General features: G+C 64.2%; 59 protein-coding genes and 1 pseudogene (2 of these 60 only partly in view). 26 read left to right on the forward strand and 34 right to left on the reverse strand.

Annotated elements, in window-relative coordinates:
• From K359_RS0102475 to K359_RS0102495, 5 genes are all read right to left on the reverse strand, one after another.
• Positions 1-374, reverse strand: partial view of a crotonase/enoyl-CoA hydratase family protein gene (locus K359_RS0102475; protein ID WP_029077916.1) — the start only. 421 nt of this gene lie to the left of the window's left edge; 374 of the gene's 795 nt are visible here — the first part of the coding sequence; it begins with the start codon at positions 372-374; the stop codon falls past the left edge of the window.
• A gap of 850 nt (positions 375-1,224) precedes the next feature.
• A complete protein-coding gene (locus K359_RS0102480; protein ID WP_029077917.1) occupies positions 1,225-1,686 on the reverse strand; it encodes a DUF3237 domain-containing protein in 462 nt (153 codons plus the stop codon).
• 4 nt (positions 1,687-1,690) lie between these two features.
• A complete protein-coding gene (locus tag K359_RS0102485; protein WP_029077918.1) occupies positions 1,691-2,995 on the reverse strand; it encodes a TRAP transporter large permease in 1,305 nt (434 codons plus the stop codon).
• An 18-nt stretch (positions 2,996-3,013) separates the two neighbouring features.
• Positions 3,014-3,523, reverse strand: a complete 510-nt coding sequence (locus tag K359_RS0102490) for a TRAP transporter small permease (protein WP_029077919.1) — start codon at positions 3,521-3,523, stop codon at positions 3,014-3,016.
• A gap of 181 nt (positions 3,524-3,704) precedes the next feature.
• Positions 3,705-4,727, reverse strand: a complete 1,023-nt coding sequence (locus tag K359_RS0102495; protein WP_029077920.1) for a TRAP transporter substrate-binding protein — start codon at positions 4,725-4,727, stop codon at positions 3,705-3,707.
• Positions 4,728-5,006: 279 nt separating this feature from the next.
• On the opposite strand from K359_RS0102495, the gene pobA reads away from it, so the two are divergent.
• The 3 genes from pobA (at position 5,007) to K359_RS50915 (ending at position 7,593) form a co-directional block, all read left to right on the forward strand.
• Positions 5,007-6,176 (forward strand): 4-hydroxybenzoate 3-monooxygenase, encoded by a 1,170-nt coding sequence (pobA, locus tag K359_RS0102500; RefSeq protein WP_029077921.1) that lies wholly within the window; start codon positions 5,007-5,009, stop codon positions 6,174-6,176.
• Positions 6,177-6,457: 281 nt separating this feature from the next.
• Positions 6,458-6,925 carry a PaaI family thioesterase gene (locus tag K359_RS0102505; protein WP_051345954.1) on the forward strand — a complete coding sequence of 156 codons (468 nt, stop codon included), beginning with the start codon at positions 6,458-6,460 and terminating at the stop codon, positions 6,923-6,925.
• A gap of 185 nt (positions 6,926-7,110) precedes the next feature.
• A complete protein-coding gene (locus K359_RS50915; protein ID WP_245284490.1) occupies positions 7,111-7,593 on the forward strand; it encodes a hypothetical protein in 483 nt (160 codons plus the stop codon).
• Positions 7,594-7,598: 5 nt separating this feature from the next.
• Here K359_RS50915 and K359_RS0102515 read toward each other — a convergent pair whose 3' ends face one another.
• On the reverse strand, positions 7,599-8,492 hold the full coding sequence (locus tag K359_RS0102515) for a LysR family transcriptional regulator (protein WP_029077923.1): 894 nt from the start codon (positions 8,490-8,492) through the stop codon (positions 7,599-7,601).
• A gap of 118 nt (positions 8,493-8,610) precedes the next feature.
• Here K359_RS0102515 and K359_RS0102520 point away from each other — a divergent pair, with 118 nt between their 5' ends.
• Positions 8,611-9,246: a pyridoxamine 5'-phosphate oxidase family protein gene (locus K359_RS0102520; RefSeq protein ID WP_029077924.1), complete on the forward strand. Its 636-nt coding sequence runs from the start codon at positions 8,611-8,613 to the stop codon at positions 9,244-9,246.
• On the opposite strand, the gene K359_RS0102525 is transcribed toward K359_RS0102520, so the two are convergent.
• Positions 9,243-9,974: a glutathione S-transferase family protein gene (locus K359_RS0102525; RefSeq protein ID WP_029077925.1), complete on the reverse strand. Its 732-nt coding sequence runs from the start codon at positions 9,972-9,974 to the stop codon at positions 9,243-9,245. The two genes, K359_RS0102520 and K359_RS0102525, sit on opposite strands and share 4 nt — an antisense overlap.
• 64 nt (positions 9,975-10,038) lie before the next feature.
• Complete coding sequence (locus tag K359_RS0102530; protein ID WP_029077926.1) at positions 10,039-10,272, reverse strand: hypothetical protein; 234 nt, start codon at positions 10,270-10,272, stop codon at positions 10,039-10,041.
• A gap of 194 nt (positions 10,273-10,466) precedes the next feature.
• Between K359_RS0102530 and K359_RS0102535 the strand changes: the two genes are divergently transcribed.
• Both K359_RS0102535 and K359_RS0102540 read left to right on the forward strand, forming a co-directional pair.
• The gene (locus K359_RS0102535; protein ID WP_029077927.1) at positions 10,467-11,165 is read left to right on the forward strand and encodes a YafY family protein; all 699 of its coding nucleotides are present in this window, start codon (positions 10,467-10,469) and stop codon (positions 11,163-11,165) included.
• Entirely contained in the window at positions 11,165-11,500 is a 336-nt protein-coding gene (locus K359_RS0102540; protein WP_029077928.1) for a YkgJ family cysteine cluster protein, read from the forward strand. The genes K359_RS0102535 and K359_RS0102540 overlap by 1 nt, the downstream gene beginning before the upstream one ends.
• 9 nt (positions 11,501-11,509) lie before the next feature.
• Here K359_RS0102540 and K359_RS0102545 read toward each other — a convergent pair whose 3' ends face one another.
• Positions 11,510-11,911, reverse strand: coding sequence for a hypothetical protein (locus tag K359_RS0102545; RefSeq protein WP_029077929.1), 402 nt, complete (start codon positions 11,909-11,911; stop codon positions 11,510-11,512).
• 170 nt (positions 11,912-12,081) lie between these two features.
• Positions 12,082-12,435 carry a DUF3307 domain-containing protein gene (locus tag K359_RS0102550; RefSeq protein WP_083991990.1) on the reverse strand — a complete coding sequence of 118 codons (354 nt, stop codon included), beginning with the start codon at positions 12,433-12,435 and terminating at the stop codon, positions 12,082-12,084.
• Positions 12,436-12,870: 435 nt separating this feature from the next.
• On the opposite strand from K359_RS0102550, the gene K359_RS0102555 reads away from it, so the two are divergent.
• Entirely contained in the window at positions 12,871-14,271 is a 1,401-nt protein-coding gene (locus tag K359_RS0102555) for a TAXI family TRAP transporter solute-binding subunit (RefSeq protein WP_029077931.1), read from the forward strand.
• Between the two features lie 784 nt (positions 14,272-15,055).
• Positions 15,056-15,562: a PRC-barrel domain-containing protein gene (locus tag K359_RS0102560; RefSeq protein WP_245284491.1), complete on the forward strand. Its 507-nt coding sequence runs from the start codon at positions 15,056-15,058 to the stop codon at positions 15,560-15,562.
• Between the two features lie 175 nt (positions 15,563-15,737).
• Here the strand turns inward: K359_RS0102560 and K359_RS0102565 are convergent, their stop codons facing one another.
• A complete protein-coding gene (locus K359_RS0102565; RefSeq protein WP_029077933.1) occupies positions 15,738-15,941 on the reverse strand; it encodes a CsbD family protein in 204 nt (67 codons plus the stop codon).
• Positions 15,942-16,274: 333 nt separating this feature from the next.
• On the opposite strand from K359_RS0102565, the gene K359_RS0102570 reads away from it, so the two are divergent.
• Positions 16,275-16,763 carry a ferritin-like domain-containing protein gene (locus K359_RS0102570; RefSeq protein ID WP_029077934.1) on the forward strand — a complete coding sequence of 163 codons (489 nt, stop codon included), beginning with the start codon at positions 16,275-16,277 and terminating at the stop codon, positions 16,761-16,763.
• A gap of 198 nt (positions 16,764-16,961) precedes the next feature.
• Here the strand turns inward: K359_RS0102570 and K359_RS0102575 are convergent, their stop codons facing one another.
• The 3 genes from K359_RS0102575 to K359_RS0102585 all read right to left on the reverse strand — a co-directional run bounded on the left by K359_RS0102575 (position 16,962) and on the right by K359_RS0102585 (position 18,585).
• Positions 16,962-17,723 carry a Crp/Fnr family transcriptional regulator gene (locus K359_RS0102575; protein WP_029077935.1) on the reverse strand — a complete coding sequence of 254 codons (762 nt, stop codon included), beginning with the start codon at positions 17,721-17,723 and terminating at the stop codon, positions 16,962-16,964.
• Between the two features lie 201 nt (positions 17,724-17,924).
• Complete coding sequence (locus K359_RS0102580; protein WP_029077936.1) at positions 17,925-18,287, reverse strand: PRC-barrel domain-containing protein; 363 nt, start codon at positions 18,285-18,287, stop codon at positions 17,925-17,927.
• Between the two features lie 91 nt (positions 18,288-18,378).
• Positions 18,379-18,585, reverse strand: a complete 207-nt coding sequence (locus K359_RS0102585; RefSeq protein WP_029077937.1) for a hypothetical protein — start codon at positions 18,583-18,585, stop codon at positions 18,379-18,381.
• Between the two features lie 243 nt (positions 18,586-18,828).
• On the opposite strand from K359_RS0102585, the gene K359_RS0102590 reads away from it, so the two are divergent.
• The gene (locus K359_RS0102590) at positions 18,829-19,020 is read left to right on the forward strand and encodes a hypothetical protein (protein ID WP_029077938.1); all 192 of its coding nucleotides are present in this window, start codon (positions 18,829-18,831) and stop codon (positions 19,018-19,020) included.
• Positions 19,021-19,055: 35 nt separating this feature from the next.
• A complete protein-coding gene (locus tag K359_RS0102595; RefSeq protein ID WP_029077939.1) occupies positions 19,056-19,271 on the forward strand; it encodes a hypothetical protein in 216 nt (71 codons plus the stop codon).
• A 239-nt stretch (positions 19,272-19,510) separates the two neighbouring features.
• Here K359_RS0102595 and K359_RS0102600 read toward each other — a convergent pair whose 3' ends face one another.
• Both K359_RS0102600 and K359_RS0102605 read right to left on the reverse strand, forming a co-directional pair.
• Positions 19,511-20,383: a DUF6537 domain-containing protein gene (locus K359_RS0102600; RefSeq protein WP_029077940.1), complete on the reverse strand. Its 873-nt coding sequence runs from the start codon at positions 20,381-20,383 to the stop codon at positions 19,511-19,513.
• Positions 20,384-20,414: 31 nt separating this feature from the next.
• Positions 20,415-21,083 (reverse strand): Crp/Fnr family transcriptional regulator, encoded by a 669-nt coding sequence (locus K359_RS0102605; RefSeq protein WP_029077941.1) that lies wholly within the window; start codon positions 21,081-21,083, stop codon positions 20,415-20,417.
• A 323-nt stretch (positions 21,084-21,406) separates the two neighbouring features.
• On the opposite strand from K359_RS0102605, the gene K359_RS0102610 reads away from it, so the two are divergent.
• Both K359_RS0102610 and K359_RS50920 read left to right on the forward strand, forming a co-directional pair.
• Complete coding sequence (locus tag K359_RS0102610; protein WP_029077942.1) at positions 21,407-22,519, forward strand: cyclic nucleotide-gated ion channel; 1,113 nt, start codon at positions 21,407-21,409, stop codon at positions 22,517-22,519.
• A gap of 11 nt (positions 22,520-22,530) precedes the next feature.
• Positions 22,531-23,314: pseudogene (locus K359_RS50920) on the forward strand (enoyl-CoA hydratase/isomerase family protein).
• A gap of 160 nt (positions 23,315-23,474) precedes the next feature.
• On the opposite strand, the gene K359_RS0102620 reads toward K359_RS50920, so the two are convergent.
• Complete coding sequence (locus K359_RS0102620; RefSeq protein WP_245284492.1) at positions 23,475-23,948, reverse strand: DUF6157 family protein; 474 nt, start codon at positions 23,946-23,948, stop codon at positions 23,475-23,477.
• A 13-nt stretch (positions 23,949-23,961) separates the two neighbouring features.
• Positions 23,962-24,618 carry a glutathione S-transferase family protein gene (locus K359_RS0102625; RefSeq protein WP_035975854.1) on the reverse strand — a complete coding sequence of 219 codons (657 nt, stop codon included), beginning with the start codon at positions 24,616-24,618 and terminating at the stop codon, positions 23,962-23,964.
• 83 nt (positions 24,619-24,701) lie between these two features.
• Here K359_RS0102625 and K359_RS0102630 point away from each other — a divergent pair, with 83 nt between their 5' ends.
• Complete coding sequence (locus K359_RS0102630) at positions 24,702-25,697, forward strand: YafY family protein (RefSeq protein WP_029077945.1); 996 nt, start codon at positions 24,702-24,704, stop codon at positions 25,695-25,697.
• Here the strand turns inward: K359_RS0102630 and K359_RS0102635 are convergent.
• The 9 genes from K359_RS0102635 to K359_RS0102675 form a co-directional block, all read right to left on the reverse strand.
• Entirely contained in the window at positions 25,694-26,104 is a 411-nt protein-coding gene (locus K359_RS0102635) for a hypothetical protein (RefSeq protein ID WP_029077946.1), read from the reverse strand. The genes K359_RS0102630 and K359_RS0102635 overlap by 4 nt on opposite strands.
• A 91-nt stretch (positions 26,105-26,195) precedes the next feature.
• Positions 26,196-26,894 carry a nitroreductase gene (locus tag K359_RS0102640; RefSeq protein WP_029077947.1) on the reverse strand — a complete coding sequence of 233 codons (699 nt, stop codon included), beginning with the start codon at positions 26,892-26,894 and terminating at the stop codon, positions 26,196-26,198.
• Between the two features lie 115 nt (positions 26,895-27,009).
• Positions 27,010-28,254 carry an acyl-CoA dehydrogenase gene (locus K359_RS0102645; protein WP_029077948.1) on the reverse strand — a complete coding sequence of 415 codons (1,245 nt, stop codon included), beginning with the start codon at positions 28,252-28,254 and terminating at the stop codon, positions 27,010-27,012.
• 117 nt (positions 28,255-28,371) lie between these two features.
• Positions 28,372-29,619: an acyl-CoA dehydrogenase gene (locus K359_RS0102650; RefSeq protein WP_029077949.1), complete on the reverse strand. Its 1,248-nt coding sequence runs from the start codon at positions 29,617-29,619 to the stop codon at positions 28,372-28,374.
• A 121-nt stretch (positions 29,620-29,740) separates the two neighbouring features.
• Positions 29,741-30,868, reverse strand: coding sequence for an acyl-CoA dehydrogenase family protein (locus K359_RS0102655; protein WP_029077950.1), 1,128 nt, complete (start codon positions 30,866-30,868; stop codon positions 29,741-29,743).
• 108 nt (positions 30,869-30,976) lie between these two features.
• A complete protein-coding gene (locus tag K359_RS0102660) occupies positions 30,977-32,845 on the reverse strand; it encodes an AMP-binding protein (protein WP_029077951.1) in 1,869 nt (622 codons plus the stop codon).
• A gap of 41 nt (positions 32,846-32,886) precedes the next feature.
• Complete coding sequence (locus tag K359_RS0102665; protein ID WP_029077952.1) at positions 32,887-33,693, reverse strand: enoyl-CoA hydratase/isomerase family protein; 807 nt, start codon at positions 33,691-33,693, stop codon at positions 32,887-32,889.
• 237 nt (positions 33,694-33,930) lie between these two features.
• Complete coding sequence (locus K359_RS0102670; protein WP_029077953.1) at positions 33,931-34,689, reverse strand: SDR family NAD(P)-dependent oxidoreductase; 759 nt, start codon at positions 34,687-34,689, stop codon at positions 33,931-33,933.
• Between the two features lie 46 nt (positions 34,690-34,735).
• Entirely contained in the window at positions 34,736-35,401 is a 666-nt protein-coding gene (locus tag K359_RS0102675; protein ID WP_029077954.1) for a TetR family transcriptional regulator, read from the reverse strand.
• Between the two features lie 167 nt (positions 35,402-35,568).
• Here K359_RS0102675 and K359_RS0102680 point away from each other — a divergent pair, with 167 nt between their 5' ends.
• Both K359_RS0102680 and K359_RS0102685 read left to right on the forward strand, forming a co-directional pair.
• Entirely contained in the window at positions 35,569-36,741 is a 1,173-nt protein-coding gene (locus K359_RS0102680) for an acetyl-CoA C-acetyltransferase (RefSeq protein ID WP_029077955.1), read from the forward strand.
• 183 nt (positions 36,742-36,924) lie between these two features.
• Entirely contained in the window at positions 36,925-38,469 is a 1,545-nt protein-coding gene (locus K359_RS0102685; RefSeq protein ID WP_029077956.1) for an acyl-CoA synthetase, read from the forward strand.
• A gap of 73 nt (positions 38,470-38,542) precedes the next feature.
• On the opposite strand, the gene K359_RS0102690 is transcribed toward K359_RS0102685, so the two are convergent.
• A complete protein-coding gene (locus K359_RS0102690) occupies positions 38,543-39,049 on the reverse strand; it encodes a hypothetical protein (protein ID WP_029077957.1) in 507 nt (168 codons plus the stop codon).
• Between the two features lie 105 nt (positions 39,050-39,154).
• Here K359_RS0102690 and K359_RS0102695 point away from each other — a divergent pair, with 105 nt between their 5' ends.
• The 4 genes from K359_RS0102695 (at position 39,155) to K359_RS0102710 (ending at position 43,536) form a co-directional block, all read left to right on the forward strand.
• On the forward strand, positions 39,155-40,309 hold the full coding sequence (locus K359_RS0102695) for an alpha/beta fold hydrolase (RefSeq protein ID WP_029077958.1): 1,155 nt from the start codon (positions 39,155-39,157) through the stop codon (positions 40,307-40,309).
• A gap of 178 nt (positions 40,310-40,487) precedes the next feature.
• Positions 40,488-41,459 carry an iron exporter MbfA gene (gene mbfA, locus K359_RS0102700; protein WP_029077959.1) on the forward strand — a complete coding sequence of 324 codons (972 nt, stop codon included), beginning with the start codon at positions 40,488-40,490 and terminating at the stop codon, positions 41,457-41,459.
• A gap of 98 nt (positions 41,460-41,557) precedes the next feature.
• Complete coding sequence (locus tag K359_RS0102705) at positions 41,558-43,030, forward strand: amidase (protein WP_029077960.1); 1,473 nt, start codon at positions 41,558-41,560, stop codon at positions 43,028-43,030.
• 152 nt (positions 43,031-43,182) lie between these two features.
• Complete coding sequence (locus K359_RS0102710) at positions 43,183-43,536, forward strand: nuclear transport factor 2 family protein (protein WP_029077961.1); 354 nt, start codon at positions 43,183-43,185, stop codon at positions 43,534-43,536.
• A gap of 148 nt (positions 43,537-43,684) precedes the next feature.
• Here K359_RS0102710 and K359_RS0102715 read toward each other — a convergent pair whose 3' ends face one another.
• Complete coding sequence (locus K359_RS0102715; protein WP_029077962.1) at positions 43,685-44,773, reverse strand: Zn-dependent alcohol dehydrogenase; 1,089 nt, start codon at positions 44,771-44,773, stop codon at positions 43,685-43,687.
• Between the two features lie 53 nt (positions 44,774-44,826).
• Entirely contained in the window at positions 44,827-46,608 is a 1,782-nt protein-coding gene (locus K359_RS0102720) for an acyl-CoA dehydrogenase family protein (RefSeq protein ID WP_029077963.1), read from the reverse strand.
• 71 nt (positions 46,609-46,679) lie between these two features.
• Between K359_RS0102720 and K359_RS0102725 the strand changes: the two genes are divergently transcribed.
• The gene (locus K359_RS0102725) at positions 46,680-47,381 is read left to right on the forward strand and encodes an SDR family NAD(P)-dependent oxidoreductase (RefSeq protein WP_029077964.1); all 702 of its coding nucleotides are present in this window, start codon (positions 46,680-46,682) and stop codon (positions 47,379-47,381) included.
• 162 nt (positions 47,382-47,543) lie between these two features.
• Complete coding sequence (locus tag K359_RS0102730) at positions 47,544-48,374, forward strand: enoyl-CoA hydratase (RefSeq protein WP_029077965.1); 831 nt, start codon at positions 47,544-47,546, stop codon at positions 48,372-48,374.
• A 218-nt stretch (positions 48,375-48,592) separates the two neighbouring features.
• Here the strand turns inward: K359_RS0102730 and K359_RS0102735 are convergent, their stop codons facing one another.
• Positions 48,593-49,216 (reverse strand): GNAT family N-acetyltransferase, encoded by a 624-nt coding sequence (locus K359_RS0102735; protein ID WP_029077966.1) that lies wholly within the window; start codon positions 49,214-49,216, stop codon positions 48,593-48,595.
• 69 nt (positions 49,217-49,285) lie between these two features.
• Positions 49,286-49,504: a DUF1127 domain-containing protein gene (locus tag K359_RS0102740; protein ID WP_029077967.1), complete on the reverse strand. Its 219-nt coding sequence runs from the start codon at positions 49,502-49,504 to the stop codon at positions 49,286-49,288.
• Positions 49,505-49,623: 119 nt separating this feature from the next.
• Between K359_RS0102740 and K359_RS0102745 the strand changes: the two genes are divergently transcribed.
• From K359_RS0102745 to tcuB, 4 genes are all read left to right on the forward strand, one after another.
• Entirely contained in the window at positions 49,624-50,523 is a 900-nt protein-coding gene (locus K359_RS0102745; protein ID WP_029077968.1) for a transcriptional regulator GcvA, read from the forward strand.
• 203 nt (positions 50,524-50,726) lie between these two features.
• Positions 50,727-52,037: an MFS transporter gene (locus tag K359_RS0102750; RefSeq protein WP_029077969.1), complete on the forward strand. Its 1,311-nt coding sequence runs from the start codon at positions 50,727-50,729 to the stop codon at positions 52,035-52,037.
• A 131-nt stretch (positions 52,038-52,168) separates the two neighbouring features.
• Positions 52,169-53,569, forward strand: a complete 1,401-nt coding sequence (gene tcuA / locus K359_RS0102755; RefSeq protein ID WP_198031095.1) for an FAD-dependent tricarballylate dehydrogenase TcuA — start codon at positions 52,169-52,171, stop codon at positions 53,567-53,569.
• 16 nt (positions 53,570-53,585) lie between these two features.
• Entirely contained in the window at positions 53,586-54,689 is a 1,104-nt protein-coding gene (gene tcuB, locus K359_RS0102760) for a tricarballylate utilization 4Fe-4S protein TcuB (protein WP_029077971.1), read from the forward strand.
• A gap of 159 nt (positions 54,690-54,848) precedes the next feature.
• Here the strand turns inward: tcuB and K359_RS0102765 are convergent, their stop codons facing one another.
• A complete protein-coding gene (locus K359_RS0102765; protein ID WP_029077972.1) occupies positions 54,849-55,262 on the reverse strand; it encodes a Rieske (2Fe-2S) protein in 414 nt (137 codons plus the stop codon).
• Positions 55,263-55,274: 12 nt separating this feature from the next.
• On the reverse strand, positions 55,275-55,738 hold the end of the coding sequence (locus K359_RS0102770; RefSeq protein WP_029077973.1) for an amidohydrolase family protein. The gene runs 634 nt beyond the window's last position; 464 of the gene's 1,098 nt are visible here — the last part of the coding sequence; its start codon lies off the right edge, out of view — the gene reads right to left on this strand; its stop codon occupies positions 55,275-55,277.

Raw genomic sequence — 55,738 nt, forward strand, 5'->3', positions numbered from 1 at the left:
ATATGCGCCGCGCAGGCTAGCTCCAGCCCGCCGCCGATCACCGCCCCCTTCAGCGCCGCGATCACAGGCACGCGGCAATACTGGATGCGGTCGAACACGCGGTGCCACATCTGGGAATGCACCAGGCCCTCGGTGGCGTCGCGCTCGGTCAGTTCGGAGAGATCGAGGCCAGACGAAAAATGATCGCCGATCCCATGGATGACAACGGCGCCGACCGCATCGGGAATCGCGGAGAAGCAATCCCGCAGCGCCAGGATGATGCCGTCGTTCAGCGCATTGCGCTTGGCGGGCCGGTTGAGCCCGACCGTCAGCACCGCCCCTCGCGTCTCGATCTTGAGCAGCGAGGCATCACCCGCGTCGGCAGCGTTTCCCATGGCGTTATTGCTTCCTGTTCAGAATAGTTATGTTTTATAACTAATGGCGGGAGAGTCAATATGGGAGACGTTCGAGACGTCTGGGATTACGGGGATGGAGTCGGCACGCGCGACACACTCCACCCGTCGTCCCTGCGAAAGCAGGGACCCATACGCCGCAGCAGATGTAGTGGATGGGACTCGTCGTTCCGACGTTACGCAACAATAACCATTTGTGGTTATGGGTCCCGGCCTGCGCCGGGACGACACTGAATATGTGGCGTGGGTTGTGAGTCATACTTCCGCGTTCTCGCGACATGAATTGTCCGAGCTTTGCTCTTCGTCTCGCCCTCTCTTGAAGAGGGCGCAGGGAAAGCCGGGTGCCGATCGCACCCATGGGTCCCGTGCAACAAAAAAGCACGGGAGGTAGGACCACAGGTGTAACCGGAGCAATCCCGGCTTTCCCTGCGCGATGGTTTTACGGCTTACTTCGTGCTCTCCCCGGCGAGACTGGGCTTGTTTGTCACCGCCTTCGCAGAAACGCATTCGCGTTTCGCGAGGGGACAGCGGCCGCTAGGGCGTCAGGACCACACGACTTCACCGTCCGCTTCATGCGCTCTCGTCTCTCGCGCAGTCAGCGTCCACCGCATCCCACCGCGCGTTCGTGACGTGCGCAACGCCCCTCAATCGGGTGAGACGGCGGCATTAGATCGCTGAGTTGGGGTGCGCGTCAAGAGATAATTCTGAAAAAGAGAAATTCTATCGGCAAGGGCCCGATGAGTGAGGTGAGCACGCCGTTCCGGCTCCCTCCCGCCATTGCCTTCCTCACACGCGCGCCAAGCAAGAATCCCGATTCTCTCCGCGCGCCCGCCTACAGCACCTGATGCACGTCGATCACGACGCGGTCGGCGTGGCGGGCGGCGGAGGCGATGAAGATGTGCTCCATCAGCCAGCGGTACTTTTCGGCGCCGGTTTCGAATTTCGGCACGGTGCGGAAATAGATCAGCTTCGGGTCAACAGGCTCACCGCGCTTGAGCCTCTCGAGCAGCTCGACCGGCCCGAAGCGGATACCCTTGTTCTCGACATAGACGATGGCGCCGTCGTCGGTCTCGAAGGCATATTTCGCTTCCAGCTCGATCAGCTCGTTGGGCCGGATGATCTGGAAGTCGGCGCCGAAGCCGAGCACCTTACCGTTGACGGTCTCGCCCCTCACCTCACCGCCGATGATCGGAATGATGCGGCGGACACCGGTGCCGATGTCACCGGCGGACGTCACCTCGGCGATCCGGGCGGTGATGGTGAAGACGTATCTGGTCTGAAGCTCCGGTCCCATGGATTTAGCCTATCATGCGTTGCGGCAGGTAGGTCGCGAGCAGCGGGAACAGGATCAGGATCACCAGCCGGATCAGGTCGGTGATGACGAACGGCAGCACGCCGACAAAGATTGTCGACATGTTGACGTCCTTGATCACGCTCTTGATCACGAACACGTTCATGCCGACCGGCGGATGGATCAGGCCGAGCTCGACGGTCATGACGATGATGATGCCGAACCAGATCGGATCGAAGCCGAGCGCGGTCACCACCGGAAACACGATCGGCACGGTGAGGATCACCATCGCCATCGCGTCCATCAGGCAGCCCAGCACCAGATACATCAGGAGGATCAGCGCCAGCACGCCATAGGGGCCGATGCCGAGCCCGGTGAGGAAGGCGGTGACGTTCTGCGGCGTCTGGGTGATGGTAAGGAAGTAGCCGAAGCAGAGCGCGCCGATCAGCACGGTGAACACGGCTGCCGCGGTGCGGGTCGCCTGCAGCAGCGATTGCAGGATGCCGTCCCTGGTCAGCTTGCCGCGGAGGATGCCGATGATGAAGGCGCCGACCGCGCCGACCGCGCCTGCTTCGGTCGGGATGAAGAAGCCGCCATAGAGGCCGCCGATCACGAACAGGAACAGCAGCAGCGGCGACCAGACGTCGCGCAGCGCGACGAAGCGCTCATGCCACGACGCTTTCTTGCCCGCCGGCAGGAAACCCGGCCGCGTCACGCCGATGATGCCGATCGTGATCATGTGCATCAGGATCGCGAGCAGGCCGGGCACCACGCCCGCGATGAACAGCTTGCCGATGTCCTGCTGGGTGATGATGCCGTAGACCGCGAGCACGGTGGACGGCGGTAGCATCGCCCCCAGCGTGCCGCCGACCGCGATCACGCCGGTGGAGAACGACTGCGGATATCCGAAGCGGCGCATCTCGGGATAGGCCACCGCCGAGAAGGTTGCCGCGGTCGCGACCGACGAGCCGGAGATCGCGGCAAAGCCGCCGCAGGCCGCGATGGTCGCAATGCCAAGCCCGCCCTTCCAGTGGCCGACAAAGGTGTTGGCGGCGCGGAACAGCTCGCGGCTGATGCCGGAGACGGACACGAAGGCGCCCATCAAAAGGAACATCGGGATCACGCCGAAGGAATAATCCGTCACCGTGCGCATCGTGGTCTGGCCGATCAGCTTCAGCGCCGGCGCGAGGCCGGTGAGATAGCCGAAACCGGTGATGCCGACGAGGCCCATTGCCATGCCGACGGGCACGCGGAGCAGCATCAGCGCGAACAGGCTGACAAAGCCGATGACGGCGACAGTCTCCGGACTCAGGTCGAGACTCATGGCCGTCTACTCCGCGGTCTTGATCTTGGCATCGTGGATTTCTTCCGGATGGAAGATCAGCCGGTAGGTGCGGATCGCGATCAGCAGCACCGCCGAGACGTCGCCGATCCACGACACCAGGAAGAACGGCCAGATCGGCACGCCGAGGTCCATGGTGACGATGTGGCCGTTTTTAGTGTCGATCACCTTGTCGATCAGCGTGTAGGTCTGCACTGTCACCACGAACAGCAGCACCAGCGTCGCGAAGATGTCGATCCAGCGCTGGTAGCGCGGCGAGGCATTGGCCCAGACCAGATCCACGGTGATGTGGGTCCCGCGATAGCTCGTCGCGGCGATGCCCCAGAAAATCAGGATGCCGAGCAGGAACTGGCCGAAATTGTAGTAGTCGGGGATCGTCACCGAGAAGAACTTGCGCATGAACACCGCAGTGAAGGTGTTGAGCGCGACGACGCCGACGAAGAAGGCCGCCACCCATTCGATCGAATCGATGAAGCGGTCCATGAAGTTCTTGCGCACCGGTTCGGGTGGACCGGTGATCGCGCCGTCTTGGGTCACTTCGGAGTTGGCAGCCATATTGTCCGACTGTCGCTGTCAGGAGCCGTCATTCCGGGCGCTCGCAAGGCGAGCGAACCCGGAATCTGGAGGTTGAGATAAGAGATTCCGGGTTCGCGCTCACGCGCGCCCCGGAATGACGAGATCAGATCCCCGCCTCGTACTTCTTCAGCGTGGCCTGAAGATCGGCGTCGATCTTTTCCGCATCGCCGCCGGCCTTCTTCACCGCCTCGGCCCAACTGTCGCGCAGCGGCTTGACCGCCTTCTTCCACTCGGCGAGTTGATCCGACGTCAGCGGGTAGACCTCGTGGCCTTCCAGCGCCTTCATCTTGGTGCGGCCATTGGCTTCGAAATCGGTCCATGGGTCGGTGACCTTGGAAGCCCATTCCGGCGTGCAGTGATCGTCGATCACCTTCTTCTGGGCATCCGACATCGAGTTATATTTGGCGAGGTTGATGTTGTAGGTGAAAACAGTCGAATAGAGCGGCACGTCCATGTGGTACTTCACCACCTTGTCGATGCCGAACAGGAAGATCGAGCCCCAGGGGAAGGTGATCTCGTCGGCCACGCCGCGCTCGATCGCGTCGCGCGATTCCGGCGCGGAGGCCTGCACATTGGTGCCGCCGAACATCTTGACCATCTCGCCGATTGTGCTCTGTGCCGGACGCACCTTCACGCCAGAGAGGTCGCTCGGCAGCAAAATCCTCTTCTTGCCGTGCAGCGCGCCCGGATCGTGGATGAAGGCGAAGCACAGCTTGGTGTCCTTCATCTCGGTCGGCGCGTATCTGTGGTACCACTCGTTCAGCGCCAGCGTGCCCTTCTTGCCGTCGGAAAACACGAACGGGAGCTGGCCGGCAGCTGCGATCGGGAAGCGGCCGGGCTGATAGCCGGGATTGACATAGGTGACATCGGCGATGCCGTCGCGCGCCATGTCGTAATGGTCGAACGCCTTGCCGAGCTGCTCGGAGGGGAACACGGTGACCTTGATGGTGCCGCCCGATGCCTTGTCGATGTCGGCGGCCCAGGCCTGCGTCGCCGGCACCAGCGGATGCGCCGGTGGCACCCATAGCGACACTTTGAGATAGACGGTCTTGTCCTGTGCCACGGCGGGACCTGCGGCCGCCACGACGGCCGCTGCCATCAGCAGGGCCAACAATTTATTCCTCATCACGTCTCCTCCTCTCCAGGACGGGCTTGGTACCCGCCTCATTACTTAACATGTTATCTAATTCGAGCGCATATTCAAGCCGAAATCCGCATGGTGGACGCCTCGTCGCACCTCCGCCCCGGGGCGACCCCAGTGCATCTCGCATTGCGGCGAACGCTTTTCCTGGGCGAAACGCCCTTTGCCAGGACGGCTATATGATATAGTTGCCTTGGCAAGTTGATGGCGCACGCCCCGGCGCGGGCGCCCGAGCCAAGCCTATCGTATCGGGAGGAGCAGGTATTGCGGACAAAAGTAGCAATCATTGGCGCAGGTCCGGCCGGACTGTTGCTTGGGCAACTACTTCATTCTTTCGGCATAGACAACGTCATTCTTGAGCGGCAGACCCCGGACTACGTGCTGGGGCGGATTCGCGCCGGCCTGCTCGAGGAAGGCACGGTCTCCCTGCTCGACCAGGTCGGCGCCGGCGCCCGCCTGCATCAGGAGGGCCTGGTCCATCACGGCGTCGAGCTGGCGTTTGGCGGCGCGCGGCACCGCATCGACATGCATGCGGCGACTGGCAAGACCGTGACCATCTACGGCCAGACCGAGGTCACGCTCGATCTGATGAACGCCCGCAAGGCGGCCGGCCTGACCACGGTCTACTCCGCGGCCGACGTCAAACCGCATGATTTCGACACCGACCATCCGCGCGTCAGCTACGTCAAGGACGGCGTCGCCCACGAAATCGCCTGCGATTTTATCGCCGGCTGCGACGGCTTCCATGGGGTCAGCCGCGCCAGCGTTCCCGCCTCGGCGATCACCAGCTACGAGCGGGTGTATCCGTTCGGCTGGCTCGGGATTCTTTCCGAGACCCCGCCGGTCTCGCCGGAATTGATTTACAACAACCACGAGCGCGGCTTCGCGCTGTGCACGATGCGCTCGACCCACCGCAGCCGCTATTACGTGCAGTGCCCGCTCGACGATCATGTCGACCAATGGTCGGACGAGCGGTTCTGGGACGAATTGAAGCGGCGCCTCGACCAGAAGGCCGCCGACGAGATCGTCACCGGCCCCTCGATCGAAAAAAGCATCGCGCCGCTGCGCAGCTTCGTGGCCGAGCCGATGCGGTTCGGCCGGATGTTCCTGGCCGGCGACGCCTCGCACATCGTGCCGCCGACCGGCGCCAAGGGCCTGAACCTTGCGGCCAGCGACGTGCACTATCTGTCGCAGGCGTTGCGCGAATTCTACGACGAGAAATCCTCGGCGGGTCTCGACGGTTACTCGGCCAAGGCGCTGTCCCGGGTCTGGAAGGCGGTGCGCTTCTCCTGGTGGATGACCTCGATGCTGCACAAATTCCCCGACGAGGGCGACTTCGCCGCGCGCATCCAGATCGCCGAGCTCGACTACCTCGTCAGCTCGAAGGCGGCATCGGCCTCGCTGTCGGAGAATTATGTGGGGCTGCCGTTTTAGGTCGCTGTTTCCTTCGTCGAGCAACCTCGTCGTTACACCCTCAGCCGTCATACCCCGCGCATGCGGGGTATCCAGTACGCCGCGGCTTCTCGATTCATGCCGTGCGGTCTCTGGAATACTGGATCGCCCGGTCAAGCCGGGCGATGACAGCGGGAGATGTGGCGACAGGCCGGAGCCACATTCAAACACAGGCGCGAATCCCGTTTAAAACTTTGTAGGCGGTGAAACCGTCATCGACATCGCGTTCAATGGCGTCACGCAACGCCATATGCGAGCTTCAGATGACCAACGATACGCAAGTCGCCCCCGACATCCCCCAAGATAACTCCCAAGACATCCCTCAGGGCTTCGAGCCGCTGTTCCGCAAAAGCCCGCTCACCGAGCCCTGGGAACCGCTTTACCAAAAGAAGACCGAACGGGCCGTCATCATCGGCCTGCGGCTCGCCAGGCCGCACACCAACGGCCGCGGCCTGATCCATGGCGGGCTGATCGCAGCACTCGCCGACAACGCGATGGGCTATAGCTGCGGCCAGGCGACCGCCTGGACCACCTCGTTCGTGACGATATCGCTCGCGGTCGATTTCGTGGGCTCCGCCAATGTCGGCCAATGGCTCGCGATCGAGAGCGACGTGATCAAGACTGGCAGCACGATCTGCTTCGCGCAGAGCCTGATCAAGGCCGATGGCGTCACCATCGCGCGCGCCAGCGGCACGTTCCGCGTGGTGCCGAAGAAGGCGCCCGTGACTTGAGGTGCTCTCAAGCGGAGCGCACGGCTTGCCGCGGTAAACAGAAAGGCATACTCCGCAACATCTCTTAACGTCGCCGCCACATCTCCACGACCGGGCGCGGGTAGGGTCAATCGCATTGCGATTTGGAGATCGGCTCAATGTCTTGGAATTCTTGGTCTTGGAAATGGCCTTGGAAATTTTGGATCGTGCGAAGCAGCATCGCGGTGTGCTTCGCACTGATGACCTCGGGCTTGTCGTATGCGGCGACAAGTCTGGACAGCCTGGCAGGCGGTTGGTCCGGATCCGGTTCGATGAAGCCCTCGAACGGGGACTGGGAGAAGGTCCGCTGCAAGGTCGCCTACAACGTCACCAAGCCAGGCAAGGCGATCAGCCTGGATCTCCGATGCGCAAGCGATGCCTACAAGATGTCGTTGTCCGCAAACATCGAACAGAACGAAACGCAGCTTTCGGGCAACTGGTTCGAGAGCGAGTACCGGCAGGGCGGCAAAATCTCGGGGACCAACTCTGACGGACTGATCGAGGCGCGCATCGAGGGCGAGACGGTTGCCGCGCTGGTGACGATCCGAACCAAGGGCGACCACCAGTCGTTCGTGATGGAAGCGCCCGGCTCCTTGGCTGTCGCAGGTCACCATCGAACTGAACAAGGACGCCAAATGACGGCCGATTGAGCTGGTTAGCCGAAGTGCCAGTCGGTGATCTCGGTGACGAGATCGATGAAGGTCCGCACCTTGGCCGACAGCAGCCGCGTGGTCGGATAGACGACGTGGATCGGCACCGCCGGCTGCTCGAACTCGGCGAGCACGATCCTGAGCCGCCGCGCTTTCAGTGATTCGGCGGCCTGGTAGGCCATCACCCGCGTCAATCCGCCGTCCTGCTCGGCGTACTGGATGGCGGCATCCGAACTGTTGCTGGTGAAGCGCGGCGTAGGCGTGATGCGAATCTCCTGCCCTTCCTCCATGAAGCGCCAATCCGGCGTCGCGGTCATGGCACCGAACTGGATCGTGTCATGGGTGATGAGATCAGCCGGCCGCTTCGGCTCGCCGCGGAGCTTCAGATAGCCGGCCGACGCCACCACGATCCGGCGCATCTGGCCGACATGCCGCGCAACCAGCGTCGAATCCGGCAGGTGCCCGAGCCTGACCGCGAGGTCGACGCCGTCCTCGACGAGGTTGATCCTGCGGTCGGACAGCCGCAGGTCGACACCGACATCGGGATAGCGCTTCAGATAGACTGATACGACCGGGCTGACATGGAGCCGCCCGAAGCCGAACGGCGCCGAGATCACCAGCCGGCCCTCGGGGCGGGTGCGCTCGCTCTCCACCGCGTCCTCGGCCTCCTCGACATCGGCCAGGATCCGCCGCGCCCGCTCCAGATAGCGCGAGCCGGCGTCGGTCAGCGTCACCTGCCGCGTGGTCCGCTGCAGCAGCCGCGCCCCCAGCCGCTCCTCCAGCGCCGCAATCAGCCGCGTGATCGCCGATGGCGACAGGCCGAGCTTGCGGGCGGCGGGGGCAAAACCCTCGAGATCCGCCACCGCGACAAAGGCCTGCATGGCGTCGATCCGGTCCATGGCACTATTGCATAATCGGCAACAGTGAAGTGTCAATTCACAAGATTGCCTACGATCCGGAAATACCCATGTTACAGCGCGAGGACGACCGCTTTGGCGCCCGCATCGGGAGGCTCAGATGTCAGACGTTCGCAGCTATCCGAGCGATGTCGGGTTCACGCCTGCCGTGAAGGCGATCCAGACCCGCAAGGGCTCGCGCGACACCTATGCCGAGGTCGAGGAGCATGGCGGCTGGCGCACCGAGGTCGACGAGGACCTCGCGACCTTCCTCGCCAACACCAACAGCTTCTATCTCGCGACCGCCTCGGCCGACGGGCAGCCCTACATCCAGCATCGCGGCGGGCCGAAGGGCTTCATCAAGGTGCTCGACAAGCACACCATCGCGTTCGCCGATTACAGCGGCAACCGGCAATTCATCACCCAGGGCAATCTCTCGGAGAACCCGAAGGCCTATATCTTCGTGATGAACTATGCGTATCGGCAGCGCGTGAAGATCTGGGGCGAGGCGCAGGTGGTGGAAGACGATCCGGCGCTGCTGCGCTCGCTGATGCCGCAGGGCTATCGGGCGCGGCCGGAACAGGTGATCCTGTTCAAGGTCGCGGCATGGGACACCAACTGCCCGCAGCACATTCCGCAGAAATTCGACGCCGCCGACGTGGCGACGGCGCTCGCCTCGCGCGATCAGCGCATTGCCGAGCTCGAGGCGGAGCTGGCCGCATTGAAGGGCCAGCCCGTTCCCGCCGCAACGAGCTAGGCCGCCTGCTGCTGTAGCGGCGCCCAGGCGAATTCCGGATAATGTTGCTGCATCATCCGGCCGACATAGGCGGTCAGGTTGTCGAACTTCTCGGTACGCTCGCGCAGCGGCGAATCGAAGAACGGCGTCAGGATTCCTGCCAGCGCGCCGAACGCGGTGGCGTCGGTGCCGCACGGCGCATTGCCCATCAGATAGGGCTTGTCGCCGAGCTGGACCGACAGCGCAAATAGCGAGCGGAGCGCGAGATCGACGTCCTCGTCGGGTCCATGGCGGCCGAGTCCGCTCAGCAGATAGTTCTCGGCAACGCGGAACTGGGCGTCCTCGCGCAGCTTGTCGCGCATGTGATCGGGCGCACCGTCGAAGAAATGCGCCGGCCCCTTGGCGAAATTGGTGTCGTCGACCCAGCGCGCACCGATCAGCGCCCAGTAGACGTGATGCTCGATCATACGCTCGAACGCCCAGGCCTGCGCGCGTGCCTGCAGGCTCAGCGGCGCGTCGAAATCGAAACCGTATTTGCCCTCGATATGGGCGCGGATAAAGGTCGAATCGGCGATCGTCTCGCCGTCATCGGCGATGAAGGGCAGCTGGCCCTTGGGAGAGGCCGGCGGCATCGCCTTTTCCTTGACGTAAGCGAGCCCGGCCATCTTGAGCTGGACCTCGGTTTTGGTCACGAAAGGGCTGATTTCAGGCAAGCCGAAACCCGTGCCAAAGCCAAAAAGCGTAATCATATGAAGCTCCCGATCGCCTGTGGTCGTGAAGTGAAGCTAGCGGCCCCCTGCTGCCAGCATGGTGTCAGCAGTAGTGGCATTCGCTGTCGAGCGGGCCGACCGGTGCGAGGCGGCGAACCGCCTCGCGAACGCGCTTGACCAGCCGTGCCCGCCCATAGGACCAGGCAGCGCCGATCGACTGTGCGACCAGCGCAACCAGGGCCCAGCGCAGGTCGCCGGAGGTGGAGTAGACCGTGACCAGTTGTTCCAGCGCGAAGCTCTGCGCTTGCCGGAAACCGAGTTCATCAAGATTCGTCATGGACAAATTCCCTTCACTTGAGGTGTTGTCCTGATATAGCCCCCACCTGCTGCCAACATGCTGTCAGCAGCAGGCGGACGGGACGCAGAAAAGCCGACGCGCCGAGCGACGAACAGAGCTGCCGAGATGGTTGTAAGACACTCGTCAAGACAGCGGCCAAGAGACCTGAGAAGAGAGCGACGAAGAGAACTGCCATGAGACGCGCCGACCGGCTGTTTCAGATCATCCAGGTGCTCCGCCGCACCCGTAAGCCCTTGACCGCGGATGCGATCGCAGCCGAGCTCGAGACATCGAAGCGGACGATCTATCGCGACATCGCCAGCCTGATCGAGCAGCGGGTGCCGATCCGCGGCGAGGCCGGCATGGGCTACATCCTGGAGAAGGGATTCGACCTGCCGCCCTTGATGCTGACGCCCGACGAGATCGAGGCCTGCGTGCTCGGCGCGCAATGGGTGGTCGGTCACGCCGATCCGGCATTGGCGCGCGCGGCCGAGGACCTGATGGCCAAGATCGCCGAGACCGTGCCCGACCGCCTGCGGCCATTCGTGCTGGAGCCGGCGAGCCGCGCCCGCTCCGCCTGGAACCGGGAGCCCGACCGCATCGACATGGTCAGGACCCGTAGCCAGATCCACGAGGGCAAGAAGATCACGCTCAACTATCGCGACGAGCATGGCCGCGACTCAGAGCGCACGGTCTGGCCGATCGCGGTCGGCTATCATGAGGCGGTGCGGCTGCTCGCCGCCTGGTGCGAGCTGCGCAAGGACTTTCGCAGCTTCCGCACCGACCGCGTGGTCACCGCCGTCTATCACGACGAGAAATATCCGGAGCGGCGCGACCTGCTCAGGGCGCGCTGGCGGCGCAGCCTGGTGTGGGAAGCGCCGAGGGACACCTGATGGCCGACAGCGACATCGACGCGACGGAGGCAAGCCCCTGCCAGTCCTGCGGCGCCTGCTGCAGCTATTCGGAGAACTGGCCGCGCTTCACCGTCGAGGACGATGCGCAGCTCGCGCTGATCCCGCCGCAATTCGTCAACACGCGACAGTCAGGGATGCGCTGCGACGGCGATCGCTGCTCGGCGCTGTCGGGGCGGGTGGGAGAGGCAACGCGCTGCGAGGTCTATGCGGTGCGGCCGGAGGTGTGCCGCACCTGCTTGCCGGGCGACGCGGAATGCGCGATGGCGCGGCGCCGGCACGGGCTGCCGCTCATTCCGAGCGCGCAGCCGGTTTGATCACGCGCTTTAAGCTATCACCGTCGCGGTGAACTCCTCGTCGTCGAGTTCGTCATCGACAACAGGCGCGAAGGTCGACAGCGGCTTGGTCGACAGCGTGATCGGCTTGCGGCCACCATGCGAGACGGTCGCAACGCGGGCCGGCTCACGCGCCAGCGCGTAGAGCGTCGACCCAACGCGGCCACCGAAATTGATCAGCTCGCGCTCGGTGCAGCTCGACGCAATCGCGACTGCGAGTGCGTGCAGATGGCTGCGGCGATAGCAGAACAGCGCCAGCCTCGCCCTGGCGTCGGGCGCGACATTGGCGACCAGCAGCGAAAGCCCGTTGGGATTGGCGCGGTACATCTGGCCGAGCAGGTCGTCCGCAACTGGGCAGGCATCGTTATCGAATGCGTCGCGGCTTGAAAACATTTGCAAATCCCCCTTGATCCGGAAGATGCCGCGCAATCCTCTAACGAAAGGTTAACCACGGCCTCCGGTCGTTTCCGGGGCCCCTTGCCCGTTGCACGCGAATCACATCCGCGCTGAAGCGGGCGGATGGTCAGTGATTCGAAACGAGAAAAGAAAGGTCCGGGAGCCGCTCAGTTCGCGGCCATGTAGATCGACAGCGCGAAGCCGGTGAGGTGGTGCAGCGCCTGGTCGACCCCGATCAGGGTCCAGAACCAGGGATGGCCTGACTCCAGCGTCACGCCAAAATGCGAGGCGCAGATTCCTTTGCACCGATCGACGATGATGTGGATCACGAAGTCGACGAAGGCGACGTACCAGAACCGCGGCGCCACCACCAGAATCAGCGCCAGCGCGACCGCCAGATGCACCAGGCAATGCGCGAGCAGCGGCATCGCCCAGCCGGTCTTCTGGTCCTTGCCGATCGCCATCCAGGCGTTCTGCAGCATGAAGTCGGCGATGATGTGCTTCGCGGTGAGAAGCAACATCCATCCCACCAGGGCACCAACCGACACCGACGATGACATGGCAGGAAACAACAAGCTGACGCCCTTTTACTTCGATGAAAGTGATTGCAGGAAATCCGGGTCAGGCCGTCAGCACAATTCCGCGAACCGAAGCTTGTCTCATTTATGACATCTCCGGCGGCGGAATGCACCTGCGGTTACTGCGAAAATCACATCCTCCTCCCGGCGTCGATAGTGGCGATGGTCATGCGGCAACGCAACGCGGGGCAGCCGAGGTTAAGGTTACGGCGGCTCGCCGGTTTGCATTCCCGCCCGGGAGGTATATCGTCAGGATGCAGGAAATTTTCTTTCTTTTATAGTCATTTACGGATTCACCGGGCAGCGCCGCGCCGATCCGGTTGCAGCCGAGGGCCGTCAAGCGCAGTCCCGGACGGGTGATGAGCCAGGTGATCAGCCATGAGTGCCGAAGCCCCCTCGCCTTCGCCAATGCCGCCGCGGCCGCGTCCCCCGGTCGCCAAGAGCAACCGCGCGCAGATCATCGTCTTCACCCTGCTGACGCTGTTCTTGAGCGCGATCACCGTGGTCGGCGGCCGGGTCTGGCTGCGCAATTCCGAGACGCTGGTGTTCGCGGTCGGCGATGCCAAGGGCCCGGAGGCCAAGTTCGCGGCACGTCTCGCCACCGTGCTGAAGACCAACTCGTCGCGGCTGCGGCTGAAGATCGCGCCGAACCCCGACAACGCCAAGGCGCTGGCGCAGTTCGATCGCCGCGACGCCGCGCTTGCCATCCTGCGCACCGATGCAAAGGTGCCGCCGCGCGCCCGCACGATTGCGATCCTCGAACATGACGTGGTGCTGGTGCTCAGCCCCGGCGGCAAGAAGATCAAGTCGCTCGCCGAGCTCAGGAAGAAGAAGATCGCGGTGGTCGGCGACGGCGAGAACAGCGTCAATTTCGTCCGCAGCGCGCTCGAGATTTCCGACAGCCCCGACGCAGCGCAGCGGGTGCAGCAGGCGCCGCCGAACACCCCGTTCGACAAACTGTTCGCTTCCGGCTTTTCCGCCGTGGTCGCGATCGAGCATGCCTCGAAGATCATAAAGGACAAGACCTACGAGCAATACGCCAAGCGCTCCGGCGGCTTCACGTTGAACGCGATCGACGCGGCCAAGGCGCTGGCGCGCAAATATCCGGCGATCTCGGAGGAGACGGTCTCGACCGGCATGCTGTCATCCTCGCCGGCGATCCCCGATGACGACGTCGACACCATCGGGCTGGAATGGCTGCTGGTCGCGCAATCCTGGATGTCCACGACGACGGCCGCCGAGCTCGCGCGCATCATCTATGAGAACAAGTCCGAGCTCGCGCTCGACGACGGCTTCGCCTCCAAGATCGAGCCGGCGGCGACCGACAAGGACGCCTTCATCGTCGCCCATCAGGGCGCCGCCGAATACATCAACGACGACACCAAGTCGTTCATGGATCGCTACAGCGACATGATGTATCTCGGCGCCGCCGCGCTCAGCATCATCGGCACGATCTTCGCCGCGATCTACACCAAGATCACCCGCGTCGCGCCGGAGAAGGCGAGCGAGCTGGCGGGCCGGATCCTCGACATCGGCGAGCGCGTCGAGCACACCACCTGCGCCGAGCATCTCGACGAATTGCAGGACGAGCTCGAGGCGATCCTGCGCGGCGCGGTGATCGGCTTGCGCGACGGCACCGTGTCCGGCGACGGGCTCGACACCTTCAAGCTTGGCTACGAGCTGGTCCGCGACGAGATCGCGCTGCGCCGCGATCATCTCAAGCGCCACCCGGCGGCACCGGATGAAAATATCGTGGTGGTGAAGGCCGCGAGCGGGTGAAGGTCGCGAGTTGTCGTTGTTATCGTCCCCGCGGTCGTGCCGCATACACCGCTGTCGTCTTGGCGAAAGCCAGGACCTATTGCCACCGCACTTGATGATGAACGGGATCGTGGCCCCAGCGTCGCGCAACAAGTGAGATTTGGGGTAATGGGTCCTGGCTTCCGCCAGGATGACACTGAGTGTGTTGCACGATCTGTGAGTCACACATCCGCATTCTCGCGACATGATCTGTCCGAGTCTTGCATCTCACTTCGCCACTCTGGAAGCAGAGGGCGCAGGGAAAGCCGGGTGCCGATCGCACCCATGGGCCCCGAGCGATGGTAGAAAGCTCGGGGGTAGGACCACAGGTGTAACCGGAGCAATCCGGCTTTCCCTGCGCGATGGGCTACGGCTTATACGTGCTCTCCCTGGCGAGACTGGGCTTGTTTGTCACCGCCTTCACAAAGCGCGTTCGCGTGTTGCGAGAGGACACCTGCCGCTAGGGCGTCAGGACCACACGACTTCACCGTCCGCATCACATGCGTTCGTCGCTCGCATGATCAGCGTCCACCGCATCTCACACCGCGTTCATGACGATCGCGACCCGCCCCTCGTATCGGGTGAGACGGGCAAACCATACACTGAGTTGTCATTCCGATAAACGGAAATATTTTTGCTGCGAGGGCTTGCGCCGTCGGGCAACTCAGTGGCAGGGGCGGATCGCCATCCGTTTCGGCGACGGACAGAGCTTGATCCGCGGTCTTCATTTTCAGCCTGAAAGCGACAGACGGGATCAAGGGTCGAGGTGGACATCACGCCATGGATCGTCGACCGGCGGGATTCGCGTTCGCATCTCGTGCCCCTGGCGAGGAACTTCTCCGCAAGCGTGAGGTTACAATTGCCTCATATGGAGGAGAAGAAAATGAACAAGTTGATTGCAGGATGCGTCGTTGCGGCTGGAATGATGACAGCGGCGCATGCCGCAGAGACCATGTCGGCCGCGCCCGCCGAGAGTTGGACCGTGACCAACTATTACAAGCAGTCGGTGTACGATCCGCAGCAAAACAAGATCGGTGACGTCGATGACGTGCTCGTCGACAAGTCCGGCAAGATCAACGGTCTGGTGATCGGCGTCGGCGGCTTTCTCGGTGCGGGAGAGAAGGACGTCATCGTTCCATTCACCGCCGTGAAGACGGCGAAGAAGGACAATAAATGGTGGCTGACCCTGAACGAGTCCAAGGACGGTTTGAAGTCCGCCCCGGGGTTCAAGTACGACAGGGCGAGCACGACCTGGGTCCCGGAAGGCAAATAGCCGATCGCGGCGCAAACAGCTGACGCCGCATTCGTGGTGGCGGTCACTCGAAAGCGGGGTCTCATCGAGACCCCGCGATCCCCACAGGTGCCACCAGGGCGCGCACCCTGCCCAACATCATTCTCTCAGGTCGAGATCCTTACAAAAAAAGCCCCGCGAGTGCGGGGCTTTTTGTTCACCACTTCTGGCGGCCATACCAGTTGTCGATCTCCTTCTGGGCCTGGTCCTTGGCGTAGCCATAGCGCTGCTGCAGACGGCCCTCGAGTTGGTCCTGCTTGCCGGCGATGACGTCGAGGTCATCATCGGTCAGCTTGCCCCACTGCTCCTTCACCTTCCCCTTCATCTGCTTCCAGTTTCCTTCAACCCGATTCCAATCCATCGTCAACCTCCATCATTTGGAGACCGATCAACCGAAGAGAGAGGCCATCGTTCCTAAGCTGCCCTGCGACGGATGGCCCCGTACATGACGCCTCCACAATCGTGCGAGAGCACGCAACGCAGTGGTGTAGATTCGCTGTGTTACCAAGTGCACTTAACGCTAGACAGGTCACGCAGTGGGACAGGCCGTGTTGACGCAGCTCGCGTCTCTACGACACGGAGGAAGAAGCGATGACGACGTGATTCCGGAAGGCGCCATCAGCCAAATAGGAACGTCGATCTCTACCGTGTGTTGGGGGCTCATCTGCACCATTCATTCGCAGCGGAGCCAACCATGGCCGAAAAAGACCTCAACGCTCTCTTCCTCGATACACTCAAGGACATCTATTACGCCGAGAAGCAGATCTACAAATCGCTGCCAAAAATGGCGAAGGCGGTCGCGTCCGACAAGCTCCGCGCCGCCTTCGAGAAACATCACGACGAGACCGAAGGCCAGATCGAACGCCTCGAGAAGATTTTCGAGCTGCTCGGCAAGCCGGCCCGAGGCAAGAAGTGCGATGCCATCGAAGGCATCCTCGACGAAGGCAAGGAAATCATGGAGGAATACGCGGACGCACCCGCGCTGGACGCCGGCCTGCTCGCTGCCGCCCAGGCGGTCGAGCACTATGAAATCTCGCGGTATGGCACGCTCAAAGCCTGGGCCGACAAGTTGAAGATGCCGGATGCCGTCAAACTGCTCGATCAGACCCTGAATGAGGAAAAGAAGACCGACGAGACGCTTACCTCCATTGCCGTCTCCGCGGTGAACGCCGAAGCGGCCTAAGGGGCAGTGTGATCCAGTTGAAGCTCGCGCACCCGATCGCCACCAACCGCGACAAAGCGCAGCGTAGAGGGGCGAGGGCCGGCTGGAGGGGGCGGCCCGGCTCATCGACCGCCATCGAGGTGCCGGGCGTCTCAATTGCCTGTTCCACCCGCGCCCGCCGAGGAGAGCGCCGTGCGCCTCGACAAATCGACCCGTCGATCACCCCGCCGCCACGTCCGTTGACATCCCGACGGCATCGAGCTGCCGTCCCTCATGATCCATGTGCAAATAGTTCGGGTTGAACAGGCCGGCGCGCATCAGCCGGTCGAGATCGGGGACAGCGAGCGTCTTTCCCTTGAGCACGATCAGGCCGTCGGCGCGCAGCTCCTGCAGCGTTCGGTTGACGTGGACCTTGGAGAGCCCGGTCGCGTCAGCAAGGTCGCCCTGGGTCAGCGGGAAGTCGCAGCTGTCGCCCTGGGTCAGGCCGGCGAGACGCAGGCGCAGCCAGATCTCGCAGAGCAGGTGAGCCATGCGCTCCAGCGCGGTGCGCTGGCCGAGGCTCATGGTCCATTCGCGCTGGATCGCGGCGTTGACCAGCGTCTCCCACCAGAACGCAGTGACGATGCGCGGATGTCCGGCCGCGACCTTGTCGAAGAAATCGCGGGAGAGGTCGGCGATCGACACCGCGGTGATGGTGCCGATCGAATGATCCATCTCACGCAGGATGAAGACGTTCACGTCGCAGATATCGCCGGGCAGGAAGAACGACACCACCTGGCGGCGGCCATCCTCGAGCTGCTTGTAGCGGCAGGCCCAGCCGGACAGGATCAAATGGACGTCCTTCGGCTTCTCGCCTTCTCGGACAATGTCGACGCGCGGACCGAAGTGACGGACGCGCTCGGTCGACGCGCGATTGAGAATAGCGTGGTCGACCGGCGAAAGCCGTACGAACTGCTCCAATTTCCGGACTAGCGACGCCAACGACATTGGTCTCCCCGGATGCTAAATCGGGTAACCGCCGCTCCGGCTTTCAATAACGTATGTTACATTGCACAGCTATTGCTGTATGTTCACTAGTGTACACACGCCGGAGGACGCGACGGCGACGTCCTCGGGCGCTGTACAAATCTGATGTCACTGGGGTGGCATCAGCAAAACGTGACGCCTGCAGGCCGATGTCCTTCAGACGAGCGGCACGCCGTAATAATCGTTGACCGCGCGTGTGGTGCCGTTATCGGCCCAATTCCAATCCCGCTCGCTGCCGTATTTCGGCGCACCGCGCAGCTGGCTCTCGGTCACGCCGGTGACATAGCCACCGAGCCGCGTGTCGTATTTGAGCGATTGCCACGGCAGCGGATAGTGGTCGTTGCCGAGACCAAGAATGCCGCCGAAGCCGAGCACGGCGTAGGACACCCGGCCGCTTGTCTTGTCAATCATGACGCGCTCGATCGAGCCGATTTTGCGTTCGTCTGATCCGTAGACCGCGGTGCCCTCGACCTTGTCGCTGCCGATGAGATTTCCGACCTCTTTTGCGTCTGTCGCCATGTCACATCTCCATTGATCTCTGGAGGCCAACGATGGACCGGGGTCATCGTTCCTGCCGCATTGCCGCAGTTGCTGCAGAGCGAAACGACGTTCAGCCTGTCGGGGGATCGCCGCTGTCGTCAGGCGTCATGCCCGAGCCCGGCGTCTTGCCGGCGTCATTCAGCTTCGGATCCCGCGTCGCTTCGCGTGTTCGCGACTTTCGGAGGTCGGTCTTCTGAGCGGTCTGCGCGCGCTCCTTGTCGGCCGGCTGCTCCTGACCCTTGTCGTCCTTGACGGTACCGTGATTGGAATGTGCCATTGCCGATCTCCCTTGGCTGATACCCCTAAAGATGTGCGGGCCCCGACGATGAAATTCGCCGAGGCCCGTCACCGGAGTGGTCCACTGCCCCCGGGGTGAAGAGCAGTGAACGCACGGGTGTTACGCGTGCCGCCGGAGATCGTTCCTGCGAAGCAAAAGACGAATTCGATCCGCTGATGTCATGGGTTAACGACGGCTTCCGGGGAACATGCCAAGTATTCCCGGTTCCAGGCCGGAGGCGGCATGATCAAGAAGAAACGCAACAGGGCGCGTCCCCCCGGATCGTTCGAGGACCGCCTGCAAAAATTTGCCGAAGATGCACGCCTAGCGGCACGCAAGCTGCCGCCGGGGCGGGAACGCGAGACGCTGATGAAGAGAGCCAGACAGACCGAGACGGTGATGGAAGTCAGCGAGTGGCTGACGCTCCGCAAATAAGCCGCGCCGGACACCGGCCCACAGGGAGGGCTGCGATGATCGAGGAGAGATTTGACTCACATACACTCGCCATCATGAATTTTGCGCTCGACCGGGTTTGTGCAGAGGCGCGTCATGGCGAGGAACATGCCACCCGCAAATACGTTGCCAAATACATCATCAGGTGCGCCAGAAGCGGCAGAACGACGCTTTCCGAGCTCACTGAAGCCGGACAGCAGGCGCTGACCAAGGTCACCGCCGCGGCGGAATAGCCGGTCGCAGCAAAGCCGCGGGCAACGCTGCCAGCCTGGACCCGTCATCCCCGCGCAAAGGCTTCGCCTTTGTCGCTGGAGGCGCGAGCCTTGCGGTGCACTTGCACCGCTGGGCGAGCCTCGAAGGATGCACGGCCACAGTCGGGCCGTCGACCCTTCGAGGGCCGCTGAAGAAGCGGCCACCTCAGGGTGACGGTCTACGTTCTACACGTCATCACGAGCGAGAACGTCTGCGCCTCTTACAGCGCCGCCGCCGGCACCCGGGCGCGGATCTCCGCGATCTTGCGCTTCAGTGCGGCCTGCCGCGGATCGGGCATGATGGCGGCGCGGGCTTCCGCAATCGCGACGGCGAGATCGGGAAGCGCGAGCGCGCCGTCGAAGGTCGGCTTGGCGAGCCCGTCGATGATCGCGTGCCAGTCCGCAATGCCCTGGCGATAGGGATCGCCATAGCCCTGGATCATGGTCGCGGTCTGCACCACCGCCGATGCGGCAGCCGGTTGCTTGGTGAGGCTGCGGTCGATCATGTGCAGCCAGCGCTCGACCCAGACGCGCTCCTTGGCATAGCGCACCGAGAACAGCCGCCAGCGCTTCAGGCCAGCCTCGATCCTGAGCCGGCGCACGCTGAAGCGGTTGTTGGCGCTGAAGCGGATCGAGACCCTGCGGCGGCGCCAGCCGAAACGATCGAGCACGGCGAGGATCGGATCGGCAACCACAGCCGGCAAGGCGTCGATCAGCTCGTCGAGACGAAATCGCTTGACGTCGTCGGCCGAGCGCGCCGCAAGGCCGCCCGCCGCATTGACCTCGCCGAGCTTGAGCTGCGCAATCCGGATCGCGTCCTCATAGGCCATCCGCTCCGCCATCAGCCGCGCGATGTCGGCGAGCAGGGCATCGTCAACGCCGCGGCGTCCGACGAAGCGCTTGAGCCGGTCGATATAGAGCTGGGCATAGCTCGTGCTCTGATAGGCAATCAGGAGATGGATGGCCTCGGTGACCGCAGGCCCGAGATGATCCGGACAAGCCTCGGGCAGCACGGGCGGCCCCTCGTCCTCGTCGCCGATGATATCGGCGAAGAGATAGCGGAGCGAAGCCAGGAGACTGTCGTCATCCGGCACTGCGGCGCCTCCAGAACTGGTCACGGCGGGCTCATGCAGGTTTTGGCTCCGCAACCTGCGGCGTGGTGTGTTGCGCGAGCCGCTGCTCGAGCGTCGAGATATTCTGGAACAGGCGGGCGCTGAACAGCCGCAGGAGGTAGAAGCCGAACGCCGGGTTCTGGACGTAAAGCTGCTCGACCTGGTCATAGGTCACCGACAGCACCATGCCGCCTTCGACGCATTCCAGCGTCTGGGTCCGTGTGTTCGACGGCGACAGCATGCCGAACTCGCCGACGATGGCGCCGACCGGCAGCTCGATGCCCGATTCGACCAGGCGGAAGCGGCCGCTGACGATGTAGAACATGCTGTCGGCCTTCTCGTCCTTGTAGAACAGGACTTCGCCCGCCGTGCATTTGCGCTCCGTCGTGAACGGCTTCAGCCACTCCATCGACAGATCGCTGTTGACCGATTTCTTCACGTTGCGGACCAGCTGCAGCATCTGGTGCAGGCGGTAGGTGTTCACCGGCAGCAGCACGGAATGCAGGATCAGCACGGCGTAATTGTGGGTCGGGATCGCGGTCGCGATCAGGATGATGTTGGTCAGGATGGCGAACACGCGCAACGGGATCATGGTCCGCATCGACAGCGTGGCGACCACGAAGATCGATGCGAATAGACTGCCGGCGGCGCCGGCGTGTTCCGCGAGGTGTGAGGTGTCCATCGGAAACCAACCAATGCTCAAGAAGTGAATAGATCGTCTTATTAGTCGCTTCATTCCGGGGCGGGTCGTATCGGCCGCCAGCATCCCTGATATACGGTGAAAAAGCGACGATTTGTCCGATTTCTCACATTCGCGGGCGCAAAATCGGGGCAGGATGGTTAGGCCTTTTGGGCCATTCGTCCAACGAACGGCTGTCCTGCTGACTTGATGCGCGAATGGCCCGCGCGTTGACGGCCTCAAGGAGGACGGGCACGTTGTGACGCAGGCTCCGCCGCGCGCGGGTCCCGATTTCAACAGTTCGTCGACAGGCAACCTCCGTTCTGATGTCCAAGCGGCTCGTCCTTCCGGCTTTGACCGCCTTCGTTTCGGCCACCGCCGGCCGCAACATGACCACGGCGGCCTATGTCGCGGTCGCGACCGGCATCGCCATGATGACGCTGCTGACGGTGCAGCCGGCCTATGACGCCGCCCCGCACTGGATCGGGGCGCTGCTCTCGGCCTGCCTTGCCTATTTCGTGTTCGAATGGGTGGTGCGGCTGCGCCATATGCGACGGCAGGGCAAGCTCTGGTTCTACGCGCTGTCCAGCGCAGGCGTGGTCGATGCAATCGGCGCGCTGGCGGTGCCGCTCGCCTTGCTCTCCGGCCTGGAGCCGAAGACGGCATGGCTGTTCGGCGTGCTCTGGGTGCTCAAGGTGGTGCCGGGCATTCCCGGCCTGCGCCAGCTCCGGCGCGTGCTGGTGGTGGAGTCCGGCCCGCTGCTCAGCGTGCTCGTGATCTTCCTGATGGTGGTGTTCCTGGCTTCCGTCGCGGAATATTTGCTGGAGCGGGACGTCCAGCCGCAGACCTTCGGCAGCGTGCCGGCGGCATTGTGGTGGGCGGTGGTGACGCTCACCACGACAGGCTATGGCGATGTGGTGCCGATCACCCCGCTCGGCCGCGTGGTCGCCGCCATGGTGATGATCTCGGGCCTCGGCGTGTTCGGGCTGTGGACCGGTATCCTGGCGACCGGCTTTGCTGCGGAAACCCGGCGCGACAATTTTCTGAAGACCTGGGAGACCGTCAGCAAGGTGCCGTTCTTCGCGCATCTCGGCCCGGCCGCGATCGCCGACGTCACCCAGGTGCTGCGGACCATGGACCTGCCGCCGCGCACCATGATCATCCGCAAGGACACCAATGGCGACTGCATGTATTTCGTCGCTGCCGGCGAGGTCGAGGTCGACCTGCCCGGGCGCAAGGTCAAGCTCGGCGAAGGCGCGTTCTTCGGCGAGATGGCGCTGCTCGGCAACGCCAAGCGCGCCGCCAGCGTCGCCACCAGCAAGGTGACCCGCCTGTTGGTGCTTGACCTGGTTGATTTCCGCCTGTTGATGGCAAGGCATCCCGATCTCGCCGAGACCATCGACGCCGAGGCGAAGCGGCGCGAACGTGAGAACCAATAATGGAGACCAAGATGGCTGACGCGGCCGACACCGCCAGCGGACCCGTGCTCGAGATTGCGGGGGCGCGCCACCATCCGCCTCAACCGGCCGAAGCATCTTAACCGCCTGCAGGCCGAGGATCTCGGCGAGCTCTTGAAGCTGTTCGACCGGATCGAGGCCGATCCTGCGATCCGCGTGCTGGTCCTGACCGGAACCGGCCGAGCGTTCTCCGCCGGTTACGACCTCAACTCGGTGGCCGAGCGCGCGGTGAGCGCCAGCGAGCAGCAGAGCGCGGGCTCGGCGTTCGAGGTTGTGGTCAACCGTCTGGAAGATTTGAGCGTGCCGACGATCTGCCGGCTCAATGGCGGCGTCTATGGCGGCTCGACCGACCTCGCGCTCGCCTGCGACTTCCGGATCGGCGTCGATACCGCGGAGATGTTCATGCCGGCGGCGCGGCTCGGGCTGCACTACTACACCAGCGGCATCAAGCGCTACGTCACACGGCTCGGCGTCGACAACGCCAAGATGCTGTTCCTGTCCGCGCAAAAGATCACGGCGCCCGAGATGCTGCGGATCGGCTACCTCACCGCGATGGTGCCAATCGACCTGCTCGACGAGGAGGTCGACAAGCTTGCAAATGTTTTGGCCGGCAATGCGCCCAAGGCGATGGCCGGCATGAAGCGCGCGGTCAACGAATTCGCCCGCGGCGAGCTCGATGCAGCCGCAGCCGACGCCCGCCACCGCGACAGCATGCGCGGCGACGAGATCAAGGAAGGCATCCAGGCATTCGCCGAGAAGCGGGCGCCGAAGTTTTAGCGCAGCGCTTCAAATCAATAGTACCGTCACCCTGAGGAGCGCGCTCTTGCGCGCGTCTCGAAGGGTCGACGGCCCAACTGTGGCCGTGCATCCTTCGAGACGCGCTACGCGCTCCTCAGGATGACGGCTTAGCAGCGACGCGCGACGCTTCACCCTCCCCTTACGCCCGCTTCGACCGCATCGCGCGGACTTGCGCGATCTCCGGATCGCCGGCGAGCGCCTGGTAGCGCTTGCTGTCGACGGCGTAGATCGCGATGCGGCCTTCGGTATCGGCGTGGACGCCCCAGCCGAAGCGCTTGCCGAGCGGCGAGGCGCGCATGCAGGCCTGGCCGCGCGAGAAGAACGCCTCGCGGGCGAGGCTGCGCGCCTGCTTCGCCACCTTGCTGTTCGCAGCCTTGGCATCGAGCGCGCGGCCGGCCGCCGACGTGGCGAACACCACGTCGTCGGATGTGTATTGGTACGGCGCGCCGGATATCATCCGGTATTGCAGCACGGCGACGGTCGGCTGGCCGCCGCGCGGCTGCGGCTCCTCACCGCTCCGCGCCGGACAATCCTCCGCCACGCGGATGAAGGTGTCGAAGCAGTTGGTGCTGTGCAGTGGGCTGTGCGGCATCTTTTGCAGTGTCCTGGCCATCACAACGCTCGTATCACACTCCGGCGGCCACAGCATGCTGCGCCGCCATCTCGTCGTCGGCTTCCGATATCCGTACAAGCGCCGGGCGCGCGGTGATGCGCTCGGCATAGCGGACGAACACGTCCCGTTTCGGCACGATACCGAACATCATGGTCCAGCTGAGCGCGATGCCCCAGAGGATATCGGCCGCCGTGATCTGCTCGCCGAGCAGATAGGGCCCTTTCGCGAGCTGCGCCTCCAGTGCGCCCAGCATGGTGTCGTAATCGGCGTAGGGCGACTGGGTGATCGGCGCCGGCTCGCGCTTCATGAAATGGTCGATCACGGCCGGCTCGAACGAGGCGCCGTAATAAGCGATCCAGCGCAGATACGGGCCGCGGCGTGGGTCGTTGAGCGCGGGCGTCAGGCCGGCCTGCGGAAACAGATCGGCGAGATAGATGAAGATCGCGACCTGCTCGGTGACCAGCGCGCCACCATGGCGAATCGCCGGCACCTTGCCGAGCGGATTGATGGCGAGATAGGCGTCCTTGCGCTGCTCGCCCGCCTTCATGTTGAGGACATGCAAATCATAGGGCGCACCGAGTTCCTCGAGCAGCACGCGCGTGCCGGTGGCGCGGCTTTGCGGCGAGTAATACAGCGTGACGCGGTCGGTCGTGGTTGTCGCGGTGGTCATGGGCAGTCTCCTTGCGCCGTCGGGCGGCATGGCCTCCTTATGTCCGCCTATACCTGACATCTTGTGTCAGGTATGATATGGCCATGCGCGCAAGCCGGCTGTTTTCCATCCTCACCACCCTGCAGGCGCGGGGACAGGTCACCGCGCCCGAGCTCGCCGAGGCCTGCGAGGTCTCGGTGCGCACGATCTACCGCGACATCGACGCGCTCTCGGCCGCCGGGGTGCCCGTCTATGCCGACCGTGGCGCGGAGGGCGGCTATCGCCTGCTCGATGGTTATCGCGTGCGGCTGAACGGGCTGTCGCAGGGCGAGGCCGAGGCGCTGTTCATGGCCGGCCTGCCCGGCCCCGCCGCGGCGCTCGGCCTTGATGCCGCGATGGTCGGGGCGCAGACCAAGCTGATGGCGGCGCTGCCGGAAAATTTGCGGCCGAACGCGCGAGGGATGCAGCAGCGCTTCCATCTCGACGCGCCGGGCTGGTTCGGCGAAACCGAGGAGCCGAAACACCTTCGCGCCATTGCAGCCGCCGTGCTGCGCGAGAACCTGATCGAAATCCGCTACCAGAGCTGGAAGGCCGAGAAGCGGCGGCGGGTGGCGCCGCTCGGGCTCGTGCTGAAGGGCGGCAGCTGGTATCTCGCCGGCCTCGTCGACGGCAGTGTACGCACCTACCGCGTCGCGCGCGTGCTGGATTGTGAGACGCTTGAGACGCCATTCGCGCGGCCGGCGGATTTCGACCTCGCCGCCTATTGGCGCGCCTCGATCGAACGGCTTGAGGCCGAGCTGCATCCGAACCAGGCCACGGTGCGGCTGTCGCCGTTGGGGCTGAAACTGTTCGATGCGCTGGCGCACCCCTACGTGAAGGCGCGGATGCGGCTTGCCGAAGGCAGCGAGGCCGACGGCTCGCGGGTCGCCACCATGCCGGTCGGCAAGACGGTGTGGCACGCCGCGACCGAGCTGCTGCGGCTCGGCGCCGAGGTCGAGGTGATCGCGCCCGCGGAGTTGCGCGAGAAGATGGCCGAGCTGACGGGCGCGATGGCCGCGCGCTATGCCGAGACGCCGGCGCGCCGCGCAGCCCGGCGCTAGTAACGGCTGTCGGAGCTGATCACGAAGCGGTCGAGAAAATTGACCGGCAGGATCTCGAACCGGTCCAGCGTCAGCGTAATCCCGGTCACGAAGTCGATGCCCTTGATCGTGCCGTAGAGGTCGATGCGCCGGCCGCGACGCAGGCCGCGCGTTTCAGGATGTTGCTCGATATCGATATGGGCATAGATCGGATTGTCGAGCCGCGATTGCCGGTGCCAGCCGCGCTGCAGGAAGCTGAACTGCAGCACCGAGCCCGCACCCCAGTCGATCGCGTCGAAGAAGCGGGTCTCCCAGGCGACCGGCTGGCCCAGATAATGCGCGGCGATGAACGCGTCGCGTTCGAGCGCGGGGAGACGGTGCAGCTGCCTGTTGATCCTGCCCGCCGTGAGCGAGGCGTCGTTCGCCATTGTTCTTGTTGTCGCTTTTTTTCTTGTCGTTTCTTGTTTGGTCGCTCTTGCCGCTTTTGTCTTTGCCCTGGGCGGACTCAGCCTTCAGGAATTATACGTCCACGAATGTGACAGTATCTGCCACGGTCGCACGCGAGGTGCGGTAGCTGTTCACCTTGTGTGCATGATCGGCATAGCCGAACGAGATGCCGCAGACAACCCGGCGATCGTCGGCCAGACCAAAATGGCGGCGGATCAGCCCGGAATGGCGGGCGATCGCGGCCTGCGGGATAGTGCCGAGCCCGAGCGCCTGCGCCGCCAGCATGAAGTTCGAGACATAACCGCCGCAATCGATCGCGCCATAGATGCCGAGCGGCTCGTTGGTGTGGATCACGGCAATGTGCGGCGCGCCAAAGAAATTGTAGTTCTCCAGCGCCTGTTTGGCATAGGCCGCCTTGTCGCCCCTGGCGATGCCGAGCGTGTTGTAGAGCTGAAAGCCGCTTTCGCGGCGGCGCTCCAGATAGACCCCGACATATTCGCGCGGCGGCGTGAAGTCGTAATCCTCGCCGAGGCCGCGCGAGGCCTCGGCATAGATCGCCTTGCGGAACCGTTCCTTGGCCGCGCCGGAGACGATCAGGACCTGCCAGGGCTGGCTGTTGCACCACGACGCGGTGCGCTGCGCAGTCGCCAGGATGTGCGCGATGGTCTCGCGCGGCACCTCGCGCGGCTGGAACGCGCGCACCGAGTAGCGCTCGTCGAGCAGCTCCTCGAGCGCGCCGATGCGGTCTTGTTGTTTTACGACGGCGTCCATTGCGCATCCTATTCTGCGTAGGGTGGGTTAGCCGAAGGCGTAACCCACCGCTTCTGTCGCACGTGGTTGATAGCCAATGGTGGGTTACGCTTCGCTAACCCACCCTACGATCCCCTCAACGCCCCTTGGTCGGGATCTTGTTGTAGGGCACGTCCTTGTCGACCCGGATGTCGCCGGGAAGACCGAGCACGCGCTCGGCGATGATGTTGCGCAGGATCTCGTCGGTGCCGCCGGCGATGCGCATCGAGGGCGACGACAGCAGCATCTGCTGGAACTGGCCGTTGGCCTGCTCCTCATCGGTGCCGGTGAGGCTGCCGGCCGCGCCCTCGAGGTCCATCGCATAGGTCGCGATGTCCTGCAGCATCAGGCCGGAGACCAGCTTGCCGATCGAGTTTTCCGGACCGGGCCGCTCACCCTTCGACAGCGCCGAGATCGCGCGGTAGCTGGTGTATTTCAGCCCGCTCGCCTTCACCGCCCAACTCGCGAGCCTGGAGCGCACCGCCGGATCGTCGATCGCGAGGCCATCCTCCAGCATCAGATTGGAGCAGAACTCGAACACTTCAGGCACGCCGGTCGCGAGCCGCGAACCGATCGACATGCGCTCGTTCATCAGCGTGGTCAGCGACACGCTCCAGCCCTCGCCGACGGCGCCGAGGCGCTGGCTGTCGGGGATCACGACGTCGGTGAAATAGACCTCGTTGAACTCCTGCATGCCGTTGGCCTGCTTGATCGGCCTGACCTCGACGCCGGGGCTCTTCATATCGAGGAAGAACATGGTGAGGCCCTTGTGCTTCGGCACATTCGGATCGGTGCGCGCGATCAACAGGCCATAGTCGGAATAATGCGCGCCCGAGGTCCAGATCTTCTGGCCGTTGACGACCCAGTTGTCGCCCTTCTTCTCTGCACGGGTGCGCAGGCCCGCAACGTCGGAGCCGGCCGACGGCTCGGAGAACAGCTGGCACCAGATCTCCTCGCCCGACGCAAGCTTCGGCAGATAGCGGCGCTTCGCGTCTTCGCTGCCCCAGGCCATCACGGTCGGGCCGCACATGCCCTCGCCGATCTGGAACGGCTGGGTCAATTTGCCGTAGACACCCTCTTCCTGCTGCCAGATCACGCGCTCGATGGGGGTGGCGCCGCGGCCGCCATATTCCTTCGGCCAGTGCAGGCAGGCCCAGCCGCCCTCGGCCTTCTTCTTCTGCCAGGCCTTGCCGACCTCGACCATGTCGTGCCTGGCGAGCTTGATGCGGCCGAGCGACGACTTTGACAGCTCCTCCTCGAACTCCTTCGGCGCGTTAGCGGCGACCCAGCTGCGGGCGAGGCTACGGAATTCGGCTTCCTGCGGCGTGTCATCGAAATTCATGGCGGCTCCTTGTTCTGTCGTTCCGGGGCGATGCGAAGTATCGAACCCGGAATCTGGAGATTTGTTATGCGGCTCGAGGTTCCGGGTTCGCCGCGTCGCGCCGCCCCGGAACGACGGTTAAGCTCTTCCCTTGGTCGGGATCTTGTTGAAGGGAACGTCCTTGTCGACCCTGATGTCGCCGGGCAGGCCCAGCACGCGCTCGGCGATGATATTGCGCATGATCTCATCGGTGCCGCCCTCGACGCGGGTGCCCGGCGCGCGCAGCAGCATCGCCTGGAATTTGCCGGCGACCTCGGCATCCTCTATCCCGCTCAAGGCACCGGCGGCGCCCTGCAGGTCGAGCGCGTAGGCCGCGACGTCCTGGATCATCGAACCCGCGACCAGCTTGCCGATCGAGTTCTCCGGCCCCGGCCGCTCGCCCTTCGACAGCGCCGAGATCGCGCGCATGCTGGTGTATTTCAGCCCGCTCGCCTTCACCGCCCAGTTCGCCAGCTTCGAGCGCACCGCGCGGTTCTCGATCGCCGGGCCGTCCTCCAGCATCAGGCCGTTGCAGAAGTCGAACAGCTCGGGGAAGCCGGTCGAGACACCGGCGCCGATCGACATGCGCTCGTTCATCAGCGTGGTCAGCGACACGTTCCAGCCGTCATTGACATTGCCGAGCCGCTGCGAGTCCGGAATCCGCACGTCGGTGAAATAGACCTCGTTGAAGTCGGAGGCGCCGCTCGCCTGCTTGATCGGCCGCACCTCGACGCCCGGGCTCTTCATGTCCAGGAAGAACATGGTGAGGCCCTTGTGCTTCGGTACGGTCGGATCAGTGCGGGTGAGCAGGATGCCGTAGTCGGAATAATGCGCGCCGGAGGTCCAGATCTTCTGGCCGTTGATCACCCACTCGTCGCCATGCTTCTCGGCGCGGGTGCGCAGGCCCGCGACGTCGGAGCCGCCGGCGGGCTCCGAGAACAGCTGGCACCAGATCTTCTCGCCGGAGGCGAGCGACGGCAGATATGTCCGCTTCTGCTCCTCGCCGGCGAACGCCATCATGGTCGGGCCGCACATGCCGTGGCCGATGATGAACATCGAGCTCAGGCGGCCGAACGGGCCTTCCTCTTGCTGCCAGATCACGCGCTCGATCGGCGACGAGCCGCGGCCGCCATACTCCTTCGGCCAGTGCAGGCAGGCCCAGCCGGCGTCGGCCTTCTTCTTCTGCCAGGCCTTGGCGACCTCGAGGATGTTGGCGCCCTTGAGCTGGAAGCGGCCGAGTGAGGCCTTGCGCAGCTCTTCCTCATATTGCTTCGGCGCATTGGCCGCGACCCAGGCTTTCGCCTCGGCGCGGAATGCGGCTTCCTGCGGGGTGTCGTCGAAATTCATGGTCTATCATCCCTCGTCGGTGCCGTAGGATGGGTAGAGCGAAGCGAAACCCATCTCTTGACCACCCGCTTCATGATGGGTTTCGCTGCGCTCTACCCATCCTACGAATCTACGATTGCCGTTACGCCGCGTTCTTCTTGCGCATGCGGTCGATCAGCGCGTCTTCCCAATAGGACAGGCTGCCGAGGCCGAGCGCCACCGCATTGGCGCGGCGGTAGTACATGTGGCAGTCGAACTCCCAGGTGAAGCCCATGCCGCCGTGGACCTGGATGTTGTTCTTGGCGCAGTGCTGGAACGCCTGCGTCGCGCTGATGCGCGCGGCGGCAGCGGCTTCCGGCAGCTCGCCGGCATTGGTCGAGAGCGCCCAGGCGCCGTAATAGCAATTCGAGCGCGCCAGCGTCGCCGAGACATACATGTCAGCCAGCATGTGCTTCACCGCCTGGAACGAGCCGATCGGACGGCCGAACGCGATGCGGTCGAGCGCGTAGTCGCGACCCATCTCCAGCGCGCGGTCGGCGCCGCCGACCTGCTCGAACGCCATCAACACCGCCGCGCGATCCAGCACCTGGGTGATGACGCTCCAGCCCTCGCCGGTCGCGCCGAGCGGCTCGGCCTTGCAATCCTTAAAGGTGATCTCTGCCTGGCCGCGGGTCAGATCGATGTTGGTGAGCGACTTGACTTCGACGCCTGAGGCCTTGAGGTCGACGATGAACAGCGAGATATCGGATTCACGTCCGCTCGAACCGGTGCGCACGGCCACCACCGCGAAGTCGGCGATCGCACCATCGGCGACCGGCTTCTTGACGCCGTTGAGTACGCCGCCATTGGCCGTGACCTTGACCGCCTTCGGCGACGGATTGCCGTGGCCCTCGAACAGCGCGAGCGTGCCGATGGCATCGCCGGTGGCGATCTTCGGCAGCCACTTCTGCTTCTGCGCGTCACTTCCGGCGATCAGGATCGCTTCGGCGGCGAGATAGACGGTCGAGGAGAACGGCACCGGCGCCAGCGCACGGCCCATTTCCTCGGCGATCACGCAGAGCTCGAGATGGCCGGCGCCCGCGCCACCAAACTGCTCCGGGATCGCGACGCCGAGGAAGCCCATCTCGGCAAGGCCCTTCCACAGCGCCTTGTCGTAGGGCGCCTTGCCGTCGAGCACTTCGCGCACGGCCTTCGGCGGGCATTGTTCGCTCAGGAATTTCCGCGCCTCGTCGCGCATCTGCTTCTGTTCGTCGGAGAAATCGAAATTCATGGCGCTACCCGCGTTGTTGTTTGGCTTCGTAGGATGGGTGGAGCGAAGCGATACCCATCGATTGCTTGGTCAGATGATGGGTTTCGCTGCGCTCTACCCATCCTACGGTCAGTTCAAAACGATCACGTCGTCGCCGGGCTTGTCGGCATAGAGCCTCTCGACCAGCGCGGCGCGGCGTTCGAGGCCGGCGCGCTGGTTGATGTAGCCCTTGTCGGTGAGCTCGTTGCCGTCGATCGACGGCGGCTCGACCATCAGCATTGCACGCGCGATGCGCATGCTGCTGCCGGTGGTCGACGCGTTGTGGGCCTGCAGGCCTTTCCTGAGGCAGGCGACCACGTCGGGATGCCGGATCACGTCCTCATAGCTCGCCTCCGCATTGCCGACGAGCTGACGGCAGGCGTGCAGGTTCGGCCAGCACAACAGGCCGATGAAGTCACGGTCCTGCCCCGCCACGAGCGCGTCATGCACGACCGGCGTCGCGGCCGCGATCGCATCGGTGCGCAGCGAGCCGACATGGACGAAGGTGCCGGTCGTCAGTTTGAAATCCTCGACCACGCGGCCGGCAAAGATGATGCCCTGCAGCGGATCTTCGGGATCGACGAACACACCGGCATCGCCGATGCAGTAGAAGCCTTCCTCGTCGAACATCTTGGCGGTGAGGTCAGGCTGGCCGAAATAGCCCGGCGTGACGTTGACGCCGCGCAGCCGCAATTCGTATTTCGCGCCGCACGGCACCATCTTCAGCTCGACGCCGGGGAACGGCAGGCCGATCAGGCCGACGCGCTCGGTGTCCCAATAGGTGCCGGTCGAGGTCGGCGCGGTCTCGGTCGAGCCCCAGCCGGTGTAGAACACAATGCGCTCGCCAGTGGTCTTCACCGCCAGCGCCTGCATGCGGTCGTAGAGATCGTCAGGCAGCCGCGCGCCGCCATAACCCATGATCGCGAGGTTCTTGAAGAAGCTCTGGCACAGCGCTTCGTCCTTCTCCATGACGGCTGCGAGCGCGGCATAGCCGGCCGGCACGTTGGCGTAATAGGTCGGCGACACCTCGCGCAGATTCCTGATGGTTTCCTCGAGCTGACCCGGCATCGGCCGGCCGTCGTCGATATAGAGCGTACCGCCGTCGACCAGCACCGGATTGAACGCGGCATTGCCGCCCATGGTGTGATTCCACGGCATCAAGTCGAGCACGGTCGGGATCGGGCCAGCCGTTTCACGCGGCCGCACCTGCATCATCATCGCCGCATTGGCGCACATCATCTCCTGGGTATTGATGACGGCCTTGGGCATGCCGGTCGAGCCCGAGGTGAACAGCAGCTTGCCGACGGTTGTGGGCGTGATCTTCGCGATGGACTCACCGACCGCGGATGTCACCGGCGTTGCGGCAAGCTCGGCAAAGGCCACGCTCTTGATGCCCTCGCACGGACGCAGCACGTGAATGACGGTGATCCCTGTGAGATCGATCGCCTTCAGCGCCTTCTCGAAGGCCGCACCGTCCTGCACCATCACGACGGCGGGCTTGATCAGGTTGAACAGATATTTGAGCTTGAGATGATCCTGGCTCATCAGCGAATAGGCCGGCGACACCGGCGCGGCCGGCAACCGTGCCTGCATCGCCGCCTGCGTCATCAGCGCATGCTCGATCGAATTGCCTGAGAGGATCGCGACCGGCCGGTCTCCGCCAACACCGAGATTGAGCAGGCTTTGCGTCAGCGCATCGACGGTGCGCTTGGCGTCACCATAGGAGACCTTGCGCCACTGCCGGTCGGGACCGCCGCGCTGCGCCAGCCAGATACGCTCCGGTGCCTGCGCCGCCCATTTGGCGAGATAGGCCGGAATATGCGTCTCGTAAGCCTGCAGCGGAATCCGCGACTTCAGGACGATGGTGCCGTCGTTGCGCCGCTCGACCGCGACGTCACGTGCGAGCCAGTCCACCTTGCGAAAGGCGGGTTTTGTCAGCATCGCCGCGTCACCATCCATTTTGCGTCTCCCGGAATTTCTTGTCCTTTGCGGACTTTTTATCAGCGCCTGATATAGACAGGCTTTCGTTTCTCAAGGAAGGCCCTGATGCCCTCCTGAAAATCTTCCGAGCGGCTGCACAGCACCTGATTGCGATCCTCCATCGCAATCACGGCCTCGATCGAGCCGGCATCGACGCTCATATTGATGCATTCCTTGGAGAGGCGGAGACCGACCGGCGAGGCCGTCATCATCGCTTCGACATAAGGATTGGCCGCGGCGTCGAGATCGGCGGCCTCGACCACCTCAGAGACAAGGCCGACGGCGAGCGCGCGGTCGGCATGGATGAAGCGCCCGGTGAGGATCAGTTCGGACGCGACGGACACGCCGACGAGGCGCGGCAGGAAATAGCTGGTGCCGATGTCGCAGCCGCCCAGGCCGAGCTTGATGAAGGCGCAGTTCATCCGCGCATTCTTTGCGGCGATGCGGATGTCGGCGGCGAGCGCCAGCGCAAAGCCGCCGCCGGCGGCCGCGCCCTGCACCAGCGCGATGATCGGCTGCGGACAACGCCGCATCAGCATCACGATGTCGGCAATGCGGCGCTGCGAGTCCAGCGACTCCGTGACGCCCGGCGGCTCGGTCTGTCCGTCGCGGCGTGCCATCGCGTGCTTGAGGTCGAGCCCGGCACAGAAGTTCGCGCCGGCGCCCTTCAGCACCACGATTCGGGTATCGCGATTGCGCTGCAGGCCCTGGAAGTAGGTGTTGAGCGCATCGATCATGGCGGGATCGAGCGCGTTCAGGCTGTCCGGACGATTGAGCGTGACCCAATCGACTCCGTCGTGATGTTCGATCAGCAGCGGATGAGACACGCGTATGGTCCTCCCGACCGTTCAGCGAACGCGATGCTCGTTACTGTGCCCTCTCCCCTTGTGGGAGAGGGCATGTTCGCTATTAGCCTTGCATTCGGTTGGGTGAGGGGTCTGTCTCCGCGGGGAGAACCCCTCATCCGTCGCGGACTACGTCCGCGCCACCTTCTCCCACATCCGCCTTCGCCTAAAGGCTTCGGCGGACAAGAGGGGAGAAGGGAAGTACGGCGGAATTCGCCGTTAGCGCGGCGCCATGCGGATGGCGCCGTCGAGGCGGATGGTTTCGCCGTTGAGCATCGGGTTCTCGACGATGTGGACGGCGAGGTTGCCGTACTCCGAGGCATCGCCGAGGCGGGCCGGATGCGGCACCTGGGCGCCGAGGCTCTTGCGGGCTTCCTCGTTGAGGCCCATCAGCAGCGGTGTCAGGAACAGGCCGGGCGCGATGGTGTTGACGCGGATCTTCAGGCTTGCGAGGTCGCGCGCGGCCGGCAGCGTGAGGCCGACGACACCGCCCTTCGAGGCCGAATAGGCGATCTGGCCGATCTGGCCTTCATAGGCCGCGACCGAAGCGGTATTGATCGCGACGCCGCGCTCCTCGCCGATCGGGGCTTCGGTCGCCAGCCGCTCGGCGAACAGGCGCAGCACGTTGAAGGTGCCGATCAGATTGACATTGATGATGCGGACAAACTTCGCCAGCGGATAGACGCCGTCCTTGCCGACGATGCGCTGCGAGCCGCCGATGCCGGCGCAGTTCATCAGCACGCGCGCGATGCCGTGCGCGGCCTCGGCCTTGGCGATCGCCGCCTTGATCGCTTCCTCGTCGGTGACGTCGGCATGCAGCGCGACGCCCTTCACCTCGGCGGCTACCTTCTCGGCGTTTTCCTTGTTCTGGTCGATCACGCCGATCCTGGCGCCCTTGGCGGCCATGGCGCGGGCGGTCGCGGCGCCGAGGCCGGAGCCGCCGCCGGTGATGAGAACGGCAACGTCTTTCAACTGCATGGAATAACCCTTCCTTGAGCGTTTCTTCTCTCAACTTCGTACTTTGTTATCCGGCGGCGACAGCCGCCGTTTCCTTATCGGGATTGAGCACGCCGCCGAAGATCAAGGCTTCCATGTGCTTGATGTATTCGCGGCAGACCTCGTCGGTGACCGGACCGACGCCGACCGCGCGCGACATCGCGTGGCGGCCGAAGAACAGATGATCGCAGGCGCCGATCAGGCTGGTGTAGAACAGCACCGGATCGATCTTGCGGAACTCGCCGGCCTTGATGCCTTCGGCCAACAGCCGGCGATGAAAATCCAGCAGCGGCGCGACGAAGAATTTCGACACCTCGTCCGGAGCGCCTGCCGAGCTTTCGTGCAGCAGATAATGGATCAGCCGGTTCATATAGGGGAACTGGTGATAGGCGCGGATGATGCCGCCGATATGCAGCCGCAGCTTCGCGGACGGCGAGATCGGCTGCGCCAAGAGATATTCGAGTTGCGATATCTCGGTCGCGGCATCGCGCGCCAAGAGCGCCAGCAACAGCCCGTCCTTGTTGCCGAAATGGTATTTCACCAGGGCTGCGTTGACGCCCGACTTCTGCGCGATGTCGGACAGCGACACCTCGATCGAGGCGCGCTCGATCATCAGCTCGCTGGCCGCCACCAATAGCTTGTCCGCCGTGGCGTTTTTGCTCGCGGCAAGTTTCGTCGGTACGCTGGTATTCAACTGCGCTCTGGTCCCGCTCTTGGTTCCGGGCTCGCCGGTAAATCGAGGCCGCACATAAGCCCATGGCGGGGCTGCACTCAAGAGTTAATTGATTGATTGACTAAGCCGCCCCTTAAATCCGGCCCAACTTTCAAAACCGCCCAATCAGAACATCAGGGAGATCAGACATGGCCGAGGCATATATCGTCGCCGCCGCTCGCACCGCGGGCGGCCGCAAGGGGGGACGTCTCGCCGGCTGGCATCCCGCCGATCTGGCCGCGACCGTTCTCGATGCGCTGGTCGAACGATCCGGCGCCGACCCGGCGCAGGTCGAGGACGTCATCATGGGCTGCGTGATGCAGGCCGGCGAGCAGTCCAACAACGTCGCGCGTAACGCGGTGATGGCATCCAAGCTGCCGGAGAGCGTGCCGGCGACCTCGATCGATCGCCAGTGCGGCTCCTCGCAGCAGGCGCTGCATTTCGCGGCGCAGGCCGTGATGTCCGGCACCATGGACTGCGTGATCGCCGCCGGCGTGGAATCGATGACCCGCGTGCCGATGGGGCTCGCCTCCTCGCTGCCGGCCAAGAGCGGCTTCGGCCACTACAAGAGCCCGGGCATCGAGGCGAAGTACCCCAACATCATCTTCAGCCAGTTCACCGGCGCGGAGATGATGGCGGAGAAGTACGGCCTGTCGAAGGATGAGCTCGACGAGTACTCCTACAACAGCCATCAGCGTGCGATCGCGGCAACGCAAGCCGGCCATTTCAAGGATGAGATCGTGCCGGTGAAGATCACCCGCGCCGACGGCTCGACCGACACCCACCATATCGACGAAGGCATCCGCTTCGACGCCAGCCTCGACGGCATCAAGGGCGTCAAGCTGATCGCCGAGAACGGCAGGCTGACCGCGGCGAGCGCCAGCCAGATCTGCGACGGCGCCTCCGGCGTGATGGTCGTCAACGAGAAGGGCCTCAAGGCGCTCGGCCTCACACCGATGGCGCGCATCCATCATCTGACCATGATGGGCGGCGACCCCGTGATCATGCTGGAAGCGCCGCTGCCGGCGACCCAGCGCGCGCTGCAGAAGGCCGGCATGAAGGTCGACGACATCGACCTGTTCGAGGTCAACGAGGCCTTCGCCTCGGTGCCGACCGCGTGGCTGAAGACCACCGGTGCCGATCCGGCGCGCCTCAACGTCAACGGCGGCGCGATCGCGCTCGGCCATCCGCTCGGCGGCTCCGGCACCAAGCTGATGACCACGCTGCTGCACGCACTCAAGCAGCGCAACAAGCGCTACGGCCTGCAGACGATGTGCGAAGGCGGCGGCATGGCGAACGTGACGATTGTCGAGCGGCTGTAAGCCTCGTTAGGTGAGGCGCACAGCCTCCACACAAAAAGCGTCGTCCCGGCGAAGGCCGGGACCCATAACCACAGGCGCTTGTGGTTAGGCACGGCTGGGGCCGCAACCCAGTCCAACAACAAAAATTGGTGGTTATGGGTCCCGGCCTTCGCCGGGACGACCACTTTGTTTGAGGAAACATCTTTGACCCATCCGTCGATCCACGCGCGCAACCATCCGAACAAGATCGCCTACCAGATGGCGGCGACCGGCAAATCCATCACCTATCGCGAGCTTGACGAGCTTTCGAACCAGGGCGCACATCTGTTCCGCTCGCTCGGCCTGAAGGCAGGCGACCACATCGCGCTCTTGATGGAAAACCGGCTCGCCTTCTTGGAGATCTGCTGGGCGGCGCAGCGCTCGGGGCTCTATTACACGGCGATCAGCCGCTACCTGACGGAAGATGAGATCGCCTACATCATTAGGGATTGCGGGGCTAAGGTCTTCATCACCACGCCGCAATGCGCCGACAAGGTGAAGGGCCTGATCAAGGGCGAACCCGGCGAGCCGCTGTTCTACATGATGGACGAGCCCGCGCCCGGCTTCCGCTCCTACGACAAGGAGGCCGGCGCGCAGCCGACCACGCCGGTTGCCGACGAGGTCGCGGGCTACGACATGCTGTATTCCTCCGGCACCACCGGCCGGCCCAAGGGCATCAAGAAGGAGTTCGAGGGCAACCGGATCGACGTGCCGAACCCGTTCCTGCGGATTCTCACCGCCGACATGTGCGGCATGAACGCCGACAGCATCTATCTGTCGCCGGCGCCGCTCTATCATGCGGCCCCTCTGCGCTTCAACATGATGGCAACCGTGCTCGGCGGCACCTCGGTCATCATGGAGCATTTCGATGCCGAGGAATTTTTGAAGCAGGTCGAGAAGCACAAGGTGACGCAGTCGCAGCTGGTGCCGACCATGTTCGTGCGCATGCTGAAGCTGCCCGACGAGATCCGCGCACGCTACAAGGTCTCCTCGCTGAAAGGCGCGATCCACGCCGCGGCGCCCTGCCCGGTCGACGTCAAGGCCAAGATGATCGAATGGTGGGGACCGATCCTGATCGAGTATTACGCGGGCTCCGAGGGCAACGGCGTCACGGTGTCGACCTCGCAGCAATGGCTCACGCATCGCGGCACGGTCGGCCGCGCCGTGGTCGGCAAGGTCAAGATCCTGGACGAAAACGACGAGGAGGCGCCGACGGGGCAGATCGGCCAGGTCTATTTCGCCGACGCGCCCGCCTTCACCTATCACAACGATCCCGAGAAGACGAAGAAGGCCTATAACGCCAGGGGCTGGTCGACGCTCGGCGACGTCGGCTACCTCGATGAAGAGGGCTTCCTCTATCTCACCGACCGCAAGAGCTACATGATCATCTCCGGCGGCGTGAACATCTATCCGCAGGAGACTGAGGACGTGCTGATCACGCATCCCGCGGTCTCCGACGTCGCGGTGTTCGGCGTGCCGAACGAAGAGATGGGCGAAGCGGTCAAGGCCGTGGTGCAGCCGCGCGACATGACCAAGGCCGGCAAGGATCTCGAGGCCGAGCTGATCGCGTTCTGCAGACAGCATCTGTCGCCGATCAAATGCCCGAAGAGCATCGACTTCGAGGCCGAGCTGCCGCGGACGCCGACGGGCAAGCTGGTGAAGCGGCATCTGCGTGATCGCTATTGGCCGAAGCCGGCGGGCAAGGCGTGACTTCTTGCCCTCCCCTGAGAGGGGAGGATTAGGGACCGGCGGTGCTTTGCCCACTCAGAGACGCTGACCCGAGCTACAGCGCCGCGGCCGGCTCGCAGGCGGCCGAGGCCACGGCGCGCAGATGGAGTTGGCCGTGCTGGCCGGTCGCCGTGGTGGTCCACTGCGCGTCGATCTGCTGAAAATCTTCCGACAGCTTGCCGCGATGGCTGCCGCCGGTCTCGAACGAGCCGTTGCCGTCGGGCGACCACTCGAACAGCTCGACCTCGAGATCGGACAGCCGGACGAACATCCGCACCTTGATCTTGGTCACGCGACGGCCGACCTCATACGAACCGCAGCCGAGCGCTTCCGCGTTCTGCTCGTTCAGGGCGTGCACCTGGTCGAAGGTGATGACGACGTTCTGCACCGTCTTGTCACCATCCCACAGGAATTCGCCGATATAGGCGTGCGGCAATTTTTCGGTCAGCTCGTTGATGTCGGCGGCGCGCGCCACCGGCAGCAGCAGCAGGCTTGCGGCCACGATCGTCAGAGCGGGCCGCGCCATCCAGCCGGGCAGCATTGCAATCCTCGCGTGGCGCATGCGGTATGCATCCCCTGGCCAAAGTTGCTATCGTGAGAACAATGACCGCCAGCATACAGCCAAATGCGCTGGTTCTGCGGCTGTCCTGAACAGGTGATCCTTACGATGGCAGCCCTCCCCGACGTCCCGCTCCCCGCCACCATCCGCTCGCGTTATGTCGACGGGATCAACGGCCTGCGCATGCATGTGCTCGAAGCCGGCTTCGAGACATCCGGCCGTCCCTGCGTGCTGCTGCTGCACGGTTTTCCGGAGCTGGCGTTCTCCTGGCGCAAGGTGATGCCGAAGCTGGCCGCGGCCGGCTATCATGTGATCGCGCCGGACCAGCGCGGCTATGGCCGCACCACTGGCTGGAGCGCGGATTATGACGGCGACCTCGCGTCGTTCCGCCTGCCCAACCTGGTGCGCGATGCGCTCGGGGTGGTCGCAGCGTTCGGCACCAAGCATGTCGATGCGGTGATCGGGCATGATTTCGGTTCGTCGGTCGCGGCATGGTGCGCGCTGATCCGGCCCGACGTGTTCCGCGCGGTCGTGATGATGAGCGCGCCGTTCGCGGGGCCGCCGTCGCTGCCGTTCAACATCGCGAACACTCCGGCAAAGCCCGCGGGCGAAGACCCGGTGCATCGCGAGCTCGCCGCGCTGCCGCGGCCGCGCAAACACTATCAGTGGTATTATTCGACACGTCCGGCCAACGACGACATGCATCGCGCGCCGCAGGGCGTGCATGATTTCCTGCGCGCCTACTACCATCACAAGAGCGCGGACTGGAAAGACAACAGGCCGTATCCGCTTGAGTCGTGGTCGGCGGGCGAACTGGCAAAGCTGCCGACCTATTATGTGATGGATCTCGCCAAGGACATGGCGGCGACGGTGGCCGAACAGATGCCGTCGCGTGAGGCGATCGCTGCCAACACCTGGCTGCCGGATCGGGAGCTCGCCTATTACAGCGCCGAGTATCAGCGCACTGGATTCCAGGGCGGGCTGCAATGGTATCGCTGCGGCACCTCGGGCGCGTTCACCCCGGAATTGCAGACCTGGAGCGGCCGCAGCATCGACCAGCCCTCCGCCTTCATCTCGGGCAAGCAGGATTGGGGCACCTATCAGCGGCCCGGTGTGTTCGAAGCGATGCGGACCAAGGCCTGCAGCAGGATGATCGGCTGCCATCTGGTCGACAGCGCCGGCCATTGGGTGCAGCAGGAGCAGCCGGAGGAGGTCAGCCGGCTCCTGCTCACATTCCTGCGAGAGGCCGGCTCCCGGCCCTGAGCCGTTGCTCGATCCAAGTTCATCTCATTGTTCTGAAAAGCGTTCTTCGCCAAAACTGCGCTGCCGCCCGGCGCAGTTGCGCCCGGATTCGGGGCCACCTTGATTTGACCCGGCGGCGGCGCGCTCCTATTATTTAGAACTATTCTAATTCTAAACTGAATGAACAGGGTGCGTTGCCGTGAAGAACTTTGCCGATCTGACCGAGCGCGAGGTGCTGGCGGTCGCGATCGCCTCCGAGGAGGAGGACAGCCGCATCTACATGTCCTTCGCCGAGGACCTCGCCGGGCGATATCCCGATACCGCGAAGATTTTCGAGGAGATGGCGGAGGAGGAGCGCGGCCATCGCCACCGGCTGCTGGAGACCTACGAGCAGCGCTTCGGTCAGCATCTGCCGCCGATCCGGCGCGAGGATGTCAAAGGCTTTTTGCGCCGCCGCCCGATCTGGCTGACCAAGAACCTGCCGCTCGACACCATCCGCAAGGAAGTCGAGACCATGGAGCTGGAGGCCGAGCGCTTCTATGCGAAGGCCGCGGAGAAGGCCGAGGATGTCGGCGTGCGCCGGCTGCTCGGCGATCTCGCCGAGGAGGAAAAGGGCCACGAGAAGCTCGCGGTCAAGCTGACCGGCGACATCCTCAAGCCCGATGTGCGCGCCGAGGAAGACCGCACGCGGCGGCGGATGTTCGTGCTGCAATATGTCCAGCCCGGGCTTGCCGGATTGATGGACGGCTCGGTCTCGACCTTGGCGCCGCTGTTCGCCGCCGCCTTCGCCACCCATCACAACTGGCAGACTTTTCTGGTCGGACTTGCCGCCTCGATCGGCGCCGGCATCAGCATGGGCTTTGCCGAGGCGCTGTCCGACGACGGCTCGCTGACCGGGCGCGGCTCGCCCTGGCTGCGCGGCCTGACCTGCGGCTTGATGACGACGCTCGGCGGCCTCGGCCACACCATCCCCTATCTGGTGCCCGACGCCTGGCCGAACGCATTCTGGATCGCGACCGCAATCGCCGGGATCGTGGTGTTCTTCGAATTGTGGGCGATCGCCTTCATCCGCTCGCGCTACATGGACACGCCGTTCCTGCAGGCGGTGTTCCAGATCGTGCTGGGCGGCGCGATCGTGCTCGCGGTCGGCATCCTGATCGGTGCGGCGTAGAAATTCCGATCAAACGCGGCAGCCATGCGGCGGCTACAGCGCTTGCGGGCGGCAGCCAAACTGCCCATCATCGCGCCAACCAGAACCGGGAGCACGCCGTGGCCAAATCGCAATGGAGTTTCAGGACCGCCGTCGAACTGTCGGAGGCGCTGCGCAGCAAGCAGGTCTCGGCGGTCGAGCTCGCACAGGACGCGATCGGCCGCATCGAGCGCCACGACGGCAGGGTCAACGCGGTCTGCGTGCGCGATTTCGAGCGCGGCCTCACTGCTGCACGCGCGGCCGATGCCGCGATCGCACGCGGCGAGCACAAGCCGCTGCTCGGCATCCCGATGACGGTGAAGGAATCCTTCAACGTCGCGGGCCTGCCGACGACCTGGGGCTACCCGGCGCAGAAGGACTTCACGCCGACTGAGGACGCGCTCTCGATCACGCGGGTGAAGGACGCCGGCGGCGTGATCCTCGGCAAGACCAACGTGCCGGTCGGGCTCGCCGACTGGCAGAGCTACAACGAGATCTACGGCACCACCAACAACCCTTACGACCTCGGCCGCACTCCGGGCGGCTCCTCCGGCGGATCGTCGGCGGCGCTCGCGGCGGGCTACGGCGCGCTGTCGCTCGGCTCCGACATCGGCGGCTCGCTGCGCGTGCCGGCATTCCACTGCGGCATCTATGCCCACAAGCCGACCTTCGCGCTGCTGCCGTCGCGCGGACACACCGCGCCGCCGCTGCCGCCGCTGATCTATGAACGCGACCTCGCGGTGACCGGCCCGATGGCGCGCGGCGCGGCCGACCTGTCGCTGCTGCTGGACGTAATGGCCGACCCCGATCCGCTCGACGCCGGCAAGGCCTATCGCCTCGAACTGCCCGCAGCGCGCCACGCGAACTTGCGGGATTTCCGCATCCTCGTCATCGACACCGATCCGGTGCTGCCGACCGACAAGGCGGTCCGCGGCACGATCGACAAGCTCGCCAGCCATATCGACAAGGCCGGCGCCAAAATCTCGCGCGCGAGCCCGCTGCTGCCGGATTTCGCGGCGTCGTCGCGGCTCTATATGCGGATGCTGCTGTCGTTCCTCGGCGCGAACTTTCCGCCCGATATCTATGCCGGCGCCTGCGCGGCGGCGGCGGCATTGCCGGCCGACAACACCAGCCTGCAGGCCGAGCGGCTGCGCGGCATCGCGCTCAGCCATCGCGACTGGGTGCAGGCGACTGCGGCGCGCTCGCGGCTGCGCGCGCAATGGCGCGAGTTCTTCAAGTCCTTCGACGCGGTGATCTGCCCGATCATGCCGACGCCGGCCTATCCGCACGATCATTCGCCCGATCAGGAGCAGCGCAGAATCCTGATCGACGGCGAACCGCACATCTACACCGACCAGCTCGCCTGGCCCGGCATCGCGACCCTGCCTGGCCTGCCTTCGACTGCGATCCCGACCGGCTTTGCGCCCGACGGACTGCCGCTCGGCGTGCAGATCGTCGGCCCCTGGCTCGAGGACCGCACGCCGATCAAGCTCGCCGAGCTGATCGAGCGCGAGTTCGGCGGATTTGTGCCGCCGAAGATGTTCGATGATTGAGTAAGTTGCTGCCGTCATTGCGAGCGGAGCGAAGCAATCCATATATCAACGTGCGCGGAACGATGGATTGCTTCGCGGAGCCTGTCATCCGGCGGCGCTTGGCGCCGACTGGGTGCTCGCAATGACGAGCAATAGCAGCCGGGAGGAAAACAATGAGCAACGATCTCGAAGAGCTGACAAAACTCAACAAGGATTACGTCGACTCGGTTCAGAACTGCGACGTCAAGCGCTTCGATGAAATCCTGGCGCAGGACTTTTACTGCACCAATCCAGACAAGAGCCTGGTCGACCGCGCCGCCTTCCTGAAGCAGACGGCGATCCCGGTGAAAATCAAGGGCCTGAAGGCCGAGGACATCAAAATCCGCATCCTCGGCGATTTCGCCATCATCCACGCGAAGACCAGCTACACCAACGCCGACGGCGAGCCCGCACACGGCCGCTACACCGATTGCTGGGCGCGGCAGAACGGCAAATGGCTCGCCGTGTCCGCGCACGTCGCGCGGTGACGGCTGACAACAATCTCAACCGTCGTCCCGGCGAACGCCGAGACCCATAACCACCGCTATTTGTGGTGACTAAAGAAAGTCGTCCACCTCTGTGCCCCAAGTGGAGCCGCGGCGTATGGGTCCCGGCTTTCGCCGGGACGACACAAGCTCAGCTGTCGAACATGATCACGCTGCGCAGCGTCTTGCCGGCCTTCATGTTGGCGAAGCCCTCGTTGATCTCGGAAAGCTTCAGCTTGGCCGAGATCCAGTCCTCCAGATGCAGTCTGCCGCGCATGTAGAAGTCGACGAGGCGCGGCATGTCGACGCGGAAGTGGTTGGAGCCCATCGAGGAGCCTTGAATCCTGCGCTCGCGCAGGAAGTCAAAACCGTGCAGCTCGATCTTCTGGCCGAACGGGATCATGCCGACGATGGTCGCGGTGCCGCCGGGCGCCAGCATGGCGAAGGCCTGCTCGGCGGTGTCCTTGCGGCCGAGCACCTCGAAGGAGTGTTGCACGCCGCCGCCGGTGAGCTCGCGCACCTGCTGGACGACGTCGCCGCGGGCGGGATCGACGATGTCGGTGGCGCCAAGTTTGGTCGCGAGCTGCAGCTTGGCCGGATTGGTGTCGATCGCGATGATACGGCCGGCGCCGGCGATCTGCGCGCCGTTGATCGCGGCCATGCCGACGCCGCCGCAGCCGATCACCGCGACGGTCTCGCCGGCGGTCACCTTGGCGGTGTTCACTACGGCGCCATAGCCGGTGATGACGCCGCAGCCGATCAGCGCGGCGAGATCGAGCGGCATCTCCCTCTTGATCTTCACGATGGCGTTCTCGTGCACCAGCATCTGCTCGGCGAACGACGAGAGATTGAGGAACTGGTGCAGCTTCTCCGACCTGTTCCAGGACAACCGGTTGGAGGCGCCGGGCAACATCTTCACTGTGGTGTCGGTGCACAGCACGGTGCGGCCGGTGGTGCAATTGTCGCAGGTGCCGCAGAACACCGAGAGGCAGGTGACGACGTGATCGCCCGGCTTCACGTAATTGACGTCGGAGCCGACCTTCTCGACCACGCCGGCCGATTCATGGCCGAGCACCGCGGGCAGCGGATGCGGATACAGGCCTTCCATGAAGTGCAGGTCGGAGTGGCAGAGACCCGCGACTGCGGTGCGGATCAGGACCTCGCGCGGCCCGGGATTGGGCACGCTGACATCCTCGATCACCAGCGGCTTGTTGACTTCATGCAGAACGGCGGCCTTCATCGGGGTCTCCCTTGGCGTTTTTGTTTGTTTGAACGGTGCGCTCGCGCGGCAGCCTACGCTGCGATGAGCAATTCGCCAACCTCGGCCATGCCGACGGCGCGATCGCCGAGCAGGTGCTCCGTCATCCTGCGCTGAACGGCATTTTCCGCAAGCCGGAACGGATCGCCGGGCATCACGCGATGGTCGATCACCATCCGCGACAGCAGCAGCCGGCGCGCATCGCCGCGCATCTCGTGAATGCGGCCGCCTTCCCACGCCAGCGCCACGGCGCTTGCGACATGATAGAGCAGGCTGGTGGCGCGCCGCGCATCGCCCTCATTGTCGATGCTCCCAGAGACCTCGCGCGCAAACCCGATCGCGCGGTCGCTGAGATCGCGCAGCCGGCTGCGCCAGGCTTGCGGCACGTTCGGGCTGCCATCGAGCCGCACATGCAGATCGGCCGCGAGCGCATTGTCGGCGCCATGGCGGCCGACCGCGCGCTTCAGCGCGTCGATCGCGACGATGTTGCCGGTGCCTTCCCAGATCGAACCGAGATGCGCGTCGCGCAGCAACCGGGGCGTGACGAATTCCTCGATGTAGCCGATGCCGCCGCGCATCTCCATCGCGTCGCCGCAGACTTTTCGGGCATCGCGGGTGGCGCGGAATTTCAAGGTCGGCGTCAGGATGCGCAGCAATGCCGCGGCATCCTGGCTGCCGGCCTCGGCGCGGTCGAGCGCGTCAGCGGTCAGAAAGCTCATCGACAGCGCCTGCTCGGTCGGCAGCATGATCTTCATCAGCTGCCGCCGCGCCAGCGGCAAATCGATGATGCGGCTTCCGAACACCACACGGCCCTTCGCGACCGTCATCGCATCGTGGAAGGCGCGGCGCATCAGCGCAGTCGACTTCACGCCGTTCGAAAGCCGCGACGAGTTCACCATCTCGGCCATCTGCACGAAGCCGCGGTCGAGCTTGCCGACGGCGTAAGCGATCGCGCCATCCAACTTGATCTCGCCCGAAGCCATCGAGCGGGTGCCGAGCTTGTCCTTCAGGCGCACGATCCGGTAGTGGTTCTGCGCGCCGTCGTCGAGGAAGCGCGGCATCAGGAACAGGCCGACGCCGCGGGTGCCCGGCCCGGCGCCCTCGGGGCGCGCCAGCAGCATCACCACCTTGGCATCGGCGTTTGAGCAGAACCACTTCTCGCCGTAGAGCCGCCAGTGGTCGCCTTCCTGCACGGCGCGGGTGGTCAGCGTGCCGACGTCGGAACCGCCCTCCTTCTCGGTCATGAACTGGCCGCCCTGCGTCAGTCTGCTCATGTCGGTCTGGGTCAGTCCGTCCAAATATTTCGCCTTCAAAGCCTCGCTGCCGAAATTCGCCAGCAGCTTCGCGCAACCGTCGGTGACGTTGATCGGGCAACCCATGCCGAATTCGGTCTGGTTGAACAGGAAGGTGAAGGCGTGCTTGGCCACGACAGGATATTTATCGGGCCAGCCCATGATGTCCTTGCGGATCGACAGCGCGTGAATGCCGAACTCGCCGAACGCGACTTTCTCGATATCGCGATAGGCCGGATGATATTCGATGTGCTGGACGTCGCGGCCGAACTTGTCGCGCTGATGCAGCACAGGCGTATGCCGGTCGGCAAGCCGTGCGCATTCGTCGAGAAAGCCACCGGCCAATCCGCCGAGACGGTCGAGATGCGGCTCGATGTGGCGGAACAACGCTTCGGGCAGATGCAGTTTCAGAAGATCTGTCAGCGCGGGATCGGCCCGGTAGAAATTCATTCCCGTCGTATCGGGCGCCAGCAGTCCCGGCTGGCTGACGGACGACGTTTTCTGATCCTGCTTGAGCGGCTGCATTGAATTCCCGGCTTCGCTTCTCATTTGTTTGGGCACGACTATCCTCCTCCGGCCGAGCAAAGGAAAGCCCAATGGATATTCCGAAGTACAAGATCGCCCTGATCGTCGGCGCCGGCGAGGGCCTCAGCGCCTCGCTGACGCGGCTATTTTCGCGGGAGGGAATTCGCGTGGCGCTGGGCGCCCGCAGCATCGAGAAGCTCGGCGCGCTCTGCACCGAAACCGGCGCGCGGACCTATGCCTGCGATGCCACCAAGGCCGAGGATGTCGAGCGTCTCTTCGGCCTCGTCGAGCGCGAGATCGGAACCCCTGATATCGTGGTCTACAACGCCTCTGGCCGCTCGCGTGGGCCCTTCGTTGAACTCGTCCCCTCCGAGGTCGAGCGGGCGATCGCGGTCTCGGCGTTCGGCGGCTTCCTGGTGGCGCAGGAAGCGGCGAAGCGCATGCTGCCCAACAAGAAGGGCGCGATCCTGTTCACCGGCGCCTCCGCCAGCGTCAAGGGCTATGCGCTATCGGCGCCGTTCGCGATGGGCAAGTTCGCATTGCGCGGGCTGGCGCAGAGCATGGCGCGGGAACTGTCGCCGCAGGGTATCCATGTCGCGCATTTCGTGATCGACGGCGGCATCCGCAGCGCCGCCCGCACCGAGCCCGCTGATCGCCCGGATTCGATGCTCGATCCCGACGCGATTGCATTGAGCTACTGGAACGTGCTGCAACAGCCGCGCAGCGCCTGGACCTGGGAGCTGGAATTGCGGCCCTGGGTTGAGAAGTTTTGAGATGACGGAGATCATCTCTAAGGCGTAGGCTGGGCTGAGCGCCGATCCTAACCGTCATTGCGAGGAGCGAAGCGACGAAGCAATCCATTTCTCCACTCGCGGTGGCATGGATTGCTTCGCTGCGCTCGCAATGACGACAACAATTCAACCCCGGGGGAATAGATGACCAGCGAAATCAAGATCGAAACCGGCACCGACGAACTGCTCTGCGTGATCCGCGACCGCGTCGCCGTCATCACCCTGAACCGTCCGGATGCCCGCAACTCGCTGTCGGACACGCTGACGCCGGCGCTGCGCACGATGATCCGGACCTGCGGCGAGAACCCCGAGGTCGGCGTGCTGCTCGTCACCGGCGCCGGCAAGGCGTTCTGCGCCGGCGGCAACGTCAAGGGCATGGGCGCGCATCGCGACCCGAAGAAGCTCGAAATGTCCTATGAAGACAAGGTCGCGGACCTTCAGGAGCGCCAGCGCCTGCTGACCGGCGCACTCGCCTCGGTACGCAAGCCGACCATTGCCGCGCTGCCCGGCCCCGCGGTCGGCGCCGGGCTTGCGATCGCGATGGCCTGCGACATCCGGATCGCGGCGCAATCCGCCTTCATCTCGACCGGATATCTGCGCGTGGCGCTGAGCGGCGACTACGGCATGGCCTGGCTGCTGACGCGGCTGGTCGGCACCTCGCGCGCCCGCGAATTGATGTTCACCTCCGAGAAGGTCGATGCCGTCAGATGCGAGCAGATCGGCCTCGTCAACCGCGTGGTGCCGGACGAGGCGCTGCAGGACGAGGCTTTTGCGCTGGCGAAGTCGATGGCCGAAGGCCCGACCTTGGCGCTGCGCTACATGAAGGACAATCTCGACGAGGCGCTGCAATTCGACTTCGCGACCGCGCGCGGCCACGAGGCCGAGCGGTTGATCCGGCTGACCACGACGGCCGATCACAAGGAAGCGGTGCAGGCGTTCATCGAGAAGCGCAAGCCGGTATTCCGGGGGAATTGAGTTCGGCCTCTTCTCCTTCCCCCTGAAAGGGGGAAGGTCGGGATGGGGGTCAGCCACACGCACGGTTGCCCGTGGAGAGAGAGAGAGAGAGGATCCCCACCCGCTTTGCTCTGACGAGCAAAGCGACCTCCCCTTTTCAAGGGGAGGTAAGAGCCATCGCGGCAGACTTAAAAAGAAAAGGGCCCGGTTCTGGGGAGGCCGGAACCGGGCCTAGTCAGTCAAACCGCAAGCGAGGACATCGCGGCCAAGCGGGAAGTGGCGGCAAGCCGCCAGCTGGCACAGGGAATGTCTTGCGGTTCGACGTGGATCTCTTTCGCAAAGCGCACCAGCTTCCAGTCGCCGGGGCTTTGCATGAAGGCATAGTCGGACTTGCGGGCGAGCCCGATCATCGTCGCATTGGAACGCAGCGTGTCGCCAAAAATGCGCTCGGCTCCGAGGGACGCCGCGCGGCACTCGAGATTCTTCAGCAGCGCCTTGCCAATGCCGTGGCCCTGCCACCGGTCATCGATCGACAGGCCGAACTCGACGCTCGACGTATCGGCATGGAAGGCATAGCGGGCTTCGCCGACAATGGTTTCGAAACCATCGACCAGCATCGTCGCGACCACCGTGAACCGGTCAGCCTCGCCGACATGAATAAAACGCTCGAGCTCCGTCTTCGGCAGCTCGCTCAGTGCGCCCAGGAAGCGGTTGTAGCGGGACCCCGCGGAGAGCGATCGGATGTAGTTCTGCAGTTCCTCGCGATCGCGCGGCTCGACGAAGCGCACCTTGATCTCGCTGCCGTTCTTGGCGCGCAGCACGTCGGAGTATTGCTTGAGATCGTCGAGATGCAGCGCAACCATGACACGCTCCTCGGGTGAAGAAACTGGCCGGCGCCCCTCCATCGAGGCGGCGCCGGCGACGGCGGCCCATTAGGCCCGCCAGAACGGCTTGTCGGTCTCGAACACGACGTCGCTGCGGGACATGCCGATGTCGTGCAGGTCGCGCTCGGTCCACTGCGACAGCTCGCGGCGGCGCTCGTAGCGCTCCCACCAGACATGCAGCGTCTCGCCGACCTGGTTCAGCAGCCCCGATGCATGATGATCGGCCGTATGATGATTTGTCATCGATTCATGGGTGAAAATGGACATTTGCGGCTCCTATCGGTAAACCTGTTGGCGGCAATATCGGAGCTATTCGGCCCGTTCACAAACGACACTTTGTACCGCTTCGCATGAATTAACGTCATGCATTGGGAGACCTTTCTGGCATGACCAGCCGCCTGCCTTCGCTGAACGGCCTGAGGGCATTCGAGGCCGCCGCGCGGCACATGAGCTTCACGCTGGCGGCGTCCGAACTGAACGTGACCCAGACCGCGATCAGCCATCAGATCCGGCGGCTTGAGGAGGAACTCGGCGTCCGCCTGTTTATCCGCCAGAACCGCTCGCTGGGCCTGACGCCGGAGGCCGCCGAATACCTTCCCGGCGTCCGCGCCGCTTTCAACGACCTCCGGCTTGCGACAGATCGGCTGCTACGCCGGGACGACGATCACGTGCTCACCGTCTCGACCTTGGCGTCGCTCGCCGCCAAATGGCTGCTGCCGCGGCTGTCGGCATTCCAGGAGGCGCATCCCGGCATCGACGTCCGCATCACCACCTCAACCAGCCTGGTCGATTTCCACCGCGACAAGGTCGACGCCGCGATCCGCTACGGCCGCGGCCAATGGGCCGGCCTGCGCGCGGACTGGCTGATGGCGGACGAGCTGTTTCCGGTGTGCAGTCCCTCGCTGCTGCAGGGAACCAAGCCGCTCAAATGCCCTGAGGATCTCAGGGATCATGTGCTGCTGCACACCAGCAACGCCAACAGCGACGACTGGCGGCTGTGGCTGACCGCGGCGGGCCTGCCGACCGACGTCTCCAAACAGCCGGGCGTCACCTTCGACCTGCTGTTCGTGACGCTCCAGGCCGCGATCGACGGGATCGGCATCGCGATGGGCCGCACCTCCTATGTGCAGGACGACATCACCAAGGGCCGGCTCGTGGTTCCCTTCAAGATCGCACTGCCGGCGGACGCCGGCTTCTATCTGGTGTCGCCGCAGGGACGCGCCGATACGCCAAAACTCTCCGCGTTCCGCTCCTGGCTCGGCGCCGCGGCACATACCGCGCCTTGATGCGGCGCACGCTGCGCTCAAGCTTCGCTCGAAGGCGCTTCCAGCAGATTTCCACCTACGGCTTTTTTCCGATGGCCTCGGCGTGATTTCGGGGTTGGTCGCGCCGGACAGGCGTGCCAAATTGCCGCACATGGCAGGGTAACTGCCTTGGCTGGCGAGACAATTTTCGCCGGCCCTTTTGTTTCGGGGAAGGAAAAGGCGTTATGTCGCAGTCGAGTTCACCACAAGTCCCGCAAATCAAGTCGCGTCTTGGCGCCATCCTGCGCGCGACCAGCGGCAATTTCCTCGAGCAATTTGACTTCTTCCTGTTCGGCTTCTATGCGCCCCTTATCGCCAAGGCCTTCTTCCCCTCCGAGAACGAGACCGCGGCGCTGCTCAACGCCTTCGGCGTGTTCTGGCTCGGCGCGCTGATGCGCCCAGTCGGAGCGATTGTGCTCGGCGCCTATATCGACCGCATCGGCCGCCGCAAGGGCCTGATCGTAACGCTCGCAATCATGGCCGTCGGCACGGTGGTGATCGCGATCTGCCCGACCTATGCAAGCATCGGCATTGCCGCTCCGATTATCGTCCTGCTTGCCCGCCTGCTGCAGGGCTTCTCCGCCGGCGTCGAGCTCGGCGGCGTCTCGGTCTACCTCGCGGAGATCGCCACACCCGGCAATCGCGGCTTCTATACCTCGTTCCAGTCGGCGAGCCAGCAGGTGGCGATCTTCGTCGCCTCGATCCTCGGCTTCATCCTGAGCGAGAGCATGCCGGCCGCAACCGTCGCGGACTGGGGCTGGCGCATCCCGTTCTTCGTCGGCTGCCTGATCATCCCCGTGATCTTCTTCCTGCGCCGCACGCTGGAGGAAACCCCGGCGTTCCTGGCGATGAAGAAGCATCCGACTGCAAGCGAGGTGTTTTCGTCGGCACTCGCCAACTGGCGCATCGTGATCCTCGGCATGATGATCGCGGTGCTGACCACCACGACCTTCTACTTCGTTACCGTCTACACGCCGACCTTCGGCAAGACCGTGCTGAAGCTCTCGACCCAGGATGCGCTGCTGGTGACGCTGCTGGTCGCCGTGACCAACTTCATCTGGAATCCGGTCGGCGGCGCGCTGTCCGACCGGATCGGCCGCAAGCCGGTGCTGCTGGCGATCGCCGGCCTGTCGCTGGTGACGGCCTATCCGGCGCTGCACTGGCTGGTCACCGATCCGAGCTTCGGCAAGATGCTGGCGGTCGAGATGATGTTCTCGTTCTATTTCGGCGTCTACAGCGGCACCATGCTGGGCTCTCTGGTCGAGATCGTGCCGGCGCATGTCCGCACCACCTGCTTCTCGCTGGCCTTTGCGCTGGCGGCCGGGCTGTTCGGCACATTCACGCCGTTCGCCTCGACCTGGCTGATCCAGCAGACCGGCGACAAGGCCTCGCCCGGCTACTGGCTGATGTGCGCGGCCGTGCTCGGCATCGTCGCCGCGCTGATCGTCTATCGTGACGGCCAGACCATCGAGCAGCGTGAGACGGTTGCGGCATGATCGTGCGCATGCAATTGGGGCAGACTCTTTATTTGAGCATGATCTTTCGGAAAACCGCTACACGCTTTTCCGGATCATGCTCATTCGCCCGCCCCTGTTGCTTTCCATGCCAACAACGATAACAAGAGCGCATGGTTGATCTGACGCGCAGGTTCGACGTGCTGGTGATCGGCGGCGGCAACGCCGCGCTCTGCGCTGCGATCAGCGCACGGCGCGCCGGTGCTTCGGTGCTGGTACTGGAAGGCGCGCCAAAGTTCTACCGCGGCGGCAACACCCGCCATACCCGCAACATGCGCTGCGCCCATGACGCGGCGACCGAAATCCTCACCGGTCCCTACACCGAGGAGGAATTCTGGCAGGATTTGCTGCTGGTGACCGGCGGCCAGACCGACGAGGAACTGGCCCGCTTCATGATCCACGAGTCCAAGGACATCCTGAACTGGATCGTCCAACAGGGCGTGCGTTGGCAGCCCTCGCTCGGCGGCACCTTGAGCCTCGGCCGCACCAATTCGTTCTTCCTCGGCGGCGGCCGCGCGATGCTGAACGCGCTGTATCTTACCGCCGAGGAGCTCGGCGTCGACATCCTCTACGATGCCGAGGTCATCGATCTCAAGATCGAGGACGGCATGTTCCTCTCGGCCCAGCTGAAGCAGCCGGTCGGCGGCAGGACCGAGGTGCGCGCCTCGACCCTGGTCGCGGCCGCCGGCGGCTTCGAGGCAAATATCGAATGGCTGAAGCAATATTGGGGCGAGGCCGCCGACAATTTCCTGATCCGCGGCACGCCGTATAATCGAGGCGCGATCCTGAAGATGCTGCTGGCCAAAGGCGTGCAGGAGATCGGCGATCCAACGCAGTGCCATGCGGTGGCAATCGACGCCCGCGCGCCGAAGTTCGACGGCGGCATCATTACCCGTCATGACTCGGTCGTGTTCGGCATTGTCGTCAACAAGCATGCCGAGCGCTTCTACGACGAAGGCGAGGACATCTGGCCGAAGCGCTATGCGATCTGGGGCCGCCTGGTCGCGGCGCAGCCGGACCAGATCGCCTACATCATTTTCGATTCGACCGTCGTGACGAGCTTCATGCCGACGCTGTTTCCGCCGATCGCAGGCTCAACGATTGCCGAACTCGCCGGCAAGCTCGAGCTCGATGCGGCCGCGCTGGAAAAGACCATCACCGAATTCAACGCCTCGGTGCAGCCCGGCAGCTTCGACCACACCATCCTCGACGACTGCCGCACCGAAGGCATCACGCCTCCGAAGACGCATTGGGCGCGCAGGATCGAGACGCCGCCCTATCTCGCCTATCCGGTGCGGCCCGGCATCACCTTCACCTATCTCGGCACCCGCGTGAACAAGCAGTCGCGGATGCTGATGAAGGACGGCAAGCCGTCCGCCAACATGTTCGCCGCCGGCGAGATCATGGCCGGCAACGTGCTCGGCAAGGGCTACGCCGCCGGCATCGGCATGACCATCGGCAGCGTGTTCGGCCGCGTCGCCGGGCGGGAAGCGGCGAAGAATGCGCGGAACTGACAGCTAGGCGGGAGCGATGCACGGGACGAGGATCTTGCAGGAAGCCGACCGTCTGATGACGGTGTGCAATTCCTGCCGCTATTGCGAGGGCCTGTGCGCGGTGTTTCCCGCGATGGAGATGCGCCGCGCCTTCTCCGACGGCGACCTCAACTATCTCGCCAATCTCTGCCATGCCTGCGGCGCCTGCTATACCGACTGCCAGTTCTCGCCGCCGCACGAATTCAACGTCAATGTGCCGAAGACGCTCGCGGTGGCGCGCGCCGAATCCTATGCCGCCTATGCCTGGCCACGCGCCTTCGCCGGCGTGTTCGCGCGCAACGGCCTCGTCATCAGCCTGATCGCGGCGCTGAGCGTCGCCGCCTTCATCTTCGGCTTTGCCGCCGTCAACGACCGCGGCGTGCTGTATGGCATCCACACCGGGCCCGGCGCGTTCTACAAATTGATGCCGCACAATGCGATGGCGCTGCTGTTCGGCGCCGCTTTGCTCTACGCCATCCTGGCGCTGGCGATGGGCGCGCGCGCGTTCTGGCGCGCGATCGGCGAGCCCATTGGCATGAAAACGGACGCGAAATCGCTGTTGCAGGCGGTGCGAGATGCCGGCGAGCTGCGCTATCTCGACGGCGGCGGCGTCGGCTGCTTCAACGAGGACGACCACCCGACCGACCGCCGCAAGCTGCATCACCACTTCACCTTCTACGGCTTCGCGCTGTGCTTCGCCGCGACCTGCGTCGGAACGCTGTATCATTATCTGCTGGCGCGCGAAGCGCCCTATGCCTGGTGGGATCTGCCTGTGGTGTTGGGCACGCTCGGCGGCATCGGGCTCGTGGTCGGCCCTATCGGGCTCTTGTCAGAGAAATGGAAGCGCGATCGGGTGCTGGTCGACGAAAAGCAGATGGGCATGGACACCGCGTTCATCCTGATGCTGTTCCTGACCAGCATCACTGGCCTCGCCTTGCTGCTGTGGCGCGAGACTGCCGCGATGGGCCCGCTGCTCGCGCTACACCTCGGCGTGGTGTTCGCGCTGTTCATCACCATGCCCTACGGAAAATTCGTGCACGGCATTTACCGCTTCGTCGCGCTGGTGCGCTACGCGCGGGAACGGCAGATGACGGCGGAGTGATTAAGAATGTAGGGTGGGTTAGCGAAGCGTAACTCCCCGACTTCGTGCCGCGGAGAAGATGGTGAGTTACGCCTTCCGCCTTCGCTCGTTGAGCTACGGCGGACGTAGTCGGCTAACCCACCCTACGGGACCGCCCGCGTGGCGCCAGCGCGGCGAACACTACAAATCCACCACCACGTAGTCGCTTTCCACCGCGACCTTGATGGTCTCGGCGACATACGGCCCCTTCACCACATTGGTGCCCGGCTCGACGCTGACCGGATAGGCGCGTACGCGGAAGCGACGCGGGTCGCAATAGGACTGGCCGGTGCGGATGTCGAACTCCCAGCCATGCCAGGGGCAGCGCAGGATCTCGCCGAGCTTGGTGTATTCGATCTCGCCGGGATCGGAGGATGACGCGAGCCCGATCAGCGGGCCCTCGCAGAGCGCCGCGCCCTGATGCGGGCAGCGGTTCAACAGGCCGAAGAACTCGCCCTTGACGTTGAAGACGGCGATCGGCCGTCCGTCGATCTCGAAGAATTTTCGCGACCCGGGTGGCAACTCGTCCACCGGGGCAATCACATGACGCGCCATCTATGAGATACCTTACAGCTGCTTCGCATTGTCGAGATAGAACGCCTGGCGGTTAGCATCGCTGACGCCGGCCGGCAGCACGCGCGAAGGCTCGTCGTAATCCCAATGCGGATAGTCGGTCGCGAACAACAGTCTGTCCCAGCCGATCCATTCGATGGTCTGGAACAGATGGTCGCGGCTCTCCGGATCTTCCATCGGCTGCGTGGTCCACCAGATGTGGTCGCGGATGTATTCCGACGGCTTGCGCTTCAGATGCGGCACCTCGGAATGCAGCCGCGCAAACACCTTGTCGAGTCGCCAGGCGAGCGACGGCGCCCAGCCGAAGCCGGCCTCGACCATCACCATCTTCAGTTTCGGGAAGCGCTCGAACACGCCTTCGAGCACCAGGCTCGCCAGCGCGGTCTGCTGGCACTGCGAATGCCCAACCATCTCCTCGATGTAATAGCTCGGCCAGCCCGAGGCGGTGATCGGGTTGC

Origin of the sequence: Bradyrhizobium sp. th-b2 (assembly GCF_000426785.1) — a bacterium.
Lineage (GTDB): Bacteria > Pseudomonadota > Alphaproteobacteria > Rhizobiales > Xanthobacteraceae > Bradyrhizobium > Bradyrhizobium septentrionale.

What these genes read in the sequence shown, in the direction of transcription:
- K359_RS0102480 (WP_029077917.1), bottom strand. Translation starts at nt 1,686, where the DNA reads ATGGGACCGGAGCTTCAGACCAGATACGTCTTCACCATCACCGCCCGG.
- K359_RS0102495 (WP_029077920.1), bottom strand. Translation starts at nt 4,727, where the DNA reads ATGAGGAATAAATTGTTGGCCCTGCTGATGGCAGCGGCCGTCGTGGCG.
- K359_RS0102505 (WP_051345954.1), top strand. Translation starts at nt 6,458, where the DNA reads ATGACCAACGATACGCAAGTCGCCCCCGACATCCCCCAAGATAACTCC.
- K359_RS0102515 (WP_029077923.1), bottom strand. Translation starts at nt 8,492, where the DNA reads ATGGACCGGATCGACGCCATGCAGGCCTTTGTCGCGGTGGCGGATCTC.
- K359_RS0102520 (WP_029077924.1), top strand. Translation starts at nt 8,611, where the DNA reads ATGTCAGACGTTCGCAGCTATCCGAGCGATGTCGGGTTCACGCCTGCC.
- K359_RS0102525 (WP_029077925.1), bottom strand. Translation starts at nt 9,974, where the DNA reads ATGATTACGCTTTTTGGCTTTGGCACGGGTTTCGGCTTGCCTGAAATC.
- K359_RS0102530 (WP_029077926.1), bottom strand. Translation starts at nt 10,272, where the DNA reads ATGACGAATCTTGATGAACTCGGTTTCCGGCAAGCGCAGAGCTTCGCG.
- K359_RS0102535 (WP_029077927.1), top strand. Translation starts at nt 10,467, where the DNA reads ATGAGACGCGCCGACCGGCTGTTTCAGATCATCCAGGTGCTCCGCCGC.
- K359_RS0102540 (WP_029077928.1), top strand. Translation starts at nt 11,165, where the DNA reads ATGGCCGACAGCGACATCGACGCGACGGAGGCAAGCCCCTGCCAGTCC.
- K359_RS0102545 (WP_029077929.1), bottom strand. Translation starts at nt 11,911, where the DNA reads ATGTTTTCAAGCCGCGACGCATTCGATAACGATGCCTGCCCAGTTGCG.
- K359_RS0102550 (WP_083991990.1), bottom strand. Translation starts at nt 12,435, where the DNA reads ATGTTGCTTCTCACCGCGAAGCACATCATCGCCGACTTCATGCTGCAG.
- K359_RS0102555 (WP_029077931.1), top strand. Translation starts at nt 12,871, where the DNA reads ATGAGTGCCGAAGCCCCCTCGCCTTCGCCAATGCCGCCGCGGCCGCGT.
- K359_RS0102565 (WP_029077933.1), bottom strand. Translation starts at nt 15,941, where the DNA reads ATGGATTGGAATCGGGTTGAAGGAAACTGGAAGCAGATGAAGGGGAAG.
- K359_RS0102570 (WP_029077934.1), top strand. Translation starts at nt 16,275, where the DNA reads ATGGCCGAAAAAGACCTCAACGCTCTCTTCCTCGATACACTCAAGGAC.
- K359_RS0102580 (WP_029077936.1), bottom strand. Translation starts at nt 18,287, where the DNA reads ATGGCGACAGACGCAAAAGAGGTCGGAAATCTCATCGGCAGCGACAAG.
- K359_RS0102585 (WP_029077937.1), bottom strand. Translation starts at nt 18,585, where the DNA reads ATGGCACATTCCAATCACGGTACCGTCAAGGACGACAAGGGTCAGGAG.
- K359_RS0102590 (WP_029077938.1), top strand. Translation starts at nt 18,829, where the DNA reads ATGATCAAGAAGAAACGCAACAGGGCGCGTCCCCCCGGATCGTTCGAG.
- K359_RS0102595 (WP_029077939.1), top strand. Translation starts at nt 19,056, where the DNA reads ATGATCGAGGAGAGATTTGACTCACATACACTCGCCATCATGAATTTT.
- K359_RS0102605 (WP_029077941.1), bottom strand. Translation starts at nt 21,083, where the DNA reads ATGGACACCTCACACCTCGCGGAACACGCCGGCGCCGCCGGCAGTCTA.
- K359_RS0102610 (WP_029077942.1), top strand. Translation starts at nt 21,407, where the DNA reads ATGTCCAAGCGGCTCGTCCTTCCGGCTTTGACCGCCTTCGTTTCGGCC.
- K359_RS0102620 (WP_245284492.1), bottom strand. Translation starts at nt 23,948, where the DNA reads ATGGCCAGGACACTGCAAAAGATGCCGCACAGCCCACTGCACAGCACC.
- K359_RS0102625 (WP_035975854.1), bottom strand. Translation starts at nt 24,618, where the DNA reads ATGACCACCGCGACAACCACGACCGACCGCGTCACGCTGTATTACTCG.
- K359_RS0102630 (WP_029077945.1), top strand. Translation starts at nt 24,702, where the DNA reads ATGCGCGCAAGCCGGCTGTTTTCCATCCTCACCACCCTGCAGGCGCGG.
- K359_RS0102635 (WP_029077946.1), bottom strand. Translation starts at nt 26,104, where the DNA reads ATGGCGAACGACGCCTCGCTCACGGCGGGCAGGATCAACAGGCAGCTG.
- K359_RS0102640 (WP_029077947.1), bottom strand. Translation starts at nt 26,894, where the DNA reads ATGGACGCCGTCGTAAAACAACAAGACCGCATCGGCGCGCTCGAGGAG.
- K359_RS0102645 (WP_029077948.1), bottom strand. Translation starts at nt 28,254, where the DNA reads ATGAATTTCGATGACACGCCGCAGGAAGCCGAATTCCGTAGCCTCGCC.
- K359_RS0102650 (WP_029077949.1), bottom strand. Translation starts at nt 29,619, where the DNA reads ATGAATTTCGACGACACCCCGCAGGAAGCCGCATTCCGCGCCGAGGCG.
- K359_RS0102655 (WP_029077950.1), bottom strand. Translation starts at nt 30,868, where the DNA reads ATGAATTTCGATTTCTCCGACGAACAGAAGCAGATGCGCGACGAGGCG.
- K359_RS0102660 (WP_029077951.1), bottom strand. Translation starts at nt 32,845, where the DNA reads ATGGATGGTGACGCGGCGATGCTGACAAAACCCGCCTTTCGCAAGGTG.
- K359_RS0102670 (WP_029077953.1), bottom strand. Translation starts at nt 34,689, where the DNA reads ATGCAGTTGAAAGACGTTGCCGTTCTCATCACCGGCGGCGGCTCCGGC.
- K359_RS0102680 (WP_029077955.1), top strand. Translation starts at nt 35,569, where the DNA reads ATGGCCGAGGCATATATCGTCGCCGCCGCTCGCACCGCGGGCGGCCGC.
- K359_RS0102690 (WP_029077957.1), bottom strand. Translation starts at nt 39,049, where the DNA reads ATGCGCCACGCGAGGATTGCAATGCTGCCCGGCTGGATGGCGCGGCCC.
- K359_RS0102695 (WP_029077958.1), top strand. Translation starts at nt 39,155, where the DNA reads ATGGCAGCCCTCCCCGACGTCCCGCTCCCCGCCACCATCCGCTCGCGT.
- K359_RS0102710 (WP_029077961.1), top strand. Translation starts at nt 43,183, where the DNA reads ATGAGCAACGATCTCGAAGAGCTGACAAAACTCAACAAGGATTACGTC.
- K359_RS0102715 (WP_029077962.1), bottom strand. Translation starts at nt 44,773, where the DNA reads ATGAAGGCCGCCGTTCTGCATGAAGTCAACAAGCCGCTGGTGATCGAG.
- K359_RS0102720 (WP_029077963.1), bottom strand. Translation starts at nt 46,608, where the DNA reads ATGCAGCCGCTCAAGCAGGATCAGAAAACGTCGTCCGTCAGCCAGCCG.
- K359_RS0102725 (WP_029077964.1), top strand. Translation starts at nt 46,680, where the DNA reads ATGGATATTCCGAAGTACAAGATCGCCCTGATCGTCGGCGCCGGCGAG.
- K359_RS0102730 (WP_029077965.1), top strand. Translation starts at nt 47,544, where the DNA reads ATGACCAGCGAAATCAAGATCGAAACCGGCACCGACGAACTGCTCTGC.
- K359_RS0102735 (WP_029077966.1), bottom strand. Translation starts at nt 49,216, where the DNA reads ATGGTTGCGCTGCATCTCGACGATCTCAAGCAATACTCCGACGTGCTG.
- K359_RS0102740 (WP_029077967.1), bottom strand. Translation starts at nt 49,504, where the DNA reads ATGTCCATTTTCACCCATGAATCGATGACAAATCATCATACGGCCGAT.
- K359_RS0102745 (WP_029077968.1), top strand. Translation starts at nt 49,624, where the DNA reads ATGACCAGCCGCCTGCCTTCGCTGAACGGCCTGAGGGCATTCGAGGCC.
- K359_RS0102750 (WP_029077969.1), top strand. Translation starts at nt 50,727, where the DNA reads ATGTCGCAGTCGAGTTCACCACAAGTCCCGCAAATCAAGTCGCGTCTT.
- tcuA (WP_198031095.1), top strand. Translation starts at nt 52,169, where the DNA reads ATGGTTGATCTGACGCGCAGGTTCGACGTGCTGGTGATCGGCGGCGGC.
- tcuB (WP_029077971.1), top strand. Translation starts at nt 53,586, where the DNA reads ATGCACGGGACGAGGATCTTGCAGGAAGCCGACCGTCTGATGACGGTG.
- K359_RS0102765 (WP_029077972.1), bottom strand. Translation starts at nt 55,262, where the DNA reads ATGGCGCGTCATGTGATTGCCCCGGTGGACGAGTTGCCACCCGGGTCG.